The following is a 55,710-nucleotide window of genomic DNA, read 5'->3' as shown; positions in this document are numbered from 1 at the left end:
CGAGGTGACGGAAGCCGACGCGCTGGCGATCTATCGGCACGCGTGGTGATCTGTGCGCGTGATTGCGCGACGGTCGGCGGCGTAACGCCACCGGCCGCTGCTGTTTCTGATCGCGATCCTTGCAGGTCGATTCGGGTTCGCCGTCGGGCTTGCGAGGTGGCACATGCGAGCATCGGCGTCGTGAATGGAAATCGCCTTCGCTCGATCGACAGGAGACGACATGACGCAACGGGACGAAACGGCGCGCACGCGATGCGTCGCGTGGCAGATCGCGCAGACTTGGCAAGCGGGCGAATGGTGCCGGCTCGTCGAGACGCGTGACGGCGTCGATCTGTCGGGAGCGGTCGCGGGCGCGATCGACGGCACGCCGTTTCGCGTCGACTATGCGATCGCGTGCGGCGCCGACTGGCTGACGCGTTCCGTGCGCGTGACGCACTGGCTCGGCGCGGCGCCGTCAACGCAACTCGAGATCGAATGCGACGCGGGGCGCTGGACGATCGACGGCGCCGACGCGCCGGCACTCGCGGGCGCGACCGACATCGATCTCGGCTTCAGTCCATCGACCAATACGCTGCCGATCCGGCGTCTCGGGCTGGCGGTCGGCGCATCGGCCGTCATCCACACCGCGTGGCTGCGTTTTCCGGCGTTCGAGATCGTGCGTGGCGAGCAGCGCTATTCACGCACGGCGGAACGCGTGTACCGCTACGAGAGCGGCACGTATGCGGCCGACATCGCGGTGGACGATGCGGGCCTCGTCACCGATTACGACGAATGGCGGCGGATCGGCGCGACGCATTCGCCGTAACGCGTCGCAGCGACGGGGCGTCAGCGCGCGTTGGCGACCGTTACCTTGCCGGGAATCAGCTTCAGCGTGCTGAACGCGTCGGCGATCTTCTGCTGATACGCGAGCGTCGCATCGGTGATGGGCTGCACACCGTAGCCGGCCCGCTTGAGCGCGATTTCGAGCGTCGGCGCGTCGAGGCCGACGAGCGGCGACAGTTGCGCGGCGACTTCCGGAACATTGTCGCGTCCCCAGCGGTCGACCGCGTCGACTTCGTCGAGCAGCGTGCGCAGCACCTGCGGTTGCGCGGCTGCATATTTGCGCGCGGCGAGGTAGTACTGCGTGTTGCGCACGAGCCCGTCGCCGTTCGCGACCACGCGCGCGCCGAGCTGCCGTTCGGCGGCCGCCAGATACGGATCCCAGATCACCCACGCGTCGACGCTGCGCTGCACGAATGCGGCGCGCGCATCGGCGGGCGTCAGGTAGACCGGCTGGATGTCGGCATACGTGAGGCCCGCGTGTTCGAGCGCCTTCACGAGCAGGTAGTGGACGTTCGAACCCTTGTTGAACGCGACCTTCTTGCCGCGCAGCTGCGCGACGGTGCGAATCGGTGAATCGGGCAGCACGACGATCGCCTCGCCGTGCGGCGCGGGCGGTTCGTTGCCGATATAGACGAAATCGACCCCGGCGGCCTGCGCGAAGATCGGCGGCGTCTCGCCGACCGTGCCGACGTCGATCGCGCCGGCGTTCAGCCCCTCGAGCAATTGCGGGCCGGCCGGGAACTCGAGCCACTGCACCGCCACGCCCTGGCTCGCGAGCCGTTTCTCGAGCGTGCCGCGCGCCTTGAGCACGACGAAGTTGCCGTATTTCTGGAAGCCGATGCGCAGCCGCTTGTCGCTGCCCTGGGCCCGTGCGGGCAGGCCCGCGAGCGGGCCGAGCGCGAGCCCGGCCAGGCCGGCGGCCGCGCCGTGCAGCCAGTGGCGGCGGCGCGGGTTGGCCGGGTTCGTTTCAAGGTCGGCGTGCGGTGTGTCGTTCATCGAGGCGTCCTGCTGGCGGGTTCACGGGGCGCGCGGGCGGGCGGCGCGATCGGCACGGGAGCACGGGACGCAGCCGTTGCGGGCGATGCGCATGGCCGGCCCGCGCCGGATTCAGGACGATACGGCCGCGCGGGCCGGCCGCCAACCAACGAATCCGCATATGCAAATCAGCGGCCGGACGATACGTAAACGACGGGGCGGCAGCACGCCGCCGCGCTCAATCGGTGCCGAGCGGGCTTTCCTCGATCGCGTCGACGCGGTCCGGATAGAACGCGAGATGCGAGCGAATCGATTCGACGGCCGGATTCGGATGCTCGTACGTCCACACCGCGTTGGTCGCGCGTTCGCCGCCGGCGGGGATCGAGTAGTACGCGCAATCGCCCTTGTACGGGCAGTACGTCGCATGGTCGGTACGTTGCAGCAGCGACATGTCGGCATCCTCGCGCGGAATGTAGAGCACCACCGGATAGCTGGCCTCGCGCAGTGCCAGCGCGCGGCGCGTGTCGGCGACGGTCTTGCCGGCCACCTTGACCACGACGCGCGACGGATGCGGCTCGATCGTGATCGGATGATCGGGGCCCGGCGACTTCACGGGACGAGAGGGCGTATCGGGGCTGATCGACATCGTGGGTCCTCCAGGAAGGGGCGGCGCGCCGGCAGCGCGCCGTGCCGGAACGTGCGCGCCGGGCGGATCCCCGCGCGCCGGTGCCGGCGTCGGCCAACCGATACGATGCGCCAATTCCGGAGAACCTGCAGAGGGCCGGAAGGCGGCGCGCGGCGGTGCACGAACTGCGGTGACGCACGGCGTGGCGCGCGAGGTCGGCTGAAATGTCCGCGGCGCTCGCATGGACAATCTGATGCGGCGGCAGCGGGATGCATCCGCCGCGATAAGCAACGCGGAATTAATTGGTAAGCGATCGGCGGGCGGCGCGCGAAGATCGGCGGTCGTCATTCGCATGACCGTCCTGTCCGAGCCACCATGAAGATTCCATTCGTCTCATCCGCCGCGCGTCGTGCGCGGCATCCATCCGTTGCCATCGTGACGTTGCGCGCCATGGCCGCGTCGCTGCTGCTCGCCGGCGGGTTCACGCACGCGTTCGCGGCGCCGGCCGGCAAGACGCTCGTGTACTGCAGCGAAGGCAGCCCGGCCGGCTTTGATCCGGGCCAGCACACGACCAGCACCGATTTCGACGCGAGCACGTACACGATCTACAACGGGCTCGTGCAGTTCAAGCGCGGCACGCTCGATCTCGTCCCGTCGCTCGCGACGAGTTGGGACGTGTCGTCCGACCAGCGCGTCTACACGTTCCACCTGCGGCGCGGCGTGAAGTTCCAGACGACCGCGTGGTTCAAGCCGACGCGTCCGTTCCAGGCCGACGACGTCGTGTTCACGTTCGGCCGGATGCTCGACGCCGACAGTCCGTTTCGCAAGGCGTACCCGGTCAGCTTCCCGTACTTCAGCGATCTCGGTTTCGACCGCAACATCGAGCGCATCGAAAAGGTCGACGACGACACGGTGCGCTTCGTGCTGAAGTCGCCCGACGTCGTGTTCGTGCGCAATCTCGCGATGGCGTTCGCGTCGATCCTGTCAGCCGAATATGCGTCGCAGCTGGCCGCGCGCCACCGCGAGGCCGACATCAACCAACTCCCGGTCGGCACCGGGCCGTTCCAGCTGCGTGCGTACCAGAAGGACGCGGTGATCCGTTACGACGCGAACCCCGACTACTGGAAGCCGGACGACGTGAAGCTCGCGCATCTCGTGTTCGCGATCACGCCCGATCCGGCCGCACGCCTGCAGAAGCTCACGGCCGGCGAGTGCCAGGTGTCGGTGTTCCCGCGGCCCGCCGATCTCGAGACGGTGCGGCGCGATCCGAAATTGACGCTGTTTTCGGGGACCGGGTTCAACGTCGGCTTCGTCGCGTACAACACGCAGCATCCGCCGCTCGATCGCGTCGACGTGCGGCGCGCGCTCGACATCGCGATCGACAAGACGGCGATCATCAAGACTGTGTTCAACGGCGACGCGTCGATCGCGACGAACCCGATGCCGCCCGCGCAATGGTCGTACAACCCGCGGCTGAAGGACGCGCCGCGCGATCCGGCGGCCGCGAAGGCGCTCCTCGCGCAGGCGGGATTTCCGAACGGCTTCGACCTGACGCTGTGGGCGATGCCGGTGCAGCGCCCGTACAACCCGAACGCGCAGCTGATGGCGCAACTGATCCAGCAGGACTGGGCGAAGATCGGCGTGCGCGCGAAGATCGTCAGCTACGAATGGGGCGAATACAACCGCCGCGCGAAACGCGACGGGCAGCACGACGCGATCCTGTACGGCTGGTCGGGCGACAACGGCGACCCCGACAACTGGCTCGGCACGCTGCTCGGTTGCGATGCGGTGCACGGGAGCAATCTCGCGAAGTGGTGCAACGCGGATTTCGAGCGGCTCGTTAGCGCTGCGCGCACGAACGCGGACGTCGCGAAACGCACGTCGCTTTACGAGCAGGCGCAGGTGGTGTTCAAGGATCAGGTGCCGTTCACGCCGATCGCGACGTCGATCGTGTCGCTGCCGATTTCGAAGCGCGTGCACGGGGTGACGTTCTCGCCGCTCGGCGGGCATCGGTTCGATGGGGTGTGGCTGGAGTGAAGCGGGGGAGCCGGCGCGCGTGGGGCGCGCCGGCCCGTGGCGGGAGGCGCGTAGCCGGATTGTCCTGTCAGAAATGCAGGAATGCCGAAAGCCGCGCCAGACACCGCACGCCGCGCACGGCGCGCAGCGCCTGTCACTGCAATGTCACTCCCGGCCCCTTCAGCAAGACGCTACGGCGGCCGTCGATCCCCACCGGCACGTCGCCATGAACAGTCGCGCGCCGCACGACGCGGCGCGCATCGCCGTAATCGTTGATCGCATAGTGCTGCGTCGCGCGGTTGTCCCAGATCGCGACGTCGCCTTGCTGCCAGCGCCAGCGCACGGTGTTCTCGAGGCGCGTCACATGTTCGTGCAGCACCTGCAGCAGATGCGCGGAGTCCTGCGACGACAGCCCCTTGATCTTCTGCACGAAATGCCCGAGCACGAGCGTGCGCTCGCCGGTCTCCGGATGCACACGCACGACCGGATGCTCGGTTTCGTAGACGGTCGACGTGAACACTTCGCGGTAGCGTTTCAGTTGCGTGTCGTCGGCGTGCACGTGCGTCGACGCATAGTCGTAGGCGTTCGTGTGCAGCGCCCACAGCGTGTCGGCGAGTGCGCGCAGCGGCTCCGGCAGGTGCGCATACGCGGTCGCCGTATTGGCCCACACCGTGTCGCCGCCGAACGGCGGAATCACGACCGCGCGCAGGATCGACACCTTCGGATACGCGTCGACGAACGTCACGTCGGTGTGCCAAGAGTTGGCGCGCGCGCCGTGCGCGGAATCGAGTTCGAGCAGTTGCGCGCTGCCGTCCGCCGGCGGCACGGTCGGATGCGCGACGGTGTCGCCGAAGCGACGCGCGAATGCTTCCTGCGCGGCGTCGTCGAGATGGTCCTGGTTGCGGAAGAACAGCACCTTGTGGCGGAGCAGCGCGGCCTGGATCGCGTCGAACGTCGCGTCGTCGAGCGTGCTCGACAGCCGGACGCCGGCGATCTCGGCGCCGATCCGGCCGGCGACCTGGCGCAGCTGAAGCGGGGCGGCGGCCGTGTGCGGCGCGGCGGCGTGCGAAGCATGCGATGACGGGTGAGCGGCATGCTGGACGTCGGACATCGGGAGTCTCCTGGGTCGGGTCGGTCGGGTCTCCATTCAAGCAGGGGCCGCGCGAAACCGGAACCGATGAATCGTCACAACCTTAGTGCGCGTCGTGACGATCGATATGTGTCGTCGTGCTGAGCGATGCGCGCGCGGTATCCGGGAATCCGATCGGCATGCGAAATGCGGAATATTTTCCCTGTCAAATCGGCGGGCACGAAAAGATTGCCGAAAAGCGAGCGCGAATGGCCGGTTTCAAATTTGCCGGGGCGACTCCGATGAATTTGGAAAAAACGGCAAAAAATATCGAATCATCGGCCAACGCAATGATGCGTACCATCGTTGACATTCTTACATCGCGCCCCGACAGGCCTTGCGTTGCGGGCGGGAAAGCGGTAAGCGGTGTGCCCGTATTTCATTGTTGAAGGGCGCCGTCCATAAATACACTCCGACGCTAAATAATTTGAAATCCCCCAAAAAATTATCTATACACTAGACGAAACGGCGTGATTCGCATCGTCTCAAATGCGGCCACGCAACAAAACGCGCGAAGTGCGGCAAATCAGTTGCCATACCCGCGCGTTGCAGCGATCGAAAGGATTCCGGGGGATGCGAACGGCACGATGCACGGGCCGCCGCATGAATCGTGAATGGGCGAACGCCATGCGCCGCCACCGAAGCAACGCAGCGTCTTTACATTCAAGGTCGATCACCGGCCCCGTCACACGGAGGGAGTCATGCTGCAATACGTCAAGTCCTTGTTGCGCGATGAACGGGGCGTCAGTTCGCTCGAATACGCAGTGCTGGCCGGCATCATCGTCGTCGCACTCGCGGCGGTCGGCACGTACCTGAGCGGTACATCAGGCCTGCAGGCCATATTCACATCGCTGATCAACAAGGTCAGCTCACTGATCTGATCTCCTGAACCCGCGCGCCGCCGACGAATACACGGATCCGCAGCGGTACGACGTATCCAGCCGGGGCGCACCGACGGACGGCTCTCCGATGCTCTATCTCGTACAGCTGACGGCCACGCTCGTGCTGGTGTCGATCGCGATGCAGGACCTGCGCGAGCGGCGCGTGTCCAATCGCGCGGTGCTGGCGTTCGCGATGCTGTACGTGATCGCGGCGGCGCTCGTGCGCGAAGGGCTTGCGCCATTCGCCGGCCACGTCGCGACCGCCGCGGCGATGCTGGTGATGTTCGGCGCGCTGCGTCACGCGGGCTGGCTCGGCGGCGGCGACGTGAAGCTGGCCGCGGCGGTATTCCTGTGGGCCGGCCCGCCGCTCGCGTTGCCGGTGCTGACGATCGTCGGCGCGAGCGGCGCCGCGTGCGGCCTCGCGATGCTCGCTGGCGTCGCACGGCAGCGTCGCGTCGCGCCTGCGCACCCGATGGTGACGCGCGGCGTGCCGTACGGCGTCGCGCTTGCGTTCGGCGGCGCGCTGGCCGTCTGGGCGCCGTTTCCTCACGCACTTTCGCTTACCTAGCCAGGGGACGCGCGCCGCCATGCCCAAACCCCTGAGAATGGCCGTGCTGATCATCGCCGCCGGCATCGGTGCGTTCATCCTGCGCCAACTGTATGTTTCCGCGTCGACACCTCCGCCGCCCGGTAACACGGCCGACGTACGCGTGCGGGTCGCCGCGGCGGACCTTCCCGAAGGACTGCTGCTGCGCGACAACGATCTCGCATGGAAACCCATGGCGCGCGCGCAGGTGCCGGCCGGCGCGTTCGTCGAATCGCAACCGGGCGCGGACCTGAAGGGCGCGCTGCTGCGCAGCCGCGTCGAAGCGGGCGCGCCGATCCGCGCGGACAACGTGATTTCGGCGGGCGCGCCGGATTTTCTCGCCGCCGCGCTGCAGCCCGGCATGCGCGCGATCTCGGTGCCGGTCGACGACGTGTCGGGCAACGCGGGGCTGATCCAGCCGGGCGACTTCGTCGACGTGGTGCTCACGCAGCAGATCGGCGGCTCCGCGACGACGCCCGGCACGTTCGAAGCGGAGACGGTCGTGCGGCGCGCGCGCGTGCTCGCGGTCGGCTCGGAATTCCAGCGCGCGAAGGGGGGGCCCGCGAGCGCGCCGGACGCGCCGGTCCGCGCGCGCACGGTCACGCTCGAGGTTGCGCCGCGCACCGCGCAGGTCGTGCTGGTCGCGACGCGCCTCGGTTCGCTGTCGCTCGCACTGCGCAGCTTCGCGACGAGCGACCGCCGCCAGGCGGCGGGCGGCGACGAACAGGAGCCCGATACGCCGCCGGTATGGGCCGGTGACGTATCGCGCGCGGCCCGCGAAGCGGCGCGTGCGCCGGCTGCGCGGACGGATACTGGCACGCGCCCGGCGCAAGGCAACACGGTCGTGATCTATCGCGGCTCGTCGGTCGACGATGGATCGCGCGCCGGCGGCACCGGCACGCCGGGCGTGCCGCCGCTGCCGGCCGGTTGGCCGGGCACGCCTGTTGCACCGGTTGCGCCGGCCGCACCCGTGGGCGGCAATGCGACGGCGGACGCGGCGACGCAAGCGCCGCGGACCACGACGGTGCAGTGATGCAGTGAAGAATCGGGCCGGCCGCCCGGCGGCCGGCCACTGACGGGAAAACGCATGGTGCGCATGGTTCGTTGGATCGCTTTCTGGTGTCTGGCCTGCATCGTCGCGCCGGGCGTCGCGCTCGCGCAGCGCGCGCACGCGGCGGACGCCGGCGCGCCGTTGTCGATCGCGACCGGCAAGGGCGAGATGCTGTCGCTGTCCGAACCCGCGACCGCGATGTTCGTCGCGGATCCGAGCATCGCCGACATCCAGGTGCCGTCGCCGCGCACCGTGTTCGTGTTCGGCAAGAAGGCCGGCACCACCACGCTGATCGCGCTTGGCGCGAACCATCGTCCGATCCTGCGCCGCACGGTGATCGTGCAGGTCGACACCGCGTCGCTGCAGACGGTGCTCGACAGCCGCTTTCCGCAATTGAAGCTGGCGGTGTCCGGCGCGCCGGGCTCGCTGATGGTGTCGGGCAAGGTGCCGAGCGCGGCCGACGCGGACGCCGTGATGCAGTCGCTCGCGCCCTACCTGAACGACAAGGAAAGGATCGTCAATCGGCTCACCCTGTCGCGCCCGATCCAGGTGAACCTGCGCGTGCGCGTGACCGAGGTGAGCCGCAACGTCACGCAGCAGCTCGGCATCAACTGGAGCTCGCTCGGCGCGGCCGGCAATTTCATCGGCGGGCTGTTCAACGGGCGCACGCTGATGGATCCGACGAACAGGCTGTTCAACCTGTCGCCGACCGGCGCGTACTCGGTGCTCGGCGGCTTCCACACGGGGCGCTGGTCGATCGACGTCGTGCTCGACGCGCTCGACCAGGAAGGCCTGATCACGATGCTCGCGGAGCCGAACCTGACCGCGATGTCCGGCCAGACCGCGAGCTTCCTCGCGGGTGGCGAGATTCCGATTCCGGTCGCGCAGGCCGGCAACACGACCGGCGCGATCACGGTCGAGTTCAAGCCGTTCGGCGTGTCGCTCGATTTCACGCCGACCGTGCTCGCCGACAACCGGATCAGCCTGAAGGTGCGTCCGGAAGTGAGCGAGGTCGACGCGAACAACAGCGTGACGACCGGCGGCGTGACGGTGCCGGGGCTCACCGTGCGGCGCGTCGAGACGACGGTCGAGCTGTCGAGCGGGCAGAGCTTCGCGATCGGCGGGCTGCTGCAGAGCCAGACGGCCAATACCGTGTCGCAGATTCCTGGGCTCGGCCGGCTGCCGATCATCGGCCGGCTGTTTTCGTCGAAGAACTTCCAGGACAACAAGACCGAGGTCGTCGTGATCGTGACGCCGTACATCGTGCAGCCGACCGGCCCCGGCCAGCTCGAACAGGCGCTCGACACCGTCGCCCGGCCGAGCAGCGATCTCGAGTTCGCGGTGCAGCGCAATCTTGGGCTCGATCTGATGTCGGGCGAAACGCCGCGCCCCGTCGGCGCCGCGGGCTTCGTGTATTGACCGGAGGAGCGCGCATGCGGGTTCGAACCATTGTTTTCGCTTTGCTGGCGCCCGCGCTTGCAGGCTGCCTGTCGGCGCCGCCGCCGATCAACCTGCCGGATGCACGCGCGATCGGCTTCGACGGCGTGCGCGCGGTGCCGCCCGACTGCGCGGCGCTGATGCAGCCGTCGCATCTCGTCGACGCGGGCTTCGGGCGGCCCGGCGTGCCGTTCGGCTGCGCGACCTACACGAATCTCGCGACGATGCTCGCGCGGCCGGAAGACCTCGTCGCGCCCATCCCATACGGCGGCGCGGACGCGCAAGTCGCGGCCGACGCGGTGCGCCGCTACGTCGAGGATCGCGTGAAGCAGCCGACCCCCGGCAAGACGCTGACGACGACCGGCTCGCCCGGCCATTGACCCGCTCCGGATGACATCGCGATGCCGACCATGAACGTCCTCGATCGCCAGAACGCCAAGCGTGCCGCCTCCGCCGGGGCGGCCGATCTCATCGCGGTCGTGTCGGACGCGGGCAGCGAAGACGTGATCCGCCGCGTCGTGCAGGATCTGTCGATCACGCGCGCCCACGTGCAGGCGGGCAATTGCGACGACGCGATCCGCCTGCTGCAGCAGCACGAGCGTTCGCCGCGCCAGCTGATCGTCGACGTGTCCGATTCGGTGCTGCCGGTGTCCGACCTGATGCGGCTCGCCGAGATGTGCGATCCGTCCGTGCGGGTCGTCGCGATCGGCACGCAGAACGACGTCGGGCTGTTCCGCAACCTGCTCGGCATCGGCGTGCAGGACTACATCGTGAAGCCGCTGACCGTCGAGCTGATGCGGCGCGCGCTGACCGCGACGGAATCGATCGTGCACGCGCGTACCGGCAAGATCGTCAGTTTCGTCGGCGCGCGCGGCGGCGTCGGCGCGACGACGGTCGCGGTGAGTCTCGCGCGCTGCCTCGCCGGCGAGAAGCGCCGCCGTGTCGCGTATGCCGACCTGAACCTTCATGGCGGCGGCGCGAACTCGATGCTCGGGCTGTCGAGCAACAACGGGCTGATCGAATTGCTGAACATGGAGCAGCGCCCCGACGACGCGTTGTTCGACCGCATGTTCGTCACGAAGGGCGACCGCCTGCACGTGCTGTCGGCCGAGCTGGCGTACGGCGAGGACGCGCCGCTGCGCGACGATGCGGTCGCGCAGCTCGTCGACATGCTGAAGGACCGCTTCCATTACGTGCTGTTCGACGTGGGCAACCGCGCCGGCAAGCTGTTCGAGGACGCATTGGCGGCGTCGGATCTCGTCTATATCGTCGCCGACCGCTCGGTGCACGCCGCATACGAAGCCGCGCGGCTCGCGCGCTTCGTGAAGGAGCTGCCCGGCGAGCGGCTGCTGTCGATGGTGCTCAACAATCCGCTCGAGCCGGTCAAGGGGCGCGTCGCGCAGACCGATTTCGAGGACGCGTTCGGCGGCGTGAAGCTGCGCGAGCTGCCGCACGAGCCGCAGCCGCTCGCGGTCGCCGAGAACCTCGGCGAGCCGATCGAAGGCGGGAAGCGTCATGGCTTCCTGGACGAGATCCGGCGGCTCGCGAACGGCATCACCGGCGAATCGATGGCCGTCGCCGAGCCGTGGTACGCGCGCTTCGTCAAGTGGAGGAAAGGATCGTGACGTTCGGTACCCGCAAACGGTCGACGCCGGAGCCTGCGCCGGCCGTGTCCCCGGCCGCGCCGCGCGACGACCCGCCCGCGCCGGCGCCGACGTTGGCGCCGATCGCGAGCCACGCGCCGCCGCCGCTGCGCGGGGCCGCGGCGGCCGACACGCAGGAGTCGCTGATCCGCTCCGGCAAGTTCGATGCGATTCGCACCGCGGTGTTCTCATCGATGAACATGTCGGCGGCATTGATGAAGACGCGCGACGAAGTGCGCGCGGGCATCGAGCAGGTGGCCGCGCACACCGTCGAGCGCGAGCGCCTGAAGATCACGGCGGGCGAGCAGGTGCTGATCGTCGACGCGATCCTGAACGACATGTTCGGCGTCGGGCCGATCGAGCCGCTGCTCGCCGACGACACCGTGTCCGACATCCTCGTGAACGGCCCCGACCAGGTGTACGTCGAGCGCGCGGGGCGGCTCGAACTCACGTCGCTGAAGTTTCGCGACAACGCGCACGTGACGAGCGTCGCGCAGCGGATCGCGGCGGCAGTGGGCCGCCGTGTCGACGAGAGCAGCCCGATGGTCGACGCGCGCCTTGCCGACGGCAGCCGCGTGAACGTGGTGCTTCCGCCGATCGCGATGCGCGGCGCGTCGATCTCGATCCGCAAGTTCGCGAAGCGCGACATCACGCTCGCGCGGATGGCGCATCAGGGCAACATCTCGCACGGGATGCTGCAGGTGCTGAAGATCGCGTGCGCGTGCCGGCTGAACATCGTGATCTCGGGCGGCACCGGCTCGGGCAAGACCACGCTGCTGAACGCGCTGTCGCAGCACATCGAGGAGCACGAGCGGATCGTGACGATCGAGGATGCGGCAGAGCTGCAACTGCTGCAGCCGCATGTCGTGAGTCTCGAGACGCGGCCGGAGAATACCGAGGGGCTCGGCGGAATCTCGCAGCGCGACCTCGTGCGCAATGCGCTGCGGATGCGGCCCGATCGCATCATCCTCGGCGAAATCCGCGGCGCGGAGGCATTCGACGTGCTGCAGGCGATGAATACGGGCCACGACGGCTCGATGACGACGATCCATGCGAACACGCCGCGCGACGCGATCAGCCGGCTCGAAAGCATGGTGATGATGGCGAACGCGAACCTGCAGCTGCTGTCGATCCGGCGCCAGATCGCGAGCGCCGTGCACCTGTTCGTGCAGATCGAGCGGATGCGCGACGGCGTGCGCCGCGTGACGCGGATCACCGAGATCGTCGGGATGGAAGGCGAGGTCGTGATCACGCAGGACCTGTTCACGTTCCGGCAGGAAAGCGACACGACGCGCGATGTCGTGAAGGGGGTGTTCGAGGCGTCGTCGCTGCGCCCCGCGTTCGCCCCGCGTGCCGCGTACTACGGCATGGAGGACGCGCTCTCCGAGGTATTCCGGCAATGAGGCCCGCCGATCTGTTCGCGCTCGGCGCATTCGTCGTGATCCTCGTGATCGGCCTCATGCTGTCCGCGCTGCTCGATCGCGCGCGGCAGGCGCCGGAGCAGCGCATTCGCGAGCGGATGCGGCGCCTCGCGCCGTCGCTGGCGGGCCGCGAGGCCGGTGCCAACACCACGCCCGGCGTCGCGCTGTTCAACCTGCCGCGCCGGCAGGGCCGCGTGCGTGCGTGGCTGCAGCGCTACGTGACGCGCGTGCGCGCGGTCGGCGGCGAGCGCGGGATGCGGATCGTCATCGCCAGCGCGATCGTCGGCGAGATCGCGGCGATCGTCGCGATGAAGCTCGTCGCGCTGCCGAGCATCCTGCATCCGCTGATCTACGTCGGCTTGCCGCTGCTGGCGATGCGTACCAGCTATCGCGCGCTGGTCGAGCGCTTCCGGCTGCGCTTTCTCGAAGCGTTTCCCGACGCGATCGACCTGATCGTGCGCGCGGTGCGCGCGGGCATTCCGGTCACGCAGGCGATCAGCACGGTCGGCGACAGCGCGGCGGAGCCGGTGCGCTCGACGTTCCGCACGATGGGCGACAGCCTGCGCGTGGGCGTGGATCTGAAGGACGTGCTGACGCAGGCGTCGGACCGGCTGATGATCGCGGACTTCTCGTTCTTCACCGTCTACCTGCTGCTGCAGCGCGAGACCGGCGGCAGCCTCGGCGAAACGCTCGACGAGTTGTCGAGCATCATCCGCACGCGCCGCGACATCCGCCTGAAGACGCGCGCGTTGACCGCCGAAGGGCGGATCACGACCAAGATCATTTCGGCCGTGCCGTTCGTGATGATCGGCGCGCTGTTCCTCGTGAACCGCTCGTACGTGATGCTGCTGTTCGACACGCACGCCGGACACGTGATGCTGACGATCGCCGCCGTGCTGCTGACGATCGGACTGCTGACGATCAACAAGATCTCGAAACTGGATACCGCGCGATGACGATGTCGATGCTGGCCGCCCGCGGCCTTGAACTGCTGCTGCTGATCGCGTGCGTTGCCGCGGCGCTCGCGACGCCCGGCGGCGGCACGCGCCGGCGCATCGCCGCGCGCGTGCAGCAGGCGGCCGGACAGCGCTCGCTGTCGCTGGCGGCGGGGCGGCTGCAGCCGGGCGAGGTGCGCCAGGACCTGACGCGGCGGCTCGCGCAGCTCGGCGAGCGGCTGCCGGTGCTCGACCCGATGCAGCGCGTGAAGCTCGGGCTGCAGCTCACGCGCGCCGGCTTTCGCGAGCGCCGCGCGGTGTCGGCGATGATCGGCATCAAGTTGAGCTGCGGCGTGCTGTTCGCGGGCTTCGCGATCGTGTTCAGCCCGTACATTCCGCGGCTCGGCGAATTCTTCGTGATCCGTGCGGTGGCGATGGTCGGCGCGTTCGTGATCGGCGTGATCGTGCCCGAGTACGTGCTCGGCGCGATGATCCGGCGGCGCCGGCGCATCATCGCCGCGTGCTTTCCCGATGCGCTCGATCTGCTCGTGATCTGCACGATGGCCGGCAACAGTCTCGCATCGGGCGTGCGGCGCGTCGCCCGCGAACTCCAGCGCATCTGCCCGCCGCTCGCCGACGAGCTGACCGTGTGCGCGGACGAGCTGACGCTGAGCGGCAATGTCTCGGAGGCGCTCGCGCATTTCGCGCTGCGCGTCAATTTTTCGTCGGCGCGCTCGCTCGCCACGACGCTCACGCAATCGCAGCGATTCGGCACGCCGATCACGCAGGCGCTGCGCACGCTGTCGCGCAGCGAGCGCACCGAGCAGGTCGTCGCGCTCGAGGAAAAGGCCGCGAAGCTCGCGCCGAAGATCACGGTGCCGATGATGCTGTTCATCCTGCCGACGGTCGGCCTGATCGCGGCGGGCCCGGCGGCAATCCGCCTGATCGAGGTATTCAAATGACACGATCCGTCATCCGCGCGCTGGCGTTCGCGGCCGTGCTGCCCGTGCTGGCCGGCGGCTGCGCGCCGGGCGTCCAGACGAGACCGGCGCTGTCGCAAAAGAGCGACGACCCGCAAGCCGAATTGCGCATTGCCGACAGCGCGCTCTCCGGCGGCAACGTCGAGCTTGCGTCGACGCTGTACGGAAAGGTGCTCGCGCGGCATCCCGATTCGCTTGCGGCGCAGCTGGGGCTCGGCGACGTCAACTACCGGGCCGGCGATCTGGAGCGCGCGCGAATTCTCTATGAGCAGGCACGGCAACAGGCGCCGGCGGATCTCGGGCCGCAGCTCGGGCTTGCGCGCGTCGCGTTGCGGCAGCGCCGGCTCGACGAGGCCGCGCAGCGCTACCGCGACCTGCTGGCCGCGCAGCCGAACCTGCCGCTCGCCGCGCAAGGGCTCGGCACGGTGCTCGACCTGCAGGGCCGCCATGCCGACGCGCAAGCCGTGTATCGCGACGCGCTCAACGCGCATCCGGACGCGCAGGGGCTGCGCATCGACCTCGGGCTGTCGCTCGTGCTGAGCAACCGGCCGCGCGAAGGCGTGAACGTGCTGCTCGACGTGGCCGGCTTGCCCGACGCGCCGTGGCAGGCGCGCCAGAACCTCGCGTTCGCGTACGGCGTGCTCGGCAACACGGATTCGGCGAAGAAGCTGCTGTCCGCCGACCTGCCTGCGTCGGCGGTGGCCGACAACCTGCGCTTCTACCAGGCGGTGCGCGCGCAGCTCGCGGCGCGCCCGGCTGCCGCCGCCGCGCGGCCGTTGACGGGCGCCGCGCTCGAGCGGAGCGTCGTGCCTCCCGCTGCGGGGACCACAAAATGACACGCGGGGCGAGGGGCGCGCGCCACGCGCGCGGCGTCGTATCCCTCGAATTCGCGCTGATGCTGCCGTTCCTGTTGATGGTGCTGATCGGCATCATCGACGTGAGCCTGCTGCTGTGCGACAAGGCCGTCATCACGAACGCGAGCCGCGAAGCCGCGCGGGCCGGCGTCGTGCTGCGCGTGCCGATGCTGACCCCGACGCAGATCGCCAACGTCGCGTTGAGCTACACGCAGAACAGCCTGGTCAGCGGCGGCACCGGGACGGTGCCGACCGTGGCCGTGACGCAGGCGAACGGCACGACGGCGGGCACCGCGCTGACGGTGACGGTGACCTACACGTATTCCGGGCTGGTGCTGGGTACGGCATTGAGCGTGCTGACCGGCCCGATTACGATCTCGGCCAGCTCGGTGATGCTCTATGAATGACGCAGCCGACACGCGCTGCACCGGCCGCGCATCCGAGCGAGGCTCCGTCGCGCTGTTCTTCCTGATGTTCCTGATTCCGCTGCTGTCGTTCGGCGCGCTGGCGATCGACATCGCGTGGGTCGCCACCGTGCGCAACCAGCTTCAGAATGCCGCCGACGCGGCCGCACTCGCGGCGGCCGATGCGATGATGTCGCCGACCGGCGGCCCGCTGAACTGGTCGCAGGCCACGCCGGCGGCGAACGGCGTGATCGCGCAGAATTCGGCGGCGGGCGCGGCGCTGGCGACGGGCACGGTGACGACCGGCTACTGGAACGTGACGCGCAACCCGGCCTCGATGCAGCCGACCACGATCACGCCCGGCGCGTACGACGTGCCGGCGGTGCAGGTCACGGTGTCGCGCGCGCCGGGCATCAACGGCGGCTCGATCCCGTTGCTGCTCGGCGGACTGCTCGGCGTGCCCGGCACATCCGGCAGTGCGACCGCGATCGCGGTGCTCGCCGCGCCCGGCGGGGTGGCGGCGGGCGGCCTCTTTCCGATCGCGATCGATCAGTGCGTGTACAACCAGTACTGGAATGCGGCGACCAACCAGCCGCTGATCAATCCGCTGACGGGCCAGCCGTACGAGTTCTCGATCACCAACGGCCAGACCTATGGCGCGCTGTGCATGGGCGGTCAGTGGACGTCGTTCCAGTCGAGCGCGACCGACACGACGACGATGGGCGGCCTGATGGTGACCGGCAACCCGACGACGCTGAATATCGGCGACACCATCAATCTCGCCACCGGCGTGAAGGCGACGCTCTACACGTCGGTGCCGGTCGGCGCGACGGTCGTGCTGCCGGTCGTCACGCAGACCTCGAGCAGCACCTCCGTGCCGATCGTCGCGTTCGCCGCGTTCCACATCGACGTGTCGCTCGGTGGCACGTACAAGTACATCCAGGGCCACTTCGTTGCCGGCGTGAAGCTCACGGGTGTCGCGACCGGCGTCGGGCCGTACTACGGCGTGTACGTGCCGCCGCGGCTCGCGTTGTGAGCGTGGTGAGCGTCGTGCTGCGCGCGCCGCAGCAGCACGAGCAGCGCGAAGAGGGTCACGGCCGGGCCGATCTGCGGCCACTCCAGCCACGGGTTCAGGTATTCGAAGATCGGCAGCGCCCACAGCAGCGCGATTGCCGTCTGTTCGCCACGCAGCCAGCCGTCGCGCCAGCCGATCGCCAGCATGCACGCGATCGCGACGGCGAGCCACGCGAGTTCGTAGTGCCATACGTACGGGTTGGCAGCCAGCGTCGCGACCGTCAGCACGGCCGCGCGCACGCGGGTATCGCGTGACCGCGCCCACGCGACGCATGCGGCTGCGATCGCGATCACGGCGATACACGCGTGTGCGGCATAGGCGGCGGCGGGCGGCACGCCCGCGAGGCGGAAAGTCGCGAACGGCGTCGGCGACACGAGCCAGAACACGACACCGTGTTCAAGGACGATCGAGCGCGCGAGCCCCGTGCTGGCGACGAACAGGCGCAGCGACTCGACCCCGCAGACCAGGATGCTCAGCACGACGAACGTGCCTGTCGCGAGTGCGGCCCATGCGATCGTGCGCCACGCGCGCGCCGCGATCAGCACGAACGGGAACAGCAACGCCATCTGCGGCTTGACCGACAGCAGGCCGATGCAGAGGCCGGCCCACATCGGCCGACGAGCGGCCCAATGGACGGCCAGCGCCGCGCATGAGGCGGTCAGGAACGCGTTCTGCCCAAGCGTCGCGGTGACGAACACGCACGGTGCGGCGGCCAGTGCGAGCGTCGCGGCGCGCCCTGCGCGGGCCATCGTGCCGAGGCCGGATACGCGCGACGCCGCGAGGCCGAGCACGACGACGCCGAACGCGACGAACAGCGGATAGCCGAGCGCAAAGGGCAGCAGCGCCAGCGGCGTCACGAGCAGCAGATAAGTGGGCGGGTACAGCCACGGTGCGAAGCTGTCGCGACGAAAGTGGGTGAACAGCTCGGCCGTCAGCCGCGAGAACGACGAGAAATCGTACGCCTGCGCCGGCGTACCGTGCAGCATCACGTACGACGCGGACCAGAACACCGAGAAGTCGGCGCCGGGGCGCCCCACGGCGCCGCCGTGGCGAACGACGGTCGTCCAGACCGCGATGAACAGCGCGTAGAACACCAGCATCATTGCGCTGTACAGGACGAGGCGCCGCGGCGTGAGCCATTCGCCGACTGGGCGCGGCGCCGAGCGTATCGATTGGCTGGAAATGTCCAATTGCCGCGGCCCGGCTTACTTGAACGACGCCTTGCGGGCGGCGAGGCCGGCGGTGGCCGGTATCGTCGTCCGGCGGCGCGCCGCGTGCGTGCGCTTGAGCGGGAACTGCAGCAGCTTCGATGCAGGCTGCGCGGCGGCATCCCGCTCGGCCCGGTAGCGCCGCCTGACGAGATAGACTGGGCGCTGCTTCGACTCGTGATAGATCCGGCCGAGGTATTCGCCGATCACGCCGATGCCGATCAGCTGGATGCCGCCGACGAACAGCACGACGGAAATCAGCGACGGGTAGCCGTGCACCGGATTGCCGAACAACAGCGTGCGTACGACGATGAATGCGCCGTACACGAGCGACAGCATCGCGAACGTGATGCCGACGTAGGTCCACACGCGCAGCGGCACCGTGCTGAAGCTCGTGATGCCCTCGAGCGCGAAATTCCAGCGCCGCCACCCGGAGAACTTCGAGCGGCCGCCGCTGCGCGGCGCACGCGTGTATTCGATGATCGCGGTGCGAAAGCCGACCCACGCGAACAGCCCCTTCATGAACCGTCGCCGCTCCGGCAGCGCGCGCAGCGCATCGACGACCTCGCGATCCATCAGGCGGAAATCGCCGACGTTCTCCGGCATCTCGACCTCGGACAGCGCGTTGTGCACGCGATAGTAGAGCGCCGCCGCCGCGCGCTGCAGGTAGGGATCGCACAGCCGGTCGGTCCGTTTCGCGGCGACGACCTCGGCGCCGCCGCGCCAGCGTTCGATCATCGCGGGAATGAGCGCGGGCGGGTCCTGCAGGTCGGCGTCGATCAGGATCACCGCGGCGCCGGCCGCCTCGTCGAGGCCCGCTGTGAGCGCCGCTTCCTTCCCGAAGCGGCGCGTGAGATCCACGACGTGCACGCGCGCATCGCCGGCGGCGATCGCGAGCAGCCGGTCGAGCGTGCGATCGCGGCTGCCGTCGTTGATGCAGACGATCTCGAAGCGGATCGCGGCGACCGACTCCAGAATGGGCAGCGTTTCGGCAAAGAACGCGTCGATCGTTTCCTCTTCGTCATGAAACGGCACGACGAGCGAGATCAGCGGCTTCCTGGCTTGCGTGGACATGCTGCGGGCTCCCGAGAGATCCGGCCTGCGCTGCACCGTGTGATTCCGGTTGTTTTCTGCCGAACGGGCGTGGCCCGGTTCGGCGCGACGTCGGTTCCGGCCTGCTTGTCCACCGCGGACCGGACTTAGGTGTTGTGTCCATTGTATGCAGGGAATCGCCGATTCGTAACACGTATCGGCGGATTTGCACGGCGTGGCGAAGGGCTTGCCGGGGAAACACCGGGTGGCCCCCGGCGGCGGACCGTGCGCGACGGCGCTAGGATGGCGTTTTCAATGCCGAAGGAGCGCGCGGTGCAAGTTCACGATCTGACAGGTGCGCCGCTCGATTTCTGGGTGGCGATGGCGGAAGACCTCGGCGCGCCGCGCGTCGACGCCGGTGGCTGCACGATCATTCGCGAGCCGGACGGCACGCCGGTGCCGTACGCGCCGTCGTCGTCATGGGTGGACGGCGGCCCGCTCGTCGAGCGTTTGCCGTTCGGCGCGTTCGAACGCGACGGCGGGCACGGCGCATGGCGCGCGGTGCTGCATCGGGCGGTGCCGGCGGCGGGCGAGCGCTGCACGTTCAATCAGTCGGGGCCGACGCTGCTGATCGCCGCGATGCGCACGCTGGTCGCGTCGACGTTCGGCGACGACGTGCCCGATCTCGACATGTCGACGCCGCGCTGAGTGTGCGCGCAACCGGTTACGCGGCCGACAGGCTGCGCACCGCGATCGATGCGACGTCGACGCGCTTCGGCAGGATCGCGTCCGCGGCCGCGCGATCGGCGACGCGTTGCAGCACGTCGATGTCCGCGCCAGTGACGCCGCGTTGCGCGAGCGCCGCCCGGCGGACGATATCGGCGGCCGCATCGCGCGGCAGGCGCGTGAGCGATGCGTAGACGCTCGCGTAGTCGGCCGGATGCGCGAGCGCCCACTGGCCGGCGCGGGTGAGACGCGCGAGCACGTCCGACAGCGCCGCGCGCTTCGATCGATCGTCGAGCGTGTCGACCGGCGACGTGAGGAACGCGAGCCCCGAATTGATCCCGCTGCCGTCGCGCACGATACGCGCGCCGCGCCGCACCACGTTGCCGTAGTAAGGATCGAAGGTCGCCCAGATGCCGATCTGCTTCGCCTCGAACGCGGCGAATGCGTCGACCGGCAGCACGAAGCGCACGTCGACGTCGCCCGGTGCGAGGCCGTGTTCGCGCAGCGCGCCGTACAACTGGTATTGCGAGATGCTGCCGCGCGCCGACGACACGACGACGGTGCGCCCCTTCAGGTCGGCGACCGTGCGCACCGGCGAATCGGGCTGCACGACGATGCCGAGCGACGTGGGCGAGCCCACGCGCGTCGCGACGATCCGCAGCGCCGGATCGCCGAGCGCGGCCGTCAGCACGGGCAGGTCTCCGGCCGGCGCGAGATCGATCGCGCCCGCGCGCTGCGCTTCGAACAGCGGCGCGGCACCCTGGAAATTCGCCCAGCGAAACCGGTACGGCACGCCGTCGAGCACGCGCGCGGCCTCGGCCAGCGCGCGCAGGCCGCCGGCCTGATCGCCGAGCACCAGCGTGACGTTCGACAGGTCGGGGCCGGCCGCGCGGGCGGGCAGGGCGGCGGCGCCCGCAAGCGGTGCGGCGGCGAGGGCGGCCACACGCAGCAACGCGCGGCGGCGGGCAGGGGCGGGGGGCGAAGTCATCGGCGGCGGTCCTCGGTGATCCGCGCGCGAGCCGCGCGGCTGCCGGGCAGATTACGGAATCGGTTTCGCGCCGGCAAACATCGAATCGCGCAATGCTTATTCGTGCGAGAAGGGAATGGCGGCGGGGGAAGATACGGCGCTAGGCTGCCGCGGGGACGGTGCGCAGGAACGCGCGCACCGCAGGCGCCTTATCGAAGCGCCGGTGCGCGAGCGCGAGTTCGGACGTGATCGGCTTGCCGGCGATCGGCCGGTACACGACGCCCGGCAACGACACGCAGCCGGCGAGCGCGTCCGGAATCACGGCGACCCAGCCGTTGACCGACACGCACGCGAGCACCGCGAGCAAGCCGCCCGGCCGCGCGGCGATCACGGGCGCGAAGCGGCCGCGGCGTGCGACTTCGAGCGTGCCGCGCTCCTGCTCGGGCACCGCGAAGCGTGCGTCGGCGAGATCGGCGGCGCGCACGGTAGTCATCGACGCGTAGCGCGAATCGGCCGGCACGGCCGCGACGAACACGTCGCGCTGCAGCGTGACGATCCGCAGCCCGCCCGGCAGCGGCAACGGCGGGCGCACGTATGCGAGATCGAGGCGGCCCGTGTCGAGCTGCTTCGCGACGTCGTCCATCGGCACTTCCCGCAGGTTCAGGTCGATGCGCGGATGCGCGGCGCGAAACGCGCCGACCGTGCGCTGCAGCGCGCCCGAATAGACGGCCGACGACACATAGCCGATTTCGATGCGGCCGAGTTCGCCGCGCTCGGCCAGCATCGCGAGTTCGCGGCCGCGCTGAAGATGCTCGAACGCGGCGCTCGCCTCGGCGAGAAACGCAACGCCTGCCGCCGTCAGCGTGACCGCGCGGCGCGAGCGCTGGAACAGCCGCACGCCGAGCAGCCGCTCGGCCTCCTGGATCTGCCGCGTGAGCGCGGGCGGCGCCATGTCGAGCGCGTCGGCCGCGCGGGCGAAATGCAGATGCTGCGCGACGCTCAGGAACGCGCGCACATGACGGAATTCGAGCGGATTCATGATTGCAATTTTCGTCAATAAAACTGCATGGACGTATCAATGACAGGCAATACGCGCCCAGCCTAGCATACGGCTCGTTCCTCCTGTTCCGGAGCTGTCGATGTCCCAGCCTTCCTCCGCCTCGCGCGCCGCCGCGCCCGCGAACCCGCGCCTGCCGGCCGCCGCGACGCTCGCGGTCGCGTCGGCAACCTGCTCGCTGATCGTGCTCGATACCAACGTTGTCGCCGTGTCGCTGCCGAGCATTGCGCGCGGCTTCCATGCGAGCTTCGCCGACATCGAATGGGTCGTGAGCGCCTACATGACCGCGTTCGCCGCGTGCCTGCTGCCGGCCGGCGGGCTCGCCGACCGCTTCGGGCGCAAGCGCATGCTCGGCGCGGGGCTCGCGCTCTTTTCGCTCGCGTCGCTCGGTTGCGGACTCGCGCCGTCGGCCGGCTGGCTGATCGCCGCGCGCGCGGTGAAGGGCGGCGGGGCCGCGCTGCTGCTGACGGCCGCGCTCGCGGTCATCGCGAACCGCTTTCCGGACGGGCGCGAACGGGCCCGCGCGTGGGCGATCTGGGGGATGTGCATGGGGATCGCGACGGCCGTCGCGCCGCTCGTCGGCGGCGCGATCACGCAGTGGATCGGCTGGCGCTGGGTATTTCTGCTGAACCTGCCGGTGTGTGCGCTGCTCGCGGCCGGTGCGCGCGTCGCGATCGACGAGTCGCGCGATCCGCACGCGAAACGAGTGGACGCCGCCGGCAGCGTGCTGTTCGGCGCGGCGCTCGCGTGCGCGATCGCGGCGCTGATCGGTGCGCCGTCGCACGGCTGGCTGTCGGGCGCGACGCTCGGCCGGTTCGCGCTCGCCGCCGCGCTGCTGGCCGCGTTCGTCGGCGCGGAGCGCTGGCAGGCGCGGCCGATGATCGATCTCGCGCTGTTTCGCCAGCCGCGCTTCGTCGGCGCGGTGCTGGCGATGTTCGGCTATGCGGCGTGCGCGCAGGTGATGATGACGTTTCTGCCGCTGTACCTGCAGAACGCGTTCGGGATGTCGGCGATCGACGCAGGGCTCGGGATGCTGCCGTTCGCGGTCGCGATGATCGGCGGGCCGTCGCTGGGCGGCATGCTCGCCGCGCGCGTGTCGCCCGGCGGTGTGCTGGCGAGCGGGCTCGCGCTGATCGGCGCGGGTAATCTCGCGACGGCGGCGCTGACGGCCGGCGGCGACTACCGGCTCGTCGCGCTCGGCATGTTCGTGACGGGGTGCGGCGCCGGCATCATGAACGGCGACACGCAGAAGGCGATCATGGCGTGCGTGCCGCCGAACCGCACCGGGATGGCGTCGGGCATCAGCACGACGACCCGCTTCTCGGCGATCGTGACGGCCGTCGGCGTGCTCGGCGCGGTGCTGGCCGCCAGTACGCACGCGCAGCTCGACCGGCTGCTGTCCGCCGCGCCGGGCGTGCGGGCATTCGTTGACGCGCCGTTCATGTCGAGCCTGCTGGCTGGCGATCTCGCGCAGGCGCTCGCGCACGTGCCGCCGTCGGCCGCGCGCACGCTCGCGGAAGCGGCGCCCGCGGCGTTCGCGAGTGGATTCGCCGACGCGTTGACGGTGAGCGGTATGCTCGCGCTCATGGTTGCCGTCGTTGCGTACAAGTTGCTTGCACAACCGATGCGTGACGCGTGAGGTGGGTGGTGGTGCTGGCGACACCGCGCCCGGCGCAGCGCGCGCGATTTCAGCGGGACTCAGTGCGACTTCGTCGCGATGCGATGGATGCGCGCCGCGCGCGCGGGGTGCGGCCGCTGCGAGCTGCCGCAATGCGTCGCCTGCCGCCGGCGGGTGCGTCGCGCGGGTTCGGGCGGCTCGTCAGCCACCGGCGCAGCCGTTCGCGCGTCCGCATCCACGCTCGCGGCAACCGCCGTGACGTCCGGCAGCGCAGCTTCCACATCGAGCCAGCTGCGCGTCGCCTCGACGATCAACGTGCGCAGCCACCGCACGCCGTCGACGCACGGCCCCGACTCGTTCCACGTCATCCGGTACACGATGTCGGGCGGCTCGGCCGGCAGCGCGACCGCGCCGAGCGGCAGCAGCTTCGCGTAGTGGCGCGCGAGCCGATACGTGGTCGTCAGGATCAGGTCGGAGCGCACGAGCGCATGCGCGGCGAGTTCGAAATGAGGGAGCGTGACGACGATCCGCCGCCGCAGGCCGACGCGTTCGAGCTGCAGGTCGATCGCGCCGGACGCTTCGAGCCACGACGGCGTCGGGCATAGCTGCGCCGCCTGCGCGAATTCGGCGGCGGTCATCGCGCCGCGCCGCGCGAGCGGATGCGTCGCGCGCATCAGGCACACGACGCGATCGTCGAACAGGTCGTCCTGCCGGAACCGCGACGAACGGGCGGGGCGATTGTCGATCACGATGTCGAGCTCGCCATCGGCGAGCGCACGTTCGTCGTCGTAGCCGTCGCCGAGCGGATGGAACACGAGCTGCGCGTGCGGCGCGCGTTCGCGGAACAGCGCAACGAGCTTCGGCACGAACAGCACGTTCAGGTAATCGGGGCAGCCGATCCGGTAGGTGCGCACGGAGGTGCGCGCGTCGAAGGTCGGCTGCTGGATGCGGATGAAGTCGATCACGCGCAGCGCATTGCGCAGCGGCTCGATCAGCCGCGCGCCGAACTCGGTCGGCACCATGCCGTAGCGGCTGCGCACCAGCAGTGGATCGCCGAGCAGCGTGCGCAGCCGCTTGAGCGCGGCGCTCGTCGCCGGCTGCGACATGTTCAGCCGCACGGCCGCGCGCGACACGGTGCGCTCGGTGAGCAGCACGAGCAGGATGCGCATCAGCCGCGCGTCCAGTACGTCGAGCGCGCCCGTGGCGTCGGACGCGTCGCGGGGCAGGCCGTGCGGCTCCGGTGCATCCCGCATGTCGCTACGCGCGCCCGCGGCCCGTCATTCGACGAAGGTGCCCGGCCAGCCGACGGTCCGCTTCGGACGCGGCGGCGTCCGCGCCGATCCCGATCCCGGGCCGGTGGATGGCTTCCAGTCGCACGCGTTGTCTCCTTCCATGTTCGGCGGCGCGAACCGGCAGCGTGTGCACGCAGCGCGGGCCCGGCCACCGTGGACGTTATGTGTCGAATTTGCTTGCGAGTATGGGTGGCCGCCGCGGCGATGGGAAATTAAATATTCGGCTGGGCGTCAGTTGGAAAATGAATGGGGCGGGACGAGTATCGGCGCGCCGGCGTCCGGCACGCGGATTGCGCGCCCCCCGCTTCCATTCAATCGACATCAGCGGAGGTGTCATGCAGCGATATTCCATTCGTTACGTATCGCGAGCCGTCTTCGCCGGCATCCTGATCGCCGGCCTGGCGGCGGGTGCGGGCTGTCAGAAGAAGAGCGAGACCGACACCGGCACCGGTGCGAGTTCGAGCGCCACGGGCGGCATGGCGCCGGCGCCGTCCACCGCGCCGTCGGGCATGCCGAGCAGCGGCACGGCCGGCAGCGGCGTCGACGCGGCGAGCATGCCGGGCGCGGCATCCGCGCCGGCGGGTGCGAGCGGCGGCTGACACGCGACAGCGGGCGTCGTCCGGCCCTGCCGCGGCGACGTGCCGGCTCGGCACGTGCGTCGCACGGCGCACGCGTGCGACGCCCTGCGCGTGAAAGATTTGCAAGGACCGTTGTAGTGATTCCCGGACCGGCGCCGCCCGTATCACGCCGGCGCATGCCGTCCGGAACAGGAGGTGCGATGCAGAACGCGGAATCGAATTCAACCCCCGAAAAACAGCGCGAACAGATCGCGAAGAGCCCCGTGAAGACGCCGGCGGCCGGCGACATGCCCGATGCGTCGACCCAGGCCGCGGAAGTGGCGAAGCGGCCGCTGACGCCCGAGACGGTCGCCGCGAAAATGCCGACCGGCCTGCCGCCGATCGACGTCGACGCGCATGCGGTCGACAGCGGCGACCCCGTGCGGCGCGCCGCCGGCCGGATCGTCACGCTCGACAACGCGAACATGGCGAGGACGGACAACACGGTCGACGTGGACGGCAAGGGCCTGGAGGCGGCCGCCGGCGCGACCGAGTGGCACGACAACGTGATTTACTCGAATGCGTCGCTCGACGATGCTGTCATCACGCCCGATGAAGGGCTCGGCGGCATCGAAAGCCGGCCGGGCGGGAATGTGCCGCTGATCGGGACGCGGCCGGGCTGGCGCGTCCGGTATGTCGGTGACGTGGAAGTGGAGGTCCAGCATGGCGTCGGCGCGCGGGCCGAACATGTGATCTGTTTCGAGCGGATCGGCTGACGTCGCGATCGTTGCTTCGGCGGACCGCCAGGAGGCGGTCCGCCGTGAGCTTACCGAGCGCCCTTACTGCGGGCCGAGTTCCTGCGCGGACGTGTCCGCATCGTTGCCTTGCGCAACGAGCACGTGAACGTCGTTGGGTATCACGTCGTTAATGCCGCCGGCTGGAATCGTCAACAGCAGCCAGTCGGCGTTGTTGTTGAGCGCGACCGGCGGAGTCTTCAGGATCGGCGTCTTGCTGCCGGCCGTCGTGACGATCACCTGGTAGGTGCCGCCGTTCAGATAGACGGAATCCTGTCCGGATGCCGGCACCGCATTCTGGTAGGCCGCACCGGCCAGCGTCGGGCTTTGTGCCGTGATGTCGGTGCCCGGAGGGACCACGTAGACGTCGACGTTCTGGGCATTCGGCGACGCATTGAAACTACGCACGCGCGCCTTGTCGGACAGCAGCTTCTTGTCGAAGGGGTCGTCGATCAGCGAGATCGCCGACGACTTGCTCGGCAACGCAATGGTCGTGTAGTGGTGACCGTTCGCCGCGCTGAACGACTGCGACGCGACGGTCGTGGTCGTTCCCGATACGTCGTAGCTGGCGGTCTGCGTGCCGGAGTCGATGTCGTGATAGCGGGTCACGCCCTTGTAGGCGATGCCTGACGCGTCGACTTTCGCGTTCAGGTAGTAGTCGAGATTCGGGCCGGCCGGCACTGCGTTGATGAAACGTGCCTGCGGTTTGGAGATGCCGAGTTCGGTGCCGACGTCGTCGCCGCCGCCGCATGCCGCGAGTACGGAAATGACCGAGCACAGGGCCACTATCGTTCGAATGGATTTCATTATCGTCCTCTCGTTCAGGGAATCTGCTTGCGATGCGACGCCGCCGCACGAAGAGAGTCGTGCGGGGCGCAGCGCCGATTGAGCAAGGATTGCCGTCCGCCGGGGCGGCGGGCGCCTTGATGTCGCAAGGGATGTGCCTGCACGGTTTTGGAGCGCGGTGGCGTCGGTGCGGCGGTTGTTGTGCGGCGGTTGTGCGGCGTGCGGATGCGGTTGCATGCCGGGCGTGATTGCGCGAGCGGGCGGCGCCGTGCTTGTAAAAAACGGCAACTCTGTGGCGCAATGTGGCGAAGCTGGCGCACGGCGTTTGCCGGTAACACGCTCTGCGAGCGGCACGGCCCGAAACCGCGCGGCGACGCCCGGAAAAAGCGACACACACGCCAACCCCACGCCCACCGCAGGCCGTAAAATTTGCCGCCAGCGGCACATAGTTTAACCATTCGAAACAATGTGTTCACTCAAAAGGGCATGATCTCCGGCGATCGGGCAGGCATACTGTCGCCTATGTTGCTCAATGCCGTCGAACCGACGTGCGCTTGCTCCCCATGCCCATTCCCGTACCTTTTCGATCCCTCCGATGGTTGACCATCGCGGCTGCTTCATGCTTGCTCGCCGCCTGTTCGACCGCTTCCGACGTGACCACGACGTCGAACCCCAATGTTTTCACCGTGACGACCCGCACGCTCGGCGTGTCGACGACGTGGGCCGACGCCCATGAAAAAGCGGTCAGCGAAGCGACCAACTACTGCACGCAGCGCGGCATGCGCGCGAGCCTGCGGCAAGAGCAGGTGACCGCCGGCCGCCGCGTCGACGCGCGCTCCGAACTCGCGTTCGAGTGCCACCCGACCTTCGAGACGGCGTCGAACCCGCGCGGGTAAGCGCCGCGCCGCCCGTGCTGCTCCCGATGTGAAACGACCCGCGATGCCGTTGACGGGCATCGCGGGCCGGCGCACGTCCGTCGGTCGCGTTACGCGGGTTGTGCCTCGTACAGCTTCACGCACGCGGAGAAGTCGAGCGCGCCGAGCCCCTGCTGGCTCATCGACTGATAGAGCTGCTGCGCGAGCGCGCCCATCCATACCGGCTGCCGTGCGCTGCGCGCGGCTTCGGTCGCGAGCCCGAGATCCTTCAGCATCAGGTTCGCGGCGAAACCGCCGGCATAGCCGCGCGCGGCAGGCGCCGCGTCGTTCACGCCCGGGTACGGGTTGTACGTATCCGAGCTCCAGCAGCGGCCGGTCGACGTGTTGATGATGCCGGCCAGCACGGCTGGATCGATGCCGAGCGCGGCGCCGAGCGCCATCGCTTCCGACACGCCCATCATCGAGATCCCGAGCAGCAGGTTGTTGCAGATCTTCGCGATCTGCCCGGTGCCCGTGCCGCCGCAATGCACGACGTTCTTCCCCATGTCGAGCAGCACCGGACGGATGCGCTCGAACAGCGCGCCCGGCGCGCCGACCATGAACGTCAGCGTGCCGGCCTGCGCGCCGCCGGTGCCGCCGGACACCGGTGCGTCGGCGAGCGGGAAGTCGCGCTGCGCGGCGGCGTCGGCCACCGCGCGCACGGTGTCCGGGTCGATCGTGCTGCAGTCGACGAAGGTTGCGCCGGCGCGCGCGCCGGCCAGCACGCCGTCGTCGCCGAGATAGACCGCGCGCACGTGCTGCGCGGCCGGCAGCATCGTGATGACCAGCGACGCGCGTGCGGCCGCGTCACGCGGCGACGCGGCGGCCGTCGCGCCCGCACGCACCGCGGCGTCGACCGCGTTTGCGTCGAGGTCGAACACCGTCAGTGCGTGGCCGGCCTTGAGCAGGTTGGCGGCCATCGGGCCGCCCATGTTGCCGAGTCCGATGAATGCGATTTCCATGTGCGGACTCCTGCTCAGCGCAGTGCGATGGTCGTGTTCACGCCGCCGGCCGTCGCGTCGTCGTCGAACCAGCGCGCGGTGACCGTCTTCGTCTGCGTGTAGAACTGCACGACCTGCTTGCCGTACGGGCCGAGATCGCCGAGCTTCGAGCCGCGCGAGCCGGTGAAGCTGAAGTAGGGCACCGGCACCGGGATCGGAATGTTGATGCCGACCTGGCCGACGTCGATCTCGCTCTGGAACTTGCGCGCGGCCGCGCCGCTCTGCGTGAACAGGCCGACGCCGTTGCCCATCGGGTTCGCGTTGACGAGCGCGATCGCGTCGTCGAGCGTGTCGGCTTCGAGCACGACCACCACCGGCCCGAAGATTTCCTCCTGATAGATCGACATGTCGGTCGTCACGCCCGAGAAGATCGTCGGGCCGACGAAGTTGCCCTGCTCGTAGCCCGGCACCTTCACGTCGCGGCCGTCGAGCAACAGCGTTGCGCCTTCCTTCACGCCGGCGTCGATCAGCGACAGGACGCGCGCCTTCGCCGCCTTCGACACCACCGGCCCGACATCCGTGCCGGCTTCGGCGCCCGCGTTGACCTTCAGCGCCTTCGCCTTTTCGACCAGATCGGGCAGCCAGTCGCGCGCGCGGCCGACCAGCACGACGACCGAAGTCGCCATGCAACGCTGGCCGGCCGCGCCGAAGCCCGCGCCGACCAGCGCGTTGATCGCCTGCTCGCGGTGCGCATCGGGCAGCACCACCGCATGGTTCTTCGCGCCCATCATCGACTGCACACGCTTGCCGTGCTGGCTGCCGAGGTTGTACACGTGCGTGCCGACGCGCGTCGAGCCGACGAACGAGATCGCCTTGATGTCCGGGTGCGTGCAGAGACGGTCGACCACCGTCTTGCCGCCGTGCACGACGTTCAGCACGCCCTGCGGCACGCCGGCCTCGATCGCGAGTTCGACGAGCTGCATCGTCGACAGCGGGTCCTGTTCGGACGGCTTCAGCACGAACGTGTTGCCGCACACGATCGCCATCGGGAACATCCACAGCGGGATCATCGCGGGGAAGTTGAACGGCGTGATGCCCGCGCACACGCCGATCGGCTGGCGCAGCGTGTAGGTGTCGACGCCGCCCGCGACGTTCTCCGCGAACTCGCCTTGCTGCAGCGTGCCGATCGAGCATGCGTGCTCGACCACTTCGAGGCCGCGGAAGATGTCGCCCTGCGCGTCGGGCAGCGTCTTGCCTTGCTCGGCCGTCAGCGTGTGCGCGATCCGTTCGAGATTGCGGCGCACCAGGTCCTGGAATTTCAGCATGATGCGCAGCCGCGCGCCGATCGGCGTGGTCTTCCACGTCTGGAACGCGCGCTGCGCGGACGCGATCGCGGCATCGACCTCGTCGAGCGTCGCGTACGGCACGCGGCCGATCACTTCCTGCGTCGCGGGGTTGACGATGTCGCCCCATTCGGCGCTTTGCGAATCGACGAACGCGCCGTCGATCAGCAGCTTGGCGGTGGGCAGGGCGAGGGTGGTCTGGGGAACTGCGGCGTTCATGGAATTCTCCGGGAAACGATGATGCGAGGGAAAAGGGTGGCTCGCGTCCGTCGCGCGTGCAGCCGCGGCGGACGACACGTCGAACAGGAATCGGGTCAATGCGGGCGGTGCTTCGGTGCGCTCATGCGCGCGCCGGACGCATCAGCGCGGTACACGCGAGCGCGAACACGCCGAAGCCCACGAGGTACGCGATCACGTAGTGCGGCTGGCCGCCGCCGGCCTTGAGCAGCGACGTCGCGATCATGGGCGCGAAGCCGCCGCCGATCACGCCGGCGAGCTGCACCGACAGCGAGATGCCGCTGTAGCGGATTTCCGCCGGGAACTGCTGCGCGAACAGCAGCGCCTCCGGCGCATAAAGAATCGGGAACACGACGCCAAGGCCGAGCACGATCGCCCACCAGGCGGTCGACGTCTGCTGCGTGCCGAGCATCATGAAGAACGGTGCCGCGAACGCGCACATCAGCACGAGGCCGATCGCGAACATCCGGCGCTGGCCGATGCGGTCGCTGAGATGCCCGCACAGCGGCATCGTGACGAGCGACAACGCCGCGCCGGCCGTGATCGCGTGCAGCATCTCGGCCTTCGGCAGATGCAGCTGCTGCGTCGCATACGCGAGGGCGAACGTGACGACCATGTAGAACCAGGTGTTCTCGGCGGCGCGCGCGCCGACGATCGTCAGCACTTCGCGCGGATGGCGGCGCAGCGCGGCCGTCACCGGCGACTTCTCGGCCTTGCCCTGGCGCTGGATCTTCTCGAAGTCCGGCGACTCCGGCACCTTCGCGCGGATGAACCAGCCGAGGCCGACCAGCGCGATGCTCGCGAGGAACGGCACGCGCCAGCCCCACGACAGCATGTCGGCGTCCGGCAGCGCGGCCACCGCGGCCATCGCGACCGACGACAGGATCAGCCCGAGCCCCACGCCCGTCTGCGGCAGGCTGCCGAACAGCCCCTTGCGGCCCTTCGGCGCATGCTCGACGGCCATCAGCACCGCGCCGCCCCATTCGCCGCCGACCGCCATCCCCTGCAGGAAGCGCATCGCGATCAGCAGCGCGGCGGCCCAGTAGCCGATGCTGTCGTACGACGGGATCAGCCCGATGATCATGCTCGGCACGCCCATCAGCAGCAGCGTGATCATCAGCATCGACTTGCGCCCGATGCGGTCGCCGAAGTGGCCGAACACGATGCCGCCCATTGGTCGGCCGATGAAGCCGACCGCGAACGTGCCGAACGCGGCGAGCGTGCCGACGACCGGGTCCAGCGACGGAAAGAAGATGCGGTTGAATACCAGCGCGGCGGCGGTGCCGTAGAGGAAGAAGTCGTACCACTCGATGGTCGTGCCGGCCATGCTGGCCCAGCCGGCCAGCAGGTAGTGCCGCGCGGTGCGGGCGGGCGCCGGCGTCGCGACGGCTGCATGCTCATCGAGGGTGGATCGGGTCTGCATGGTGTCTCCGTATTGGATGCCCGCGGCTCATGGTCCGCAGGTCACGGTCGAGTATAGTTATGCGCTGATCCATGATGTACCGACAAGAAAACCGGTTGGATATGCATTTCTGCATATCGACGGCCGGCCTGGAGACGCCTGCCGATGCGACACACCCCCGAGCCGGTTTCCGGCAACCTGAACTGGGACGACCTGCGCTTCTTCCTCGAAGTCGCGCGCACGCAGCGCGCGAGTGGCGCGGCGAAGCGGCTCGGCGTCGACTACACGACCGTCGCGCGGCGCATACGCGCGCTCGAGGCCGCGATGGGCACGCTGCTGTTCGACAAGTCGCGCTCCGGCGGCTTCACGCTGACGGCCGAGGGGCAGCGGCTCGTTGCGTATGCGGATGCGATGGAGACGACCGTGCAATCCGCGTGCGACCTGGTCGCGAACACCGGCGGCGCGCTGTCGGGCCACGTGCGGATCGGATCGACCGAAGGGTTCGGCTGCTTCTTTCTTGCGCCGCAGCTCGCGCGGTTTCGCGTCGCGCATCCGCATGTGACGGTCGACCTGCTGCCCGTCCCGCATTTCGTCAACCTGCCGAAGCGCGAGGCCGATCTGGCGATCACGCTCGAGCGGCCCGAACGCGGGCCTTACGTGGTCACGAAGCTGTGCGACTACCAGTTGCGGCTCTACGCGACGCGCGACTATCTGGAGAACCATGCGCCGATCACCTGCACCGACGATCTCGCGCGGCATGCGTTCGTCAGCTACGTCGACGATCTCGCGTTCAGCAGCGAGCTGCTGTATCTGGAGCGGGCGGTGCCCGGCGCGACGGCCGGGTTGCGCACGACGAGCGTGATCGCGCAGGTATTCGCCGCGCTGCAGGGCGGCGCGCTCGCGATCGTGCCATGCTTCATGGCGGCCACGCAGCCGGCGCTGGTGGCGGTGCTGCCGGACGACGTGGTGGTCACGCGGTGCTTCTGGCTGACCTGTCGCGAGGATCTGCGCAAGCTGCGGCGGGTGACGGCGCTGTGGGATTACCTGCGCGCGGCGGCGGATGCGAATCGGGGGTTGCTGATGGGGGAGTCGGGGGTGTTGCGGTTTGTCGGGGAGCTGCAATAGCGGCCGACGGGCATGTCGCATCGGCGACGCGACGAGCGATCGGGATGACAACACGGCCGGCGGCACGCGCCGGTCTGGCGGCGCGGGTGCAGACCGGCGCGACGGAGCCGGTGTGTCAGGTCTTGAGCGCGGGCGCGTAGTAGATTTGTCCGATATCCGTGTCGCGCGCCTGGCCATTACGTTCCGCCTCGGTGCGCGTATCCACGAAATCGACCGTGCACAGATCCGGACGCCCAAGCGCCTTCAGGATGCTCGACGTGCGCCACGCCGGCAGCCAGTCGGACCATGACAGCCGCACGCCCACCACCAGCGCGAGAAGGATGCCGATCGTGAGCGGCACACCCAGCAGCATGGCCAGATCGACATCCAGGTGGGAAAACCCGCGGTCGCTGGTCCAAAGCACGAGGGCCATGATCGGTATGAGAAAGCAGTTCATGCCGATGAACATCCATTTCCACGCGAACCAGAGGCTGCGCGTCAGGCCGGCCAGCCCCGTGTCACTGCACGCGTGATCCATGACCATGCGGCGCCGGTCGGGGGATGACAGCGCGAACAGGCGACCGCGACGATCGATCACGGCAACCACGTCGTCGCCAACGTCGAAGCACTGGCCGCCAAGGAATCCGCGGTACGTTTCGCCGCCTGTTTCGATTTCCACCGGAAGTTTCGCGAACAGGATCTTGTCGTTCTTCCCGACAGTCACGAACGCGTTTGCCGACACGAAGGTCCTGGTCTCGCGCATGTTCGCGTACGACCAGGTCGCCGGATGTTCGACCTTGTCGGCCGCGGCGTTCAACCGGGCCAGGATGAGGTCTTCGTTGGTTTGCTGAAACACCAGCGCATTGGCCGCGGCCCCGTTGCCAGTGAGCGCCGCAAGGATCGGCACCACGGTGTGCGTGAACCAGTAGCCGAGCGATTTTTTGCGGGCTTCGGGGTCGACGGGCGACATCTGACGGTTCCCGGCAGTGTCTTGGTCGGGGCGCTCGAGAAAGCGCAACGCGGTCAGTTTGCCTTCGACAAGGCGCAACGGAGATGACATGGGGGCAGGTGGTCGCAACGGGACAAAGTTTGCGGAGTCTACCAGTCGTTCCGCTGGCGCTGCCGCGCGGTCGGCAGCGCGCTGCGATCACGCACCAAAGCCGGCATTCAACCCGGACACCCGAGCCGGTCCGCGAGTTCGTTCAGGTCGCTGACGTCGAAGTCCCACGCGTCGTCCGCTTGCAGGTCCGTCGTCTGGTTCGGCCCGTGTTCGGTCGGCCGCAGCACGAACGCGGTCGCCAGCCCGAGTTGCCGCGCGGCGGCGAGGTCGCCGTTGTGCGCGGCGACCAGGCACACCTCGGCCGGCGCGACGCCGAGGATCTCGACCGCATCGGTATAGACCTTCGGCGACGGCTTGTACGCGTGCGCGACTTCCGCGCCGAGAATCGCGTCCCACGGCAGGCCGCCGTGCTTCGCGACGTCGATCATCAGCCGGATGTTGCCGTTCGACAGCGGCGCGATCACATAGCGCTGCTTCAGCCGCTGCAGCGCCGCGACCGAATCGGGCCACGGATCGAGCCGGTGCCACGCGAGGTTGAGCGCGTCGATCTCGTCATCGGGCGCGCCGTCGATGCCGTAGCGGTCGAGCGTGCGCACGAGGTTCTCGCGATGCAGCACGTCGAGCCGCACGTACCGCCTGCGCCCGCTGCGGATTTCTTCCATCGACGGCGAATATTCGGCGCGCCACGCGTCGGCGAATTCGAACGGGTCGAGATCCGCCGCATGGCGCGCCAGGAACGCGGCGGCTTCGCGTGCGACGCCGTTTCTCCAGTCGACGATCGTTCCGAACACGTCGAAAACGAGCGCCTTGATGTCGGCAGGGTTCGTCATGGTGATCCAGTGAAGGTCGATCGAGAGGGTACGCATCGCCGTGCCGCGCGGATGGCGCGGCGCCGGTTCGATCGACATTGAATCACGGATACGGAAAGGCGGTCTGGCAGGTCATCACGCGGAACCGCCCCGCAACGTGGCGCGCGATTTGCTTTCCGCCGTCAATGCCACTTTCTGATCTGCACCTGCACCTTCCCGTCGCGAATCGGCATCACGTCCGGGCTGTCGTCGTCGACTTCGCTTGCAATCAGGTCGTTCCGGCGGCCGTTCATCGCGACCAGCAGTTCGCAGTCTGACGGTTCGTTGTCGAAGCAACCGAGCGTAACCCCTGATGAAAGGGGTACGCCGATTGTCACGGATTGGTGTTAAATGTACTTTGGTGCGCGTTCTGGCGCGCGCCCATGGGGACGCATCGGGTTCACGTAAACCCGGAGCGATAAACGGCACGCAGGACCGCTAACGAATCGGGCGCATCAGAACCCGATCGAACTGACGGCAGGATTCACTTGAATACCGAACCGCAAAGTTCTCGATACAGTCTCGGCCTCGCGGCGGAAGTCCTCGCGTCCGAGCAAAGCGTGCTGAGGCTGATCACGCGCAACACACCGCTGCCGGAACTGCTCGTCGAGGTCTGCCGGCGCGCCGAGGCGCTGCTGGGCGAAGGCGCGTCGTGCACGATCCTGCTGCTCGACGCGGACGGCGTGCATGTGCACGTCGGCGCCGCGCCGTCGCTGCCGGCCCAGTACAGCGCCGCGATCGAAGGCGCAACCATCGGGCCCGCCGCGGGCTCGTGCGGCACCGCGATGTACGAGCGCCGGATGATCGCCGTCGAAGACATCGAAACCGATCCGTTGTGGGCCGACTATCGGGCCTTCGCGCTGCCGCTCGGCCTGCGCGCGTGCTGGTCGGTGCCGTTCCTGGACGAGACGGGCACCGTGCTCGGCGCGTTCGCCGTCTATCACCGCGCGCCGCGGCGGCCCAGCGACACGGAAACCGACCTGCTGCGCGATATCGGCAACAGCGTCGGTCTCGCGGTGCACCAGGACTCGATCGCTCGTCAGCTCGTGCACAGCGAGGAGCAACACCGTCTGGTCGTCAACAGCCTGAACGAAGGGATTCTCATGTTGTCGCCCGACGGCGTGGTGATCGCGAGCAATCCGAGCGCGAACCGGATGATGCGCGTGAAGGGCGAGCTCGTCGGGCGCTGGCTGTCGAGCGTGATCCTGTACAAGCTGCGCGAGGACGGCACGCCGATCGCGCCCGACGATTGGCCGAGCCGGCTCGCGTTCACCACGGCCACGCCGCTGCTCGACTACTCGGTCGGCTTCGGGCTCGCGGACGGCGACATCATCTGGGTGCGCGGCAACGCGGTGCCGATCGTGAAGCCGGGCGAGACGCGGCCCGAGTCGGTGCTCGTGTCGTTTCACGACATCGGCCCCGTGCGCGAAGCGCAGCAGCAACTGCGCTACCTGGCGACGCGCGACGCGCTCACGGGCCTCTACAACCGGCGCTGGCTCTCCGAGCGGATGCGCGAGCTGTTCGGCACGCACGATGCGGCGGCCGGGCCCGCGCGCGTCGCGATCCTGTTCATCGATCTCGTCGGGTTCAAGAAGGTCAACGACACGGCCGGCCACGACGCCGGCGACGCGCTGCTGCGCAGCGTCGCGGCGCGCCTCGCGGCCTGCGCGGACGGGCGCCATGCGCTCACGCGCGTCGGCGGCGACGAGTTCGTGATCCTCGTCGACCAATGCGACGATCCCGACGAACTGTCCGCGCTCGCGCGCGAGGTGATCGACACGATCGCGAAACCGTTCGCGATCGCGAACAACGAGTACTGGCTCGGCGTGTCGATCGGGATCAGCGTCGCGCCGCGCGACGGCGACGATGCGGTCACGCTGATGCGCAACGCCGACTCAGCGATGTACGACGCGAAGCAGCGCGGCCGCAACCACTTCACGTTCTTCACCGCGCAACTGAATCTGCGCCTGCAGCGCCGCTTCGCGATCGAGCAGTCGCTGCGCCGCGCGATTTCGTCGGACGCGCTGCGGCTCGCCTACCAGCCGGTCGTCGACGCGCGCAGCGGCCGCACCGTCGGCGCCGAAGCGCTGCTGCGCTGGACGAGCCCCGAGCTCGGGCCGATGTCGCCGACGGAATTCATTCCGGTCGCGGAAGACACGGGGCTGATCGTGGCGATCGGCCAGTGGGTGCTCGAAACGGCCTGCCGGCAGGCCGCCGAATGGCGCCGCACGATCGCGCCCGACCTGATGCTGGCGGTCAACCTGTCGCCGCGGCAGTTCCACGAGGGCCTCGTCGAGTCGGTCGGCCGCTGCCTCGCGCAGACGCAGCTCGACCCGGGCGCGCTCGAGCTGGAGATTACCGAAGGACTGCTGATGAACGACACGGACACCGTGCTGCCGATGCTCGAGGCGCTCACGGACATGAACGTGCGGATCTCGGTCGACGATTTCGGCACCGGCTATTCGTCGCTCGCGTACCTGAAGCGGTTTCCGCTGCATAACCTGAAGGTCGACCGTTCGTTCGTGTCGGGCGTGCCCGATCATCGCGACTCGGTCGCGATCACGCAGGCCGTCGTCGCGATGGCGCATTCGCTCGGGATGAAGGTCACCGCGGAAGGCGTCGAGACCGAGGCGCAGTCGTGGTTCCTGCAGCAGATCGGCTGCGACATGCAGCAGGGCTACCTGTTCGGCCGGCCGCTCGATCCGGCCGACTACGCGCGCCGGCTCGTCACCGTGTAGGCGCTCAAGCGAAACCGCCGCCGGGCGGACGCGCGGGCGGCGCATCGATCTCCACGCGATTCTTGCCGTCGTGCTTCGCGCGATACAGCGCGCGATCGGCCGCCTCGATCAGCGACGTCGTCGGCACGCCGGCGGCCGGCACGATGCTCGCGCCGCCGATGCTGATCGTCACGTAGCGGCCCGTCGACGAGTGCGCGTGCTCGAGCCGCAGCCCTTCGATCGCGAGGCGGATCTTCTCGCCGAGCAGCCGCGCGGCGCCCGGCGACGTGGCCGGCATCACGACCGCGAACTCCTCGCCGCCGAACCGCGCGGCGAGATCGCCGGACTGCCCGAGACAGCGCTCGATGGTCGACGCGACCTGCTTGAGCACGCTGTCGCCCGATACGTGGCCGTACGTGTCGTTGTACAGCTTGAAGTTGTCGACGTCGATCATCAGCAGCGACAGCTCGCTGCGCTCGCGCGCGCCGCGCCGCCATTCGGCCGCCAGGTATTCGTCGAGATAGCGCCGGTTCGACAGCCCGGTCAGGCCGTCCGAATGCGTGAGGCGCCGCAGTTCGAGATTGGCCTCGAGCAGTTGCTGCTGCGATTGCCGCAGCGCGCGATAAGCCTCGTCGCGTTGCAGCAGGCTCATGTACGAACGCGAGTGATAGCGGATCCGCGCGACCAGCTCGATGCGGTCGGGCAGTTTCACGAGGTAGTCGTTCGCGCCGGCCGCGAACGCGGCGCTCTTCACCACCGGCTCTTCCTGCGTCGACAGCACGATGATCGGCACGTCGCGCATCGCCGGATTCGCGCGGTACGCCTTCACGAGGGTCAGCCCGTCGGTGCCGGGCATCACGAGATCCTGCAGGATCACCGTCGGCCGCGTCTCGATCGCGGTCGCTAGCGCGTCGTCCGAGCGCGGGCAGTAGTGGAAGTCGATGCCGTCCTCGTCGACGAGCGCGCGCCGGATGGCTTCCGCGACGATCGTCTGGTCGTCGACCAGCAGGACCATCGCGGGGGCGTCGGCGTGCGGCGTGGGGCTGGCGTCAAACGCCGCGTGCAGGCCGCCGGGCGGGCGGGAGAGGTCGCTGGTCATGATGGATGCCGGGTTGCGCCCTGGCCGCGTGGGGTGTGACGGGAGTTCATCGGGCTCAGATCCGCGCGAGTGCCGCCAGTTCGCCCGCGATGCGCTCGAGCGGCAGGATCGCGCGTGCCGCGCCGAGCGTCGCGGCCGCTTTCGGCATCCCATAGACGGCGCTGGTCGCTTCGTCCTGCGCGATCGTGTGGTAGCCCTTCATGCGCAGTGCCTTCAGGCCGATCGCGCCGTCGCGTCCCATGCCGGTCAGCAGCACGCCGATCACGCGGCCCGGCCAGTGCTCGGTCAGGCTGTTGAAGAATACGTCGACCGACGGCCGGTACGGCGTGGCGGCCGGTTCGCGCGTGTATTCCAGCGTGCCGGCGCGCGTGATGCGCAGGTGATCGTCGGTCGCCGCGAGCAGCGCGACGCCCGGCTGCGGGCGGTCGCCTTCGCGCGCGACGCGCACGGTCAGCGGCGTCTGGCCGTCGAGCCATTGCGCCATCCCTTCGGCGAACGCGCGATCGACGTGCTGGACGATCACGATCGGCGCGCTGAAGTTGGCCGGCAAGCCCCCGAGAATCGACGCGAGCGCGCCGGGGCCGCCGGCGGACGCGCCGATCGCGATCAGCGGGCCGCCGCTCGCGCGCGTGGTCGTGCCGGCCGTGCGGACGCCGCCGGGCGCGTCGAGCAGCCGGCCGATCTGGTCGATTTTCGCGAGCAGGAGTCGGGCGGTGTCGCCGGCCGCGCCTTCGCCGAGGCGGGGCGTGTCGACCGCGTCGAGCGCGCCGGCGCCCATCGCTTCGAACACGCGCCACGCGTTCGCGCCGATGCAGCTCGTCACGATCAGGATCGCGCATGGGCGGTCGGAGCGCATGATCCGCCGCGTCGCCTCGATCCCGTCGCACTTCGGCATGATCAGGTCCATCAGCACGACGTCGGGCGGTTGCGCGGCGCACATGTCGACGGCCTGCGCGCCGTCGGTCGCGACCCACAGCACGCGATGCTCGGGCCGGCGCGCGATCGCACGGCGCATCGCCTCGACGGCAAGCGGGAGGTCGTTGACGATGCCGATGTTCACAAGCGGGATACTCCGGTCGGTTCGTAGTGTTGGAGGTGGGCCGGGTTCATGGAAGGCGGTGTCGGGTCGGCGCGGCCGAACGGTATCGGCGGGCGAACGGCACGGAATTCTTTTCGATTGGCAACGCCCCGCATGCTGTCATGCGGCGCGAGCGGCGGCAATCGAAAAAATTGCGCATTGCGTCGTTCTGACCCTTTCCTCTAGGGCGGGGCGGGCATTTTTGGCGTCCGGGCCACGGAAAGACGGTGGGCCCGAGGGCCGGGAGGGGTACCAGATCGGCATCTCAAGAGCGGGCACGCGTTGTCTACCGCAAGTTTGCAACCGGTGCCGATGCCGATGCAGTGCGCCTGCGGCGCGACGCCGCCGCGCGCCGAAGACGCGCGGCTGCCCCGTCAATGGCTGCGCGCGTACCCCTGGATCAGCGCGCGCATCATCCCTTCGACGGTCGCGTCGAGCAGGTCGGCTTCCTGCTCGGATTCTTCCACGAGCGCGGCATAGGCGGTCGCGAGCGTCACACGGTCGACTTCATGGCGTTGTTCCATCAGCGTCACCATCCCGTCCTTCGCCAGATGAGCGGAGAACTCACGGCTGCCGATGGTCTGGAATACGTCAATCATGGCGGCTCTCCCCAACGTTGCCAATGCCTTCCAGTGTAGTCGGCGTACCGGCGCTCCGCCATGCGCGGCGGGAGCAGGGCGCGCGGCGCGGGCCGTTCCGAGTCGACACCGCCGTAACCCCGCCGATACGTGGCCGCCCCACCGTCATACCGGTTTCAACGTTTACCCGAAGCACCAAATTGTCGACTTTTTATCGATAAAGTCTCGTGCTAGATTTTGCGACCTGAAACCGGTCGAAACCGGGCGGGGCGGCGCATATCCACAGCGTCGCGCATTCATCACAAGGAGGAGCAATGCTGGTGCTGATTGGGGTGCCGATCGTCGTGATCGGTTTCGCGCTGCGCTTCAACGCGCTGCTGGTGGTCACGATCGCGGGCCTCGCGACGGGCCTGGCGGGCGGGATGAATCTTGTCGACATCGTCAGCGCGTTCGGCAAGGCGTTCACGGACAACCGCTACATGGGGCTGATCTGGCTGACGCTGCCGGTGATCGCGCTGCTCGAGCGCAATGGCTTGAAGGAGCAGGCGAAGCGGATGATCTCGCGCGTGCAGGCGGCGACCACCGGCCGCGTGCTGATGCTGTATTTCGTGCTGCGTCAGGTGACCGCGGCGCTCGGCCTCACGTCGCTCGGCGGGCACGCGCAGATGGTGCGGCCGCTGATCGCGCCGATGGCCGAGGCCGCCGCCGTCAGCCAGCACGGCGAGCTGCCCGAGTCGGTGCGCCAGCAGATCCGCGCGCACGCATCGGCCGCCGACAACGTCGCCGTGTTCTTCGGCGAGGACATCTTCATCGCGATCCAGTCGATCCTGCTGATCAAGGGCTTTCTCGAACAGAACGGCATCGCGATCGAGCCGCTGCACCTGTCGGTCTGGGCGATCCCGACCGCGATCGCCGCGCTGCTGATCCACTGCACGCGGCTCGCGCTGCTCGACCGCCGGCTGTCGCGCGGCTTCGGCGCGTTCGGCCGGGAGGGCGCGCGATGATCGGCCTCGAACCGCTCTATACGCTCGCCGGGCTGATGTTCGCGGCGTTCGCGTGCTTCAATCTGATGGACCGCACGAACCCGCGTCGCGTATTCAATTTCGCGTTCTGGGCGATCTACGCGCTCACGTTCCTGTTCGGCGCGCTGCTGCCGCACTTCGTGATGGGCTGCCTCGCGATCGCGCTCGCGTTGATCGCGGGCTCGGGCAAGCTCGGACGCGGCAAGTCGGACGAAGCCGGCGACGCGGCGGCCGCGCGGCGCGACGCGAAGGCGCTGCGCTTCGGCAACAAGCTGTTCCTGCCGGCGTTGCTGATTCCCGTCGTCACGCTGATCGGCACGTTCGCGCTGAAGCTCGTGCCGTTCGTCGACCCGAAGAGCGTGACGCTGATCTCGCTCGTGCTCGGCACGCTCGTCGCGTTCGCCGTCGCGCTCGCGATGCTGCGCGATTCGCCGGTGCACGCGCTGAAGGAGGCGCGCCACACGATGGACGCGGTCGGCTGGGCCGCGATCCTGCCGCAGATGCTCGCGGCGCTCGGCGCGCTGTTCGCGGTCGCGGGCGTCGGCGGCGTGGTGTCCGGGCTCGTGAAGGACTGGGTGCCGATCGACTCGCCGTTCGCCGTCGTCGCCGCCTACACGGTCGGCATGGCGCTGTTCACGATGATCATGGGCAACGGGTTCGCCGCGTTCCCCGTGATGACGGCCGGCATCGGCCTGCCGCTGATCGTCCATCAATTTCACGGCAACCCGGCGATCCTCGGCGCGATCGGGATGCTGAGCGGCTTCTGCGGTACGCTGATGACGCCGATGGCCGCGAACTTCAACATCGTGCCCGCGGCGCTGCTCGAACTGAAGGACAAGAACGGCGTGATCAAGGCGCAGTGGCCGACCGCCGTGCTGCTGCTGGCCGTGAACACGCTGCTGATGTACGCGTTCGTATTCCGCTTCTGACGAGGTGCCCATGACCGACCGACTGACTCCCGAACTCGCATCGAAATTCGCGTCGCTCGCGCTCGCGCACCTGACCCGCGAATATCCGAACAAGCTCACGCATTCGCTCGAGGGCCCGCACGACGTGCAGGGGCCGCGCGCGCTGCACCCGATCTTCTACGGCAGCTACGACTGGCATTCGTGCGTGCACGGCTACTGGCTCCTGCTGCGCGTGCTCGAACGCTATCCGGCGCTGCCGGAAGCCGAGCGGATCATCGCCGTCGTCGACGCGCATTTCACCGACGCGAACGTCGCCGGCGAACGCGCGTACCTCGCGCTGCCGCACAACAGCGGCTTCGAGCGGCCTTACGGATGGGCGTGGCTGCTCGCGCTGTCCGCGCAACTGGAGCGGCTCGCGCTGAAGGGCGTGGTGCCGCAGGCCGCCCGCTGGGCGAAGACGATGGCGCCGCTCACCGACCTGTTCGTCGCGCGCTTCGAGACCTTCCTGCCGAAGGCGACCTATCCGCTGCGCGTCGGCACGCACTTCAACACCGCGTTCGCGCTCGCGCTCACGCTCGACTTCGCACGCGCGACGCAGCGCGACGGGCTCGCGGCGCTGATCGTCGATACGGCGAAACGCTGGCACCTGGAGGATGTCGCGTGCCAGGCGTGGGAGCCGTCGGGCGACGAGTTCCTGTCGCCCGCGCTGATGGAGGCGGAGCTGATGCGGCGCGTGCTGCCGGCCGGCGAATTCGACGGCTGGTTCGCGCGTTTCCTGCCCGATCTCGCGCGCGGCGAGCCGGCGACGCTGTTCGTGCCGGCGACGGTCAGCGACCGCAGCGACGGCAAGATCGCGCATCTGGACGGGTTGAACCTGAGCCGTGCGTGGTGTCAGCGCTCGCTTGCCGGCGCGCTGCCGGAAGGCGATGCGCGGCGCGCGAAGCTGTTCGATGCGGCCGACCGGCATCTCGCGAGCGCGCTCGCGCACGTGGCCGGCGACTATATGGGCGAGCACTGGCTCGCGACGTTCGCGCTGCTGGCGCTCGACGCGTAATCGCTTCGACGGGGATTGCTGCGCCGGCTTTGCATCCGGCGCAACACCACTTTCCATCGGCCGAGCGGCGCAACCCGGCGGCGAATCGATACACTTCCGCACCGGTTGCACGGGCCCCGGCAATCAGGCCCGACGAAGGAGACAGCACAAGATGGACACCCAACGCGCAGCGGTCGTCACGTACCGCGGCAATGCGATCGAGAACACGCACCTCGCCGATGTGGCGGTGGTGGATGCCGGCGGCAAGCTGCTGTTCAGGCTCGGCGATCCGTTCCGGACGACGCTCGCGCGCTCGGCGGCGAAGCCGGCGCAGGCGCTGTCCGTGATCGAGACGGGCGCGCCGGAGCGGTTCGGTTTCGACGACGCGGACATCGCGCTGATGTGCGCGTCGCACAGCAGCGAGGAGCGGCACATCGCGCGTACGCGGGCGATGCTGGCGAAGGTCGACGCGCACGAGTCGGATTTGCGCTGCGGCGGCCATGCGCCGCTGTCGGACGCGGTGTACCGGTCGTGGATCAAGCGCGACTACACGCCGACCGGCGTGTGCAGCAACTGCTCGGGCAAGCACGTCGGGATGCTGGGCGGCGCGCGGGCGATCGGCGCCGCGATCGCCGACTACCATCTGCCGGAGCATCCGATGCAGGTGCGCGTGAAGCACGTGGTCGCTAACGCGTGCGGGCTGCGCGACGACGAGGTCGACTGGGCGATCGACGGCTGCAACCTGCCGACGCCCGCATTCCCGCTCGACCGCCTCGCGCGCCTTTACGCGTCGCTGGCCGACGGCGCGGATACGCTGGAAGCCCGCGGCGCGGCGACGACCGATCGCGTGCGCGCGCTGGCGCGCATTCATCACGCGATGACGGCCCATCCGGAGCTGGTCGCCGGCGAAGGGCGCTACTGCACGGTGCTGATGGACGCGTTCGAAGGGCAGGTCGTCGGCAAGCTCGGCGCGGATGCGTGCTACGGGATCGGCGTACGCGCATCGGCGCGCACGCGGGAACTCGGCGCCGACGGCGCGCTCGGCATCTCGGTGAAGATCGAGGACGGCAACATCGACGTGCTGTACATGATGGTCAGCGAACTGCTCGAACGGTTGCGCATCGGCACGGACGCGCAGCGCGCGCGGCTCGCCGCGTTCCATCGGCCGCGGATGCTGAACACGCAAGGCGTCGAGATCGGGCACGCGACGTTCCCGTTCGAATTGCAGGCTGCGTGAAGGTAGGTAACGCTTCGATACGTCGAGGTCGCATGCGGGCGTTGCATACGATGCGTGCGGCCTCAGTGCCTGCCTGCTGACCGGCGCGGCCGCTACGCACTCGCGTCGCGAATCTTCATCAGTTCGACTTCCGACAGCTCGCCGATATGCGCGAGCTGGTCCGCGAGAAAGTCCTTCAGCACGCGCAGCTTCGCCGAGCTGCGCCGGTTCGCCAGATACGCGATGTAGATGTGCTCGCCTGTCAGCTTGTTATGCAGCCGATAGCGCGGCAGCACGGCTTCGAGCCGACCGCTCGCGAGCAGGTCGCGCACCAGCCAGATCTCGAACTCGGCGATGCCGAGCCCCGCGCAGGTCGCCTCCAGCAGCAGCTCCGAATGATCGGTGACGAGGTTGCCGGCCGGCAGCACGCTGTGCCGCGCGTCACCGCGCACGAGTTCCCAGCGCGGATCGCCTTCGGGATGCACGTAGCGTAGGCAGTTGTGATGCAGCAGGTCGTCGGGCGTCGCGGGCCGCCCGCAGCGGTCGAGATAGCCGGGCGTCGCGCACAGGATGCTGTCGTTGCGCGACAGACGGTGGACGACCAGGTTGTCCAGATAGTTCTCGCCTTCGTGGATGTCGAGATCGTAACCGCCGGCGACGAGGTCGTTGTGGTTGTCGGTGAGCCGCACGTCGAGCTGGATCGTCGGGTAACGCGCGAGAAACGGCGCGATCAGCGGCGCGAGATGGCGGCGGCCGAACGCGACCGGCGCGGTGAGCTTCAGCGGGCCGCTTGGCTGCGCATTGAGCTCGGCGACGACGCGCAGCGTGTCGTCGAGATCGGCGATCAGCGTGACCGCGCGCTCCAGATAGATATGGCCGGCTTCGGTCAGCGTCACGCTGTGCGTCGAGCGATGCAGCAGCGCGACGCCCAACGCCTCTTCGATCGCCGTGATCTTGCGCGCGACGGTGGACGTCGACACGTGCATCTCCTTCGCGACCGCGGAAAAACTCCCCATTTCGACCACACGCACGAACGCGCGCATCGCGCCCAGATGATCGAGGCCGGTGTCTCTCGCCATGGCTTTCATTCGTCTCTCATTGTTGCGTCCCACGCAAAACCGCTTTCGATAATACATAAGCGAGCTTCTTTATGCAAAGGCATAGAATGCGATCCCGTCGTCCCGGGAAGCGGCGAGCGCAGCCGGTTTCCGTGGCGGCACGGGACAATTCTGGAGGGGACACCATGACGGCAAACGGCTTTCGCGTCGAAGCAGATCTTTTAGGGAAACGAAGCATTCCGAACGAGGTGTACTACGGCGTCCATACGCTGCGCGCCAAGGAGAACTTCGACATTTCGGGGCGCACGATCGCGTCGCTGCCGTACTTCGTCATGGCGCTCGCGGCCGTGAAGGAAGCTGCCGCCGATGCGAATTGCGAGCTCGGCCTCCTGCCGGCCGCGTATCGCGACGCGATCGCCGCGGCGTGCGTCGAGATCCGCGAAGGCCGGCTGCACGACCAGTTCGTGGTCGACATCATCCAGGGCGGCGCCGGCACGTCGACCAACATGAACGCGAACGAGGTGATCTGCAACCGCGCGCTCGAAATCATGGGGCATGCGCGCGGCCAGTACGAATACCTGCATCCGAACGAGCACGTCAATCTCGCGCAGAGCACCAACGACGTCTATCCGACCGCGATCCGGGTCGCGACCTGCTTCGCGGTCGAGCATTTGCTCGAGGCGATGGCGCGCCTGCGCGATGCGTTCGCGGAGAAGGCCGACGCGTTCTCGGATTTCCTGAAGCTCGGCCGCACGCAGTTGCAGGACGCCGTGCCGATGACGCTCGGCCAGGAGTTCTCGACCTACGCGGTGATGGTGACGGAAGACATCGCGCGCCTGCAGGAAGCCGGCTGGCTGATGCGCGAAATCAATCTCGGCGCGACCGCGATCGGCACCGGCATCACCGCGCATCCGCAGTACGCGGAGAAGGCGCTGGCCGCGCTGCGCCGCATCACCGGCCTGGACCTGAGCACCGCGCCGAACCTGATCGAGGCGACGCAGGACTGCGGCGCGTTCGTGCAGATTTCCGGCGTGCTCAAGCGCATCGCCGTCAAGCTGTCGAAAATCTGCAACGACCTGCGGCTGCTGTCGAGCGGCCCGCGCGCCGGGTTCGGCGAGATCAACCTGCCGCCGGTGCAGGCCGGCTCGTCGATCATGCCGGGCAAGGTGAACCCGGTGATTCCGGAGGTCGTGAACCAGGTCGCGTTCGAAGTGTTCGGCAACGACCTGACGGTGACCTTCGCCGCCGAGGCCGGCCAGCTTCAGCTCAACGCGTTCGAGCCGGTGATCGCGAGCGCGTTGTTCCGCAGCTTCAGCCACCTGACGGCCGCCTGCACGACGCTCGCGGGCCGCTGCGTGAGCGGGATCACGGCGAACCCCGAGCGGCTGCGCGACACGATGGAGCGATCGGTCGCGCTCGCGACCGCGCTGAACCCGTACATCGGCTACAAGCGCGCGACCGCCGTGGCCGCCGAGGCGCACGCGAGCGGCAAGTCGATCCGCGAAGTCGTGCTCGAGCGCGCGCTGATGACCGCCGCGCAACTGGACGAAGCGCTGCAGCCCGAAGCGCTGATCCGTCCGCGCGCGTACTGATTCCGGCCGCACGGCGCCGGCGCATGCCGCCGGCGGCCCGCGCGCGCCCGTTACCGCAGCGCCCCGTCGACGGGCGCAACACATCAAGAAACGGAGACACACCATGAAGCACGTCAGCGAGCGCCCGGCCGACACGGCCGGCGGCGCGGATCCCCGTCATGCCGATCGCGATGCGATGTTCGCGTCGCACGAAGCCGGCTATGCGAAACAGTTGAAGCCGCGCCACGTGCAGATGATCGCGATGGGCGGTGCGATCGGCACCGGCCTCTTTCTCGGCGCGGGCGGCCGCCTGCAGAGCGCGGGGCCCGCGCTGGCGGTCGTGTATCTCGTGTGCGGCATATTCGCATTCCTGATCATGCGGGCGCTCGGCGAGCTGGTGATGCACCGGCCGACCAGTGGCGCGTTCGTGTCGTACGCACGAGAGTTCATGGGCGAGCGCGCGTCGTTCGTCGCGGGCTGGATGTACTACCTGAACTGGGCGACCACCGGCATCGTCGACATCACCGCGGTCGCGATCTACATGAAGTACTGGGCCGCGTTCTCGGACGTGCCGCAGTGGGTGTTCGCGCTCGGCGCGCTCGGCATCGTGTCGGTGATGAACATGATCGGCGTGAAGGTGTTCGGCGAGATGGAGTTCTGGTTCTCGATCGTGAAGGTCGGCACGCTCGCGCTGTTCCTCGGGGTCGGCGCCGTGTTTCTCGCGAGCGGCCATCCGGTCGCCGGCCAGATGCCGGGGCTGCACCTGATCGCGGATCACGGCGGGATCTTTCCGCACGGCATCCTGCCGGCGGTGTTGATCGTGCAGGGCGTCGTGTTCGCGTATGCGAGCATCGAGCTCGTCGGCGTCGCGGCGGGCGAAACCGCCGATGCGCGCAAGGTGTTGCCGAAGGCGATCAACAGCGTGATGTGGCGTATCGCGCTGTTCTACGTGGGTTCGGTCGTGCTGCTGACGATGCTGCTGCCGTGGACCGCGTACAGCGCGCACGAAAGCCCGTTCGTGACGTTCTTCGGCAAGCTCGGCGTGCCGTACGTCGGCACGGTGATGAACGTCGTGGTGCTGACCGCCGCGCTGTCGAGCCTGAACTCCGGTCTCTATTCGACCGGGCGCGTGCTGCGTTCGCTCGCGATGGGCGGCTCGGCGCCGCGCTTCGTGTCGCGGATGAACGCGCGCGGCGTGCCGTACGGCGGGATCCTCGTCACGGTCGCGGTCAACGCGATCGGCGTGCCGCTGAACTACATCGTGCCGGCGCAGGCGTTCGAGATCGTGCTGAACATGGCGTCGCTCGGGATCATCACGACCTGGGGCTTCATCGTGATGTGCCAGATCCTGTTCCGCCGCGCGGTCAATCGCGGCGAGCTGAGCCCCGTGTCGTTCCGGATGCCCGGCGCACCGTTCACGTCATGGCTCACGCTCGGGTTTCTCGTCAGCGTGCTGGTGTTGATGGCGTTCGATTACCCGGGCGGCACGTGGACCGTCGGGATGATTCCGCTGGTCGTGCTCGCGCTCGTGATCGGCTGGAAGCTCGCGAAGCGTGGTACCGCGCGACAGCAGGCAAGCGCCGCACCAGCCATCGCCGATCCGGCGAGCAACGTCTGACGATGTCTGATGATGCGCACGGGCGGGTCGACCGCCCGCTGCGCTCAGTTCAATCCGACACGCGCGCCGACCCAGTGGCTGAAGTCGCTGGCCATCGGCGCCGTGAGTTCGTGGCCGGTGTCGTAGAGCCGCGTGTCGTGCGCGATGCCGAGCGCCGTCAGCTTCGCGTCGGCCGTATTGGCCCACGCGAGCGGCAGCTTGTCGTCGAAGCGGCCGTGCATCACCAGCGCGTGCAGCCGGCTCAATGCATCGCGCGACGCGATCAGCGGATCGATCTCGGGCAGGATGCGCCCGCACAGTACCGCGAACGCGGTGACGTCGGCCGGCGACGTGAGCGCGACGCTCGCGCTCATGATGCCGCCCTGGCTGAAACCGGCGATCACGGCGGGCAAGTCGGAAGCGCCGGTGTCGGCGTCCGGCGCGCGCAACGCACGCAGCAGCGCGATCAGCTGCACGCGGCTCGCCTCCGCGCGGGCCGCATCGATTTCCGGGCCGTTCGGGCCGAAGCGCACTGGAAACCACGCGTGCTGGTTGGGGCCGAACGTCAGCGGACCGCGCACGAAGGCGATTTCGATGCGCGGATCGATCGTGTCGGCCAGGTTCAGCAGGTTGGTTTCATTGCCGCCGACGCCGTGCAGCAGCAACAGGCGGCCCGCAGGGCGGCCGGCGGCCGGGCGCAGCCGGTAGTGGAGGCCGGATTCGGCGTCGGTGGTCAGCGGCAGGACGTCGGTCATTGCGTGGATCCGGTTGGGAAATGAGCCGACAGTCTAGAACGCGCGGACGGCGACGTGAATCGCCGGATGGCGATTGATTGTTTCCTATTTGGAATGAATGCGGGGCCGCGGTGTCGGATATTGGGGGCAGCTACTTGTGTCATGGACGAGGAAATTTGCCGGTAGGCGACTGGTTATGGTCAATATGCCGGCCGGGTGGCTCGTCATCGCAACCCATAGTTGATAAAATAGATACGTTTTGTAGATACATGGGGTTGGGAGATGGAGACTGCCAAGATTTTCAAGCATGGTGGATCGCAGGCCGTCCGCTTGCCGAAGGATTTCCGCTTCGATACAACGGAGGTCCGGATTCGTCGGCACGGCGCGTCTGTCATTCTCGAGCCGGTGCCGCAAGACTGGGCATGGCTGACACCGTTGATCGGCCCGGTTGACGCCGATTTTGAGGCCGCCGCGGCAACCGAGCCTGCCGCTCAAGAGCGTCCGGGGCTGGACGTGTTTGAATGAAGTTTCTGCTGGATACCAACGCGGTAATCGCGATTCTGAAAGGCGAACAGGCCATGCTGGCCCGATTGCGTAGCCATCAACCTGCGGATTTCGGAATTCCCGCGATCGTCGCGCATGAACTCTATTACGGGGCGTACAAGAGTCAGAGAGCGGCAGCGAATCTGGCACGCGTCGAGGGGCTTCAGTTCGAGGTCGTGTCGTTCGATGCGGAAGATGCGCAGCATGCCGGTGAAATCCGTGCGCAACTGGCCGCGGTGGGAACACCGATCCGGCCATACGATGCATTGATCGCAGGACAGGCGCGAGCGCGACGCCTGGTGCTTGTCACGCACAACACGCGCGAGTTTGAGCGGGTCTCGGAGCTACAGGTCGAGGATTGGCTCGCGGCGGCGCGCGAAAAGTGACCGCAGTGCAAGTCATGTGGCAATCGCCACGGATGGCAATCGCGAGCGGCTGGGCTCGCAGGGGCGGTATCGCGCTCGATCCGTGAGCGGCGATGACCGGGCCGTGAGACGCCGCGCGTCATTGAATTCGCTATCGTGCGTAAAAGGCTGCATGAGGGCTGCATGACCGATCCGCTTCGCAAGATAATGCGCAAACGTTTTGCCGGTATTCGACCGGATTGAATCGCCGGATCAAAAATAAAAGAATAAATATCCGGATTCATTTGCGGCAGGCCGCCCGGCCGCCCAGGCGGCGCATGCAGGCCAGAGGTTAACGGCCGCTTCGAGAATAACTTTAGGATTTCCTCGCCGCAATTGACCATTGCGATTTCCTCAATGACCGATTGATTTTCAGTCATCGGACAGTCATACACCATCCCCGATAATTCGGCGCTCATATTCTTTCAATAGACCAAAGGGCGGTCGAAGCCGGATCGCTGCGGGGAGCTGTACTCATGACCATCCGTCATCGCATTACGCTGCTAGTCGTCCTGACGTTTTTCGCGCTGTCCGCGATCGGCGTGTACGCCGTGTACCAGACGCGCAAGAGCGCGTCCGAGGTGCGTCAGGTTACCCAGGGAATCGTGCCGAGCGCGCTCGCGTCGGCGGATCTCGTCGCCGATGTGAAGAACATCCAGATCGCGACAATGACGCTGGTGTACGCGCCCGACGCGAACACCGCCGCGCAGGCGCGCGACGAGCTGAAGGCAAAACAGGCCGCACTGCGCGCGGCGCTCGACGCGCAGGCCAGGTCGGCGGTCGGGCAGGCGCAGCAAGGCCTCGTCGCGCAGGCGAAGGACAGCGCCACGAACTACTTCGCGGCGATCGACGATACCGTGAAGATGAAGGCCGACGGCAAGCCGGAGATGGCGCAAGCGTACCTGTTCGCGAACGTCGCGCAGTATCGCGACGAGCTCGAAAGCATCGTCGACACGCTGCGCGTCGAGAAGAACCGCCAGAAGGACGATGCGATTCGCGCGCTGAACGGCATGCTGTCGACCACGGCGACCGCGATCGCAGCGGTCGCGGGCACGGTCGTCGTGCTGCTGACCGCGCTCGGCTTCGTGCTGTACCGCCAGATCGCGCGCCCGCTGATCGGGATGCAGACGGCGATGAGCGAGATCGCGACGAGCCAGGACTTCACGCGCCGCGTGCCGGTGGGCCGGATGGACGAGATCGGCCATTCGATCGTCGCGTTCAACGGGATGATCGAGAAGATCCAGGAGAACGCCGCGCAACTGAAGCAGAAGACGGCCGACATCCAGGCGATGCTGCAGAACATGCAGCAGGGGATCCTGACCGTCGTCGAAGGCGGCGTCGTGCATGCGGAGTATTCGGCGTACCTCGAGACCATCTTCGAGACGAGCGACATCGCCGGACGCGACCTGATGGCGCTCGTGTTCGACGCTTCGAGCATCGGCGCCGACGCGCGCTCGCAGGTGGAGGCGGCCGTGCATGCGTGCCTGGGCGAGGACAGCATGAACTTCGCGTTCAACGAGCACCTGCTCGTCAATGAAGTCGCGAAGCGGATGCCGGACGGCCGCGAGAAGTGGCTCGACCTGAGCTGGTCGGCGATCACCGACGAGACCGACACGGTCGTGCGGCTGATGCTGTGCGTGCGCGACGTGACCGAGATCCGCGAGCTGACCGCGCAGGCCGGCGAGCAGCAGCGCCGCCTCGAGATGATCGGCGAGATCCTGTCGATCAGCCAGGACAAGTTCCATGACTTCGTGCACAGCGCGAAGGGTTTCCTCAGCGAGAACGAGCGGATGATCCGCCAGCACGAACGCGCGGATCACTCGATCGTCGCGGCGCTGTTCCGCAACATGCATACGATCAAGGGCAACGCGCGCACCTACAGCCTTCAGCACCTGACCAACATCGTGCACGAAGCGGAGCAGGCATACGAATCGCTGCGCCGCGCGGACAGCGGCCCCGAGTGGAACCGCGATGCGCTGATGGACGACCTGGCCCGCGTGCGCGAGGCGGTCGATCACTACGCGACGATCAACGCGGTCACGCTCGGCCGCCACGGCGAGCCGGCGGGGCCGGGCGGCGGCGACTACCTGATGGTCGAGCGCGCGCATATCCGCGAGAGCCTGCGCATGCTCGATGGCGCCGATCCGGCGAACGCGGGCGACTGGCTCGCGGCGCGCGATTCGGTGCGCCGCCTGCTGAGCCAGTTCGGCACGCAGGGCATCGGCGACGCGCTGGGCGGCGTGATCGAATCGCTGCCGTCGCTCGCGGCCGAACTCGGCAAGCCGGCGCCCGTCGTGCATATCGACAGCAACGGCCATCGCGTGCGCAGCGAGATCGGCGCGACGCTGAAGAACGTGTTCATGCACCTGCTGCGCAACGCGATCGACCACGGGATCGAAACGTCCGACGAGCGTCGCGCGGCTGGCAAGCCGCCGGCCGGGAAGATCGACATCGCGGTCGACGTCGAGGACGGTGCGCTGCGTTTCGTGCTCGGCGACGACGGCCGCGGTCTCGCGCTCGACCGGATTCGCGGGATCGCGCGCGAGCGCGGGTGGATCGACGCCGGCAACGAAGCCGCGCTGACCGACGAAGCGGTGGCCGAACTGATCTTCCGACCGGGCTTCTCGACCGCGCGTGCCGTGACCGAAGTGTCCGGGCGCGGCGTCGGGATGGACGCGGTGCGCAACTTCCTGAAGCGCGACGGCGGCGACATCGCGCTGCGCTTCACCGACGATCGCGTCGGCTCGCCGTATCGCGCGTTCGAGACGATCGTGTCGCTGCCGGCGCGCTTCGCGGCGGACGGCGCCGCACACCACGCCGAGCCGCATGCGCGCGCCGGCATCGCGAACGTCGACGTGGCGGAGTGATCGTGCAAGCGTGGATGATCCCGATCGGCGCCGCACTGGCGGGCGGCCTGGTGGTCGCGGCAATCGCCGCGATCGTGTGTCGCGTGATGCGAGCGCGGCTCGTTGCCGCGTTCACGCGTGACGCGGATGCGTTGCGCGATGCGCTCGGCGCGGCCGATGCGCGTGCCGCCGAAGCCGTCGCCGCGCAGACGGAAGCGGCGCAGGCATGGGCGCGCCGCGAGGCGGAGCTCGAGGAAACGCTGGCCCGCGACGCGGCCGGCGCCGGCGAGCAGCGCGACGCGCTGCAGGCGCTCGCGGCCGAGCGCGCGGCACTGGCGCAGCAGGCGACGAAGCTCGCCGACGAAGCGGCGCGGCTGCGCGGGCTGGCCGGCACGTTCGAGCGCTGGCACGAGCAGATGATCTCGCTCACCACGCAGAACCAGGACATGCGCGCGAAGAACCAGGAACTGTCGGCGATCGTCGCGCACGTGTCGATCGTGTCGCTGAACGCGTCGATCGAGGCTGCGCGCGCGGGCGCGGCCGGACGCGGCTTCTCGATCGTCGCGAGCGAGGTGCGTGGGCTCGCCGCGCGCTCGCAGCAACTGTCGAACAGCTATCGCGACAGCCTGAACCGCAACGATCTCGTGACGGCCGCGACGTTCCAGGACATCCAGGCCGGCGGCAAGATGATCACGGCCGCGCTGGCGACGGTCGAGACACTCGCCGGGCAGCTGCACGCGCGGCTCGAAGGAGCGGCGGCGTGATCAGCGCGCAGGCCCGGGCCGGTTTCGAGCGGATCTTCTTCGATGCGGCGCGCACGCGGCTCGCGTCCGGCGGCGCCTGCGAGATCCGGCCGGCCTCGGGCGATGCGCACGACGCGTCGCACGATCTGTCGCGCGTGAAGTCGCGCACGACGCCGACGGTGTCCGAGCACGTCGTTGTCCTGACGATCTCGGCGCTGCATTTCCGGCTGCTGCTTGCGCTGCGCTTTCGCGACGATGCGCCGACGCGCCGTCATTTCACAGCGGCTGCGTCGGGCGCGAGCGCGCAGCGGCCGCTGCCCGAAGCGTTCATGGAAGTCGCGAACCTGTGCTGCGGCGCGATCAACCAGGCGCTGACCGCGCCGTTCCCCGATCTCGGGATGTCGACGCCTTACCTGCTGAGCGGCGCGAGCATCGACTACCTGCCGGCGCTGAATCCCGATCACGTGGCCGCGTACGACGTGACGCTCGACGGCGACGTGCGGATCGGCGCGACGCTGTGCGTGTGCGCGAACGCGCCGGTCGATTTCCACGTGCCGGAAGGGACGAGCGTGGACACGGGCGGCGAGCTCGAACTGTTTTGACCGATTCAGAGGGCTTCACGCGATGACCGTAGACCAACCCGTCAGCAAGGTGCTCGTGCTCGACGACAGCCCCGCGCATGCGGCGACGATCAAGCGTTTCTGCGACGAGCACAACCTCGTCGGCCTGACCGTGCGGCGCAACCGGCTGCTGAAGGTGCTGCGCTCGAACATCGATCTCGGCGCGATCCTGCTCGCCGAGGACTACGGCGGCTCGCCGGCCGAGAGTGCGATCGTCGCGACGCAGATCGACGCGTTGCGTCCCGAGCTGCCGATCATCCTGCGCCGTGCGTCGGACGCGTCGCGCGACGGGCTGCCCGACGCGCTCGCGCGCGTCGCGTGCGCGGCCTACGTCGCGGACGACATGACGCCGCTCGCACGCGCGATCGGCGAATACCTGTTCGGCCGCGACTATCCGAACGCGCTCGTGCGCGGCATCTCGGAGATCACCGAGGCGCGGCTCGACAGTCTGTTCCCGGGCATGACGATCGAGCGCGATACGCCGTGCATCGTGCGCGACCAGATCATCTTCGGCGAAGTGTTCAGCCTGATCGCGCTCGAAAGCGCGTGGTGCCGCGGCTACATGCTGCTGCAGACGAGCGAGCAGCCGCTGCTCGACATGATCGGCGGCACGCGCGACGACGGCCGTGCGCCCGATTTCCGCGACGTGAACAGCCTGCTCGGCGAGCTGACCAACCTGGTGTGGGGAGCGTTCAAGAACCGCTATCTCGGCGACGCGGAGGCGCTCGCGCGCCATCCGGTGCAGGTGCCGCTCGTCGTCAATCACAAGCAGAAGTTCATTTCGTTCGGCGGCGACTGTCCGCAGCTCTGTTTCAAGTACCGGATGACCGACCGCGCATCGGGGCGGTCGGTGCAGCTCGATCAGCGTTTCGTGTTCAGCCTGAGCTGGTCGCCGGAGGATTTCCGCGAATCGGTGCAGGACGTGGGGCCGATGGTCGAATCGGGCGAACTCGAACTGTTTTGAATGTTGAAGTAGTCACAACGAAAGAGGAACACGGCATGGCAAAGATTCTGGTGGTCGACGATTCGGGCACGGTGCGCGATGAAGTCGCGGGTTTCCTGCGCAATCACGGGCTCGACGTCGCGACGGCGGTGGACGGCAAGGACGGGCTCGCGAAGCTCAAGGCGACGCCCGGCGTGCGCCTCGTGATCAGCGACGTGAACATGCCGAACATGGACGGCCTGACGATGGTCGAGAAGATTCGCGGCGAACTGGCGAACGC

At 68.5% G+C, this 55,710-nt stretch carries 57 protein-coding genes (2 of these 57 running past the window's edge); 37 read left to right on the top strand and 20 right to left on the bottom strand.

What is annotated here, in order from left to right; genetic code table 11:
- A protein-coding gene (locus SB771_RS01250) for an iron-containing alcohol dehydrogenase (RefSeq protein ID WP_175659497.1) crosses the window boundary here: on the top strand, window positions 1-49 show its 3' end. Its footprint begins 1,109 nt before the window's first position; the window shows 49 of its 1,158 coding nt (coding positions 1,110-1,158); its start codon lies beyond the left edge, outside the window; its stop codon occupies window positions 47-49.
- A 171-nt stretch (window positions 50-220) separates the two neighbouring features.
- On the top strand, window positions 221-805 hold the full coding sequence (locus SB771_RS01245; protein ID WP_175659496.1) for a putative glycolipid-binding domain-containing protein: 585 nt from the start codon (window positions 221-223) through the stop codon (window positions 803-805).
- A 20-nt stretch (window positions 806-825) separates the two neighbouring features.
- Here SB771_RS01245 and SB771_RS01240 read toward each other — a convergent pair whose 3' ends face one another.
- Entirely contained in the window at window positions 826-1,818 is a 993-nt protein-coding gene (locus SB771_RS01240; protein WP_175705234.1) for a sulfonate ABC transporter substrate-binding protein, read from the bottom strand.
- 217 nt (window positions 1,819-2,035) lie between these two features.
- Window positions 2,036-2,443: a DUF427 domain-containing protein gene (locus SB771_RS01235; RefSeq protein WP_175659494.1), complete on the bottom strand. Its 408-nt coding sequence runs from the start codon at window positions 2,441-2,443 to the stop codon at window positions 2,036-2,038.
- A gap of 220 nt (window positions 2,444-2,663) precedes the next feature.
- Between SB771_RS01235 and SB771_RS01230 the strand changes: the two genes are divergently transcribed.
- Entirely contained in the window at window positions 2,664-2,801 is a 138-nt protein-coding gene (locus SB771_RS01230) for a hypothetical protein (RefSeq protein WP_175705235.1), read from the top strand.
- Complete coding sequence (locus tag SB771_RS01225; RefSeq protein ID WP_175659493.1) at window positions 2,798-4,459, top strand: ABC transporter substrate-binding protein; 1,662 nt, start codon at window positions 2,798-2,800, stop codon at window positions 4,457-4,459. Before SB771_RS01230 ends, SB771_RS01225 begins: the two co-directional genes overlap by 4 nt.
- Window positions 4,460-4,592: 133 nt before the next feature.
- On the opposite strand, the gene SB771_RS01220 is transcribed toward SB771_RS01225, so the two are convergent.
- Window positions 4,593-5,549, bottom strand: coding sequence for a TauD/TfdA dioxygenase family protein (locus SB771_RS01220; protein WP_165752838.1), 957 nt, complete (start codon window positions 5,547-5,549; stop codon window positions 4,593-4,595).
- 116 nt (window positions 5,550-5,665) lie between these two features.
- On the opposite strand from SB771_RS01220, the gene SB771_RS01215 reads away from it, so the two are divergent.
- The 13 genes from SB771_RS01215 to SB771_RS01155 all read left to right on the top strand — a co-directional run bounded on the left by SB771_RS01215 (window position 5,666) and on the right by SB771_RS01155 (window position 16,795).
- Window positions 5,666-5,956 (top strand): hypothetical protein, encoded by a 291-nt coding sequence (locus SB771_RS01215; RefSeq protein ID WP_175659492.1) that lies wholly within the window; start codon window positions 5,666-5,668, stop codon window positions 5,954-5,956.
- Between the two features lie 312 nt (window positions 5,957-6,268).
- Window positions 6,269-6,448, top strand: coding sequence for a Flp family type IVb pilin (locus SB771_RS01210; RefSeq protein WP_011658445.1), 180 nt, complete (start codon window positions 6,269-6,271; stop codon window positions 6,446-6,448).
- A gap of 88 nt (window positions 6,449-6,536) precedes the next feature.
- Window positions 6,537-7,016, top strand: a complete 480-nt coding sequence (locus SB771_RS01205) for a prepilin peptidase (RefSeq protein ID WP_175659491.1) — start codon at window positions 6,537-6,539, stop codon at window positions 7,014-7,016.
- Between the two features lie 19 nt (window positions 7,017-7,035).
- Window positions 7,036-8,067: a Flp pilus assembly protein CpaB gene (gene cpaB, locus SB771_RS01200; RefSeq protein WP_175659490.1), complete on the top strand. Its 1,032-nt coding sequence runs from the start codon at window positions 7,036-7,038 to the stop codon at window positions 8,065-8,067.
- A gap of 54 nt (window positions 8,068-8,121) precedes the next feature.
- Entirely contained in the window at window positions 8,122-9,504 is a 1,383-nt protein-coding gene (locus tag SB771_RS01195) for a type II and III secretion system protein family protein (RefSeq protein ID WP_126225147.1), read from the top strand.
- 14 nt (window positions 9,505-9,518) lie between these two features.
- Window positions 9,519-9,902, top strand: coding sequence for a CpaD family pilus assembly lipoprotein (locus SB771_RS01190; RefSeq protein WP_011658449.1), 384 nt, complete (start codon window positions 9,519-9,521; stop codon window positions 9,900-9,902).
- A gap of 21 nt (window positions 9,903-9,923) precedes the next feature.
- Window positions 9,924-11,147 (top strand): CpaE family protein, encoded by a 1,224-nt coding sequence (locus tag SB771_RS01185; protein WP_175659489.1) that lies wholly within the window; start codon window positions 9,924-9,926, stop codon window positions 11,145-11,147.
- A complete protein-coding gene (locus tag SB771_RS01180) occupies window positions 11,144-12,568 on the top strand; it encodes a CpaF family protein (RefSeq protein WP_175659488.1) in 1,425 nt (474 codons plus the stop codon). The genes SB771_RS01185 and SB771_RS01180 overlap by 4 nt, the downstream gene beginning before the upstream one ends.
- Complete coding sequence (locus SB771_RS01175; RefSeq protein ID WP_175659487.1) at window positions 12,565-13,542, top strand: type II secretion system F family protein; 978 nt, start codon at window positions 12,565-12,567, stop codon at window positions 13,540-13,542. Before SB771_RS01180 ends, SB771_RS01175 begins: the two co-directional genes overlap by 4 nt.
- The gene (locus SB771_RS01170; RefSeq protein WP_105831472.1) at window positions 13,539-14,483 is read left to right on the top strand and encodes a type II secretion system F family protein; all 945 of its coding nucleotides are present in this window, start codon (window positions 13,539-13,541) and stop codon (window positions 14,481-14,483) included. Before SB771_RS01175 ends, SB771_RS01170 begins: the two co-directional genes overlap by 4 nt.
- Window positions 14,480-15,337: a tetratricopeptide repeat protein gene (locus tag SB771_RS01165; protein WP_175659486.1), complete on the top strand. Its 858-nt coding sequence runs from the start codon at window positions 14,480-14,482 to the stop codon at window positions 15,335-15,337. The genes SB771_RS01170 and SB771_RS01165 overlap by 4 nt, the downstream gene beginning before the upstream one ends.
- Window positions 15,334-15,762: a TadE/TadG family type IV pilus assembly protein gene (locus SB771_RS01160; RefSeq protein ID WP_006755604.1), complete on the top strand. Its 429-nt coding sequence runs from the start codon at window positions 15,334-15,336 to the stop codon at window positions 15,760-15,762. The genes SB771_RS01165 and SB771_RS01160 overlap by 4 nt, the downstream gene beginning before the upstream one ends.
- Window positions 15,755-16,795 carry a TadG family pilus assembly protein gene (locus SB771_RS01155; protein WP_175659485.1) on the top strand — a complete coding sequence of 347 codons (1,041 nt, stop codon included), beginning with the start codon at window positions 15,755-15,757 and terminating at the stop codon, window positions 16,793-16,795. The genes SB771_RS01160 and SB771_RS01155 overlap by 8 nt, the downstream gene beginning before the upstream one ends.
- Here the strand turns inward: SB771_RS01155 and SB771_RS01150 are convergent.
- The gene (locus SB771_RS01150; RefSeq protein ID WP_175659484.1) at window positions 16,759-18,024 is read right to left on the bottom strand and encodes a glycosyltransferase family 87 protein; all 1,266 of its coding nucleotides are present in this window, start codon (window positions 18,022-18,024) and stop codon (window positions 16,759-16,761) included. The genes SB771_RS01155 and SB771_RS01150 overlap by 37 nt on opposite strands.
- A 15-nt stretch (window positions 18,025-18,039) precedes the next feature.
- The gene (locus SB771_RS01145; RefSeq protein WP_175659483.1) at window positions 18,040-19,116 is read right to left on the bottom strand and encodes a glycosyltransferase family 2 protein; all 1,077 of its coding nucleotides are present in this window, start codon (window positions 19,114-19,116) and stop codon (window positions 18,040-18,042) included.
- Between the two features lie 291 nt (window positions 19,117-19,407).
- Between SB771_RS01145 and SB771_RS01140 the strand changes: the two genes are divergently transcribed.
- Window positions 19,408-19,782, top strand: coding sequence for a phage protein NinX family protein (locus tag SB771_RS01140; RefSeq protein ID WP_175659482.1), 375 nt, complete (start codon window positions 19,408-19,410; stop codon window positions 19,780-19,782).
- A gap of 16 nt (window positions 19,783-19,798) precedes the next feature.
- Here the strand turns inward: SB771_RS01140 and SB771_RS01135 are convergent, their stop codons facing one another.
- Window positions 19,799-20,788, bottom strand: coding sequence for an ABC transporter substrate-binding protein (locus SB771_RS01135; protein WP_175659481.1), 990 nt, complete (start codon window positions 20,786-20,788; stop codon window positions 19,799-19,801).
- Window positions 20,789-20,927: 139 nt separating this feature from the next.
- Window positions 20,928-21,806: a LysR family transcriptional regulator gene (locus SB771_RS01130; protein ID WP_175659480.1), complete on the bottom strand. Its 879-nt coding sequence runs from the start codon at window positions 21,804-21,806 to the stop codon at window positions 20,928-20,930.
- Window positions 21,807-21,906: 100 nt separating this feature from the next.
- Between SB771_RS01130 and SB771_RS01125 the strand changes: the two genes are divergently transcribed.
- Window positions 21,907-23,463 (top strand): MFS transporter, encoded by a 1,557-nt coding sequence (locus SB771_RS01125; protein WP_175659479.1) that lies wholly within the window; start codon window positions 21,907-21,909, stop codon window positions 23,461-23,463.
- A 59-nt stretch (window positions 23,464-23,522) separates the two neighbouring features.
- Here the strand turns inward: SB771_RS01125 and SB771_RS01120 are convergent, their stop codons facing one another.
- Window positions 23,523-24,695 carry a LysR family transcriptional regulator gene (locus SB771_RS01120; protein WP_175659478.1) on the bottom strand — a complete coding sequence of 391 codons (1,173 nt, stop codon included), beginning with the start codon at window positions 24,693-24,695 and terminating at the stop codon, window positions 23,523-23,525.
- Between the two features lie 374 nt (window positions 24,696-25,069).
- Between SB771_RS01120 and SB771_RS01115 the strand changes: the two genes are divergently transcribed.
- Window positions 25,070-25,333, top strand: coding sequence for a hypothetical protein (locus tag SB771_RS01115; RefSeq protein WP_082089639.1), 264 nt, complete (start codon window positions 25,070-25,072; stop codon window positions 25,331-25,333).
- Between the two features lie 179 nt (window positions 25,334-25,512).
- On the top strand, window positions 25,513-26,067 hold the full coding sequence (locus SB771_RS01110) for a DUF3005 domain-containing protein (protein ID WP_175659477.1): 555 nt from the start codon (window positions 25,513-25,515) through the stop codon (window positions 26,065-26,067).
- 63 nt (window positions 26,068-26,130) lie between these two features.
- On the opposite strand, the gene SB771_RS01105 is transcribed toward SB771_RS01110, so the two are convergent.
- The gene (locus SB771_RS01105) at window positions 26,131-26,892 is read right to left on the bottom strand and encodes a DUF4397 domain-containing protein (RefSeq protein ID WP_175659476.1); all 762 of its coding nucleotides are present in this window, start codon (window positions 26,890-26,892) and stop codon (window positions 26,131-26,133) included.
- Between the two features lie 542 nt (window positions 26,893-27,434).
- On the opposite strand from SB771_RS01105, the gene SB771_RS01100 reads away from it, so the two are divergent.
- Window positions 27,435-27,767 carry a hypothetical protein gene (locus SB771_RS01100; protein WP_175659475.1) on the top strand — a complete coding sequence of 111 codons (333 nt, stop codon included), beginning with the start codon at window positions 27,435-27,437 and terminating at the stop codon, window positions 27,765-27,767.
- A gap of 89 nt (window positions 27,768-27,856) precedes the next feature.
- Here the strand turns inward: SB771_RS01100 and mmsB are convergent, their stop codons facing one another.
- The 3 genes from mmsB to SB771_RS01085 form a co-directional block, all read right to left on the bottom strand.
- Window positions 27,857-28,747: a 3-hydroxyisobutyrate dehydrogenase gene (gene mmsB / locus SB771_RS01095; protein ID WP_175659474.1), complete on the bottom strand. Its 891-nt coding sequence runs from the start codon at window positions 28,745-28,747 to the stop codon at window positions 27,857-27,859.
- 14 nt (window positions 28,748-28,761) lie between these two features.
- The gene (locus tag SB771_RS01090; protein WP_012365774.1) at window positions 28,762-30,288 is read right to left on the bottom strand and encodes a CoA-acylating methylmalonate-semialdehyde dehydrogenase; all 1,527 of its coding nucleotides are present in this window, start codon (window positions 30,286-30,288) and stop codon (window positions 28,762-28,764) included.
- Between the two features lie 121 nt (window positions 30,289-30,409).
- Window positions 30,410-31,729 (bottom strand): MFS transporter, encoded by a 1,320-nt coding sequence (locus SB771_RS01085; protein ID WP_175659473.1) that lies wholly within the window; start codon window positions 31,727-31,729, stop codon window positions 30,410-30,412.
- Window positions 31,730-31,873: 144 nt separating this feature from the next.
- Here SB771_RS01085 and SB771_RS01080 point away from each other — a divergent pair, with 144 nt between their 5' ends.
- The gene (locus SB771_RS01080) at window positions 31,874-32,833 is read left to right on the top strand and encodes a LysR family transcriptional regulator (protein WP_175659472.1); all 960 of its coding nucleotides are present in this window, start codon (window positions 31,874-31,876) and stop codon (window positions 32,831-32,833) included.
- 115 nt (window positions 32,834-32,948) lie between these two features.
- Here the strand turns inward: SB771_RS01080 and SB771_RS01075 are convergent, their stop codons facing one another.
- From SB771_RS01075 to SB771_RS01065, 3 genes are all read right to left on the bottom strand, one after another.
- A complete protein-coding gene (locus SB771_RS01075; protein ID WP_175659471.1) occupies window positions 32,949-33,872 on the bottom strand; it encodes a hypothetical protein in 924 nt (307 codons plus the stop codon).
- Between the two features lie 107 nt (window positions 33,873-33,979).
- A complete protein-coding gene (locus SB771_RS01070; RefSeq protein WP_175655012.1) occupies window positions 33,980-34,702 on the bottom strand; it encodes a haloacid dehalogenase type II in 723 nt (240 codons plus the stop codon).
- Window positions 34,703-34,863: 161 nt separating this feature from the next.
- Window positions 34,864-35,058: a hypothetical protein gene (locus tag SB771_RS01065; protein WP_175658691.1), complete on the bottom strand. Its 195-nt coding sequence runs from the start codon at window positions 35,056-35,058 to the stop codon at window positions 34,864-34,866.
- A 150-nt stretch (window positions 35,059-35,208) separates the two neighbouring features.
- On the opposite strand from SB771_RS01065, the gene SB771_RS01060 reads away from it, so the two are divergent.
- Complete coding sequence (locus SB771_RS01060; protein ID WP_175659470.1) at window positions 35,209-37,458, top strand: putative bifunctional diguanylate cyclase/phosphodiesterase; 2,250 nt, start codon at window positions 35,209-35,211, stop codon at window positions 37,456-37,458.
- 4 nt (window positions 37,459-37,462) lie between these two features.
- Here SB771_RS01060 and SB771_RS01055 read toward each other — a convergent pair whose 3' ends face one another.
- The 3 genes from SB771_RS01055 to SB771_RS01045 form a co-directional block, all read right to left on the bottom strand.
- Window positions 37,463-38,536 carry a diguanylate cyclase domain-containing protein gene (locus SB771_RS01055; protein WP_175659469.1) on the bottom strand — a complete coding sequence of 358 codons (1,074 nt, stop codon included), beginning with the start codon at window positions 38,534-38,536 and terminating at the stop codon, window positions 37,463-37,465.
- A 55-nt stretch (window positions 38,537-38,591) separates the two neighbouring features.
- A complete protein-coding gene (locus SB771_RS01050) occupies window positions 38,592-39,596 on the bottom strand; it encodes a chemotaxis response regulator protein-glutamate methylesterase (protein WP_105831727.1) in 1,005 nt (334 codons plus the stop codon).
- A 392-nt stretch (window positions 39,597-39,988) separates the two neighbouring features.
- Window positions 39,989-40,213 (bottom strand): hypothetical protein, encoded by a 225-nt coding sequence (locus SB771_RS01045; RefSeq protein WP_011658476.1) that lies wholly within the window; start codon window positions 40,211-40,213, stop codon window positions 39,989-39,991.
- Window positions 40,214-40,506: 293 nt separating this feature from the next.
- Between SB771_RS01045 and SB771_RS01040 the strand changes: the two genes are divergently transcribed.
- From SB771_RS01040 to SB771_RS01025, 4 genes are all read left to right on the top strand, one after another.
- Window positions 40,507-41,196, top strand: a complete 690-nt coding sequence (locus tag SB771_RS01040) for a DUF969 domain-containing protein (protein ID WP_006750127.1) — start codon at window positions 40,507-40,509, stop codon at window positions 41,194-41,196.
- Entirely contained in the window at window positions 41,193-42,143 is a 951-nt protein-coding gene (locus SB771_RS01035) for a DUF979 domain-containing protein (RefSeq protein WP_175659468.1), read from the top strand. The genes SB771_RS01040 and SB771_RS01035 overlap by 4 nt, the downstream gene beginning before the upstream one ends.
- 10 nt (window positions 42,144-42,153) lie before the next feature.
- Window positions 42,154-43,176 carry a DUF2891 domain-containing protein gene (locus SB771_RS01030; protein WP_175659467.1) on the top strand — a complete coding sequence of 341 codons (1,023 nt, stop codon included), beginning with the start codon at window positions 42,154-42,156 and terminating at the stop codon, window positions 43,174-43,176.
- A 151-nt stretch (window positions 43,177-43,327) separates the two neighbouring features.
- On the top strand, window positions 43,328-44,392 hold the full coding sequence (locus tag SB771_RS01025; protein ID WP_175659466.1) for an asparaginase: 1,065 nt from the start codon (window positions 43,328-43,330) through the stop codon (window positions 44,390-44,392).
- Window positions 44,393-44,484: 92 nt separating this feature from the next.
- Here the strand turns inward: SB771_RS01025 and SB771_RS01020 are convergent, their stop codons facing one another.
- A complete protein-coding gene (locus SB771_RS01020; protein ID WP_175659465.1) occupies window positions 44,485-45,459 on the bottom strand; it encodes a LysR family transcriptional regulator in 975 nt (324 codons plus the stop codon).
- A gap of 155 nt (window positions 45,460-45,614) precedes the next feature.
- Between SB771_RS01020 and aspA the strand changes: the two genes are divergently transcribed.
- Together aspA and SB771_RS01010 are read left to right on the top strand one after the other, a co-directional pair.
- Window positions 45,615-47,021, top strand: a complete 1,407-nt coding sequence (gene aspA, locus SB771_RS01015; RefSeq protein ID WP_175659464.1) for an aspartate ammonia-lyase — start codon at window positions 45,615-45,617, stop codon at window positions 47,019-47,021.
- A 103-nt stretch (window positions 47,022-47,124) separates the two neighbouring features.
- Window positions 47,125-48,618 carry an amino acid permease gene (locus SB771_RS01010; protein WP_175659463.1) on the top strand — a complete coding sequence of 498 codons (1,494 nt, stop codon included), beginning with the start codon at window positions 47,125-47,127 and terminating at the stop codon, window positions 48,616-48,618.
- A 44-nt stretch (window positions 48,619-48,662) separates the two neighbouring features.
- Here SB771_RS01010 and SB771_RS01005 read toward each other — a convergent pair whose 3' ends face one another.
- Entirely contained in the window at window positions 48,663-49,352 is a 690-nt protein-coding gene (locus SB771_RS01005) for an alpha/beta hydrolase (protein ID WP_175659462.1), read from the bottom strand.
- 261 nt (window positions 49,353-49,613) lie between these two features.
- Here SB771_RS01005 and SB771_RS01000 point away from each other — a divergent pair, with 261 nt between their 5' ends.
- The 7 genes from SB771_RS01000 to SB771_RS00970 form a co-directional block, all read left to right on the top strand.
- Window positions 49,614-49,856 (top strand): antitoxin, encoded by a 243-nt coding sequence (locus tag SB771_RS01000; RefSeq protein ID WP_011658485.1) that lies wholly within the window; start codon window positions 49,614-49,616, stop codon window positions 49,854-49,856.
- Window positions 49,853-50,260: a type II toxin-antitoxin system VapC family toxin gene (locus SB771_RS00995; protein WP_175659461.1), complete on the top strand. Its 408-nt coding sequence runs from the start codon at window positions 49,853-49,855 to the stop codon at window positions 50,258-50,260. Before SB771_RS01000 ends, SB771_RS00995 begins: the two co-directional genes overlap by 4 nt.
- Window positions 50,261-50,754: 494 nt before the next feature.
- Window positions 50,755-53,145 carry an MCP four helix bundle domain-containing protein gene (locus SB771_RS00990; protein WP_175659460.1) on the top strand — a complete coding sequence of 797 codons (2,391 nt, stop codon included), beginning with the start codon at window positions 50,755-50,757 and terminating at the stop codon, window positions 53,143-53,145.
- 2 nt (window positions 53,146-53,147) lie between these two features.
- On the top strand, window positions 53,148-53,888 hold the full coding sequence (locus tag SB771_RS00985) for a methyl-accepting chemotaxis protein (protein ID WP_175659459.1): 741 nt from the start codon (window positions 53,148-53,150) through the stop codon (window positions 53,886-53,888).
- Window positions 53,885-54,469, top strand: coding sequence for a hypothetical protein (locus tag SB771_RS00980; RefSeq protein ID WP_175659458.1), 585 nt, complete (start codon window positions 53,885-53,887; stop codon window positions 54,467-54,469). The genes SB771_RS00985 and SB771_RS00980 overlap by 4 nt, the downstream gene beginning before the upstream one ends.
- A 22-nt stretch (window positions 54,470-54,491) precedes the next feature.
- Entirely contained in the window at window positions 54,492-55,451 is a 960-nt protein-coding gene (locus SB771_RS00975; protein ID WP_165752868.1) for a chemotaxis protein CheX, read from the top strand.
- 35 nt (window positions 55,452-55,486) lie between these two features.
- Window positions 55,487-55,710: the 5' portion of a response regulator gene (locus tag SB771_RS00970; RefSeq protein WP_006759394.1), read on the top strand. 142 nt of this gene lie beyond the right edge of the window; the window shows 224 of its 366 coding nt (coding positions 1-224); the start codon lies at window positions 55,487-55,489; its stop codon lies off the right edge, out of view.

The organism is Burkholderia sp. SIMBA_051 (assembly GCF_046534915.1).
GTDB classification, from domain to species: domain Bacteria; phylum Pseudomonadota; class Gammaproteobacteria; order Burkholderiales; family Burkholderiaceae; genus Burkholderia; species Burkholderia ambifaria.
The sequence above is the reverse complement of the archived record's forward strand: the minus strand, read 5'-3'. Positions and strand labels throughout refer to the sequence as shown.

Bases quoted from the DNA above. Each gene is read 5' to 3' on its own strand.
- SB771_RS01245 (WP_175659496.1), top strand. From the start codon at position 221: ATGACGCAACGGGACGAAACGGCGCGCACGCGATGCGTCGCGTGGCAG.
- SB771_RS01240 (WP_175705234.1), bottom strand. From the start codon at position 1,818: ATGAACGACACACCGCACGCCGACCTTGAAACGAACCCGGCCAACCCG.
- SB771_RS01235 (WP_175659494.1), bottom strand. From the start codon at position 2,443: ATGTCGATCAGCCCCGATACGCCCTCTCGTCCCGTGAAGTCGCCGGGC.
- SB771_RS01230 (WP_175705235.1), top strand. From the start codon at position 2,664: ATGGACAATCTGATGCGGCGGCAGCGGGATGCATCCGCCGCGATAAGC.
- SB771_RS01225 (WP_175659493.1), top strand. From the start codon at position 2,798: ATGAAGATTCCATTCGTCTCATCCGCCGCGCGTCGTGCGCGGCATCCA.
- SB771_RS01220 (WP_165752838.1), bottom strand. From the start codon at position 5,549: ATGTCCGACGTCCAGCATGCCGCTCACCCGTCATCGCATGCTTCGCAC.
- SB771_RS01210 (WP_011658445.1), top strand. From the start codon at position 6,269: ATGCTGCAATACGTCAAGTCCTTGTTGCGCGATGAACGGGGCGTCAGT.
- SB771_RS01205 (WP_175659491.1), top strand. From the start codon at position 6,537: ATGCTCTATCTCGTACAGCTGACGGCCACGCTCGTGCTGGTGTCGATC.
- cpaB (WP_175659490.1), top strand. From the start codon at position 7,036: ATGCCCAAACCCCTGAGAATGGCCGTGCTGATCATCGCCGCCGGCATC.
- SB771_RS01195 (WP_126225147.1), top strand. From the start codon at position 8,122: ATGGTGCGCATGGTTCGTTGGATCGCTTTCTGGTGTCTGGCCTGCATC.
- SB771_RS01190 (WP_011658449.1), top strand. From the start codon at position 9,519: ATGCGGGTTCGAACCATTGTTTTCGCTTTGCTGGCGCCCGCGCTTGCA.
- SB771_RS01185 (WP_175659489.1), top strand. From the start codon at position 9,924: ATGCCGACCATGAACGTCCTCGATCGCCAGAACGCCAAGCGTGCCGCC.
- SB771_RS01175 (WP_175659487.1), top strand. From the start codon at position 12,565: ATGAGGCCCGCCGATCTGTTCGCGCTCGGCGCATTCGTCGTGATCCTC.
- SB771_RS01170 (WP_105831472.1), top strand. From the start codon at position 13,539: ATGACGATGTCGATGCTGGCCGCCCGCGGCCTTGAACTGCTGCTGCTG.
- SB771_RS01165 (WP_175659486.1), top strand. From the start codon at position 14,480: ATGACACGATCCGTCATCCGCGCGCTGGCGTTCGCGGCCGTGCTGCCC.
- SB771_RS01160 (WP_006755604.1), top strand. From the start codon at position 15,334: ATGACACGCGGGGCGAGGGGCGCGCGCCACGCGCGCGGCGTCGTATCC.
- SB771_RS01155 (WP_175659485.1), top strand. From the start codon at position 15,755: ATGAATGACGCAGCCGACACGCGCTGCACCGGCCGCGCATCCGAGCGA.
- SB771_RS01145 (WP_175659483.1), bottom strand. From the start codon at position 19,116: ATGTCCACGCAAGCCAGGAAGCCGCTGATCTCGCTCGTCGTGCCGTTT.
- SB771_RS01135 (WP_175659481.1), bottom strand. From the start codon at position 20,788: ATGACTTCGCCCCCCGCCCCTGCCCGCCGCCGCGCGTTGCTGCGTGTG.
- SB771_RS01130 (WP_175659480.1), bottom strand. From the start codon at position 21,806: ATGAATCCGCTCGAATTCCGTCATGTGCGCGCGTTCCTGAGCGTCGCG.
- SB771_RS01125 (WP_175659479.1), top strand. From the start codon at position 21,907: ATGTCCCAGCCTTCCTCCGCCTCGCGCGCCGCCGCGCCCGCGAACCCG.
- SB771_RS01120 (WP_175659478.1), bottom strand. From the start codon at position 24,695: ATGCGGGATGCACCGGAGCCGCACGGCCTGCCCCGCGACGCGTCCGAC.
- SB771_RS01115 (WP_082089639.1), top strand. From the start codon at position 25,070: ATGCAGCGATATTCCATTCGTTACGTATCGCGAGCCGTCTTCGCCGGC.
- SB771_RS01110 (WP_175659477.1), top strand. From the start codon at position 25,513: ATGCAGAACGCGGAATCGAATTCAACCCCCGAAAAACAGCGCGAACAG.
- SB771_RS01105 (WP_175659476.1), bottom strand. From the start codon at position 26,892: ATGAAATCCATTCGAACGATAGTGGCCCTGTGCTCGGTCATTTCCGTA.
- SB771_RS01100 (WP_175659475.1), top strand. From the start codon at position 27,435: ATGCCCATTCCCGTACCTTTTCGATCCCTCCGATGGTTGACCATCGCG.
- mmsB (WP_175659474.1), bottom strand. From the start codon at position 28,747: ATGGAAATCGCATTCATCGGACTCGGCAACATGGGCGGCCCGATGGCC.
- SB771_RS01090 (WP_012365774.1), bottom strand. From the start codon at position 30,288: ATGAACGCCGCAGTTCCCCAGACCACCCTCGCCCTGCCCACCGCCAAG.
- SB771_RS01085 (WP_175659473.1), bottom strand. From the start codon at position 31,729: ATGCAGACCCGATCCACCCTCGATGAGCATGCAGCCGTCGCGACGCCG.
- SB771_RS01080 (WP_175659472.1), top strand. From the start codon at position 31,874: ATGCGACACACCCCCGAGCCGGTTTCCGGCAACCTGAACTGGGACGAC.
- SB771_RS01075 (WP_175659471.1), bottom strand. From the start codon at position 33,872: ATGTCATCTCCGTTGCGCCTTGTCGAAGGCAAACTGACCGCGTTGCGC.
- SB771_RS01070 (WP_175655012.1), bottom strand. From the start codon at position 34,702: ATGACGAACCCTGCCGACATCAAGGCGCTCGTTTTCGACGTGTTCGGA.
- SB771_RS01055 (WP_175659469.1), bottom strand. From the start codon at position 38,536: ATGACCAGCGACCTCTCCCGCCCGCCCGGCGGCCTGCACGCGGCGTTT.
- SB771_RS01045 (WP_011658476.1), bottom strand. From the start codon at position 40,213: ATGATTGACGTATTCCAGACCATCGGCAGCCGTGAGTTCTCCGCTCAT.
- SB771_RS01040 (WP_006750127.1), top strand. From the start codon at position 40,507: ATGCTGGTGCTGATTGGGGTGCCGATCGTCGTGATCGGTTTCGCGCTG.
- SB771_RS01035 (WP_175659468.1), top strand. From the start codon at position 41,193: ATGATCGGCCTCGAACCGCTCTATACGCTCGCCGGGCTGATGTTCGCG.
- SB771_RS01030 (WP_175659467.1), top strand. From the start codon at position 42,154: ATGACCGACCGACTGACTCCCGAACTCGCATCGAAATTCGCGTCGCTC.
- SB771_RS01025 (WP_175659466.1), top strand. From the start codon at position 43,328: ATGGACACCCAACGCGCAGCGGTCGTCACGTACCGCGGCAATGCGATC.
- SB771_RS01020 (WP_175659465.1), bottom strand. From the start codon at position 45,459: ATGAAAGCCATGGCGAGAGACACCGGCCTCGATCATCTGGGCGCGATG.
- aspA (WP_175659464.1), top strand. From the start codon at position 45,615: ATGACGGCAAACGGCTTTCGCGTCGAAGCAGATCTTTTAGGGAAACGA.
- SB771_RS01010 (WP_175659463.1), top strand. From the start codon at position 47,125: ATGAAGCACGTCAGCGAGCGCCCGGCCGACACGGCCGGCGGCGCGGAT.
- SB771_RS01005 (WP_175659462.1), bottom strand. From the start codon at position 49,352: ATGACCGACGTCCTGCCGCTGACCACCGACGCCGAATCCGGCCTCCAC.
- SB771_RS01000 (WP_011658485.1), top strand. From the start codon at position 49,614: ATGGAGACTGCCAAGATTTTCAAGCATGGTGGATCGCAGGCCGTCCGC.
- SB771_RS00995 (WP_175659461.1), top strand. From the start codon at position 49,853: ATGAAGTTTCTGCTGGATACCAACGCGGTAATCGCGATTCTGAAAGGC.
- SB771_RS00990 (WP_175659460.1), top strand. From the start codon at position 50,755: ATGACCATCCGTCATCGCATTACGCTGCTAGTCGTCCTGACGTTTTTC.
- SB771_RS00975 (WP_165752868.1), top strand. From the start codon at position 54,492: ATGACCGTAGACCAACCCGTCAGCAAGGTGCTCGTGCTCGACGACAGC.